Annotated in this window: 48 protein-coding genes (2 of these 48 running past the window's edge); 23 read left to right on the plus strand and 25 right to left on the minus strand. The window is 65.5% G+C overall.

Annotated elements, in window-relative coordinates:
- The 3 genes from bufB to ACLB6G_RS10505 all read right to left on the minus strand — a co-directional run.
- Window positions 1-281, minus strand: the beginning of a protein-coding gene (gene bufB, locus ACLB6G_RS10495) for an MNIO family bufferin maturase (protein ID WP_410356119.1). The gene continues 634 nt to the left of window position 1, outside the view; the window shows 281 of its 915 coding nt (coding positions 1-281); the start codon lies at window positions 279-281; its stop codon lies beyond the left edge, outside the window.
- Between the two features lie 40 nt (window positions 282-321).
- Window positions 322-660, minus strand: a complete 339-nt coding sequence (locus ACLB6G_RS10500; protein WP_410356120.1) for a BufA1 family periplasmic bufferin-type metallophore — start codon at window positions 658-660, stop codon at window positions 322-324.
- A 151-nt stretch (window positions 661-811) separates the two neighbouring features.
- On the minus strand, window positions 812-1864 hold the full coding sequence (locus ACLB6G_RS10505) for a threonine aldolase family protein (protein ID WP_410356121.1): 1053 nt from the start codon (window positions 1862-1864) through the stop codon (window positions 812-814).
- 549 nt (window positions 1865-2413) lie between these two features.
- Here ACLB6G_RS10505 and gltB point away from each other — a divergent pair.
- From gltB to ACLB6G_RS10530, 5 genes are all read left to right on the plus strand, one after another.
- Window positions 2414-7129, plus strand: a complete 4716-nt coding sequence (gene gltB / locus ACLB6G_RS10510) for a glutamate synthase large subunit (protein WP_410356122.1) — start codon at window positions 2414-2416, stop codon at window positions 7127-7129.
- Between the two features lie 5 nt (window positions 7130-7134).
- Window positions 7135-7461 (plus strand): heavy metal-binding domain-containing protein, encoded by a 327-nt coding sequence (locus tag ACLB6G_RS10515; protein ID WP_410356123.1) that lies wholly within the window; start codon window positions 7135-7137, stop codon window positions 7459-7461.
- 14 nt (window positions 7462-7475) lie between these two features.
- Complete coding sequence (locus ACLB6G_RS10520) at window positions 7476-8018, plus strand: thermonuclease family protein (RefSeq protein ID WP_410356124.1); 543 nt, start codon at window positions 7476-7478, stop codon at window positions 8016-8018.
- Window positions 8011-9468, plus strand: a complete 1458-nt coding sequence (locus tag ACLB6G_RS10525; protein WP_410356125.1) for a glutamate synthase subunit beta — start codon at window positions 8011-8013, stop codon at window positions 9466-9468. Before ACLB6G_RS10520 ends, ACLB6G_RS10525 begins: the two co-directional genes overlap by 8 nt.
- 161 nt (window positions 9469-9629) lie before the next feature.
- Window positions 9630-9824: a hypothetical protein gene (locus ACLB6G_RS10530; RefSeq protein WP_410356126.1), complete on the plus strand. Its 195-nt coding sequence runs from the start codon at window positions 9630-9632 to the stop codon at window positions 9822-9824.
- A gap of 15 nt (window positions 9825-9839) precedes the next feature.
- On the opposite strand, the gene ACLB6G_RS10535 is transcribed toward ACLB6G_RS10530, so the two are convergent.
- Together ACLB6G_RS10535 and ACLB6G_RS10540 are read right to left on the minus strand one after the other, a co-directional pair.
- The gene (locus tag ACLB6G_RS10535) at window positions 9840-11030 is read right to left on the minus strand and encodes an SGNH/GDSL hydrolase family protein (protein ID WP_410356127.1); all 1191 of its coding nucleotides are present in this window, start codon (window positions 11028-11030) and stop codon (window positions 9840-9842) included.
- Between the two features lie 9 nt (window positions 11031-11039).
- Window positions 11040-12260, minus strand: a complete 1221-nt coding sequence (locus tag ACLB6G_RS10540) for a lytic murein transglycosylase (RefSeq protein ID WP_410356128.1) — start codon at window positions 12258-12260, stop codon at window positions 11040-11042.
- A gap of 191 nt (window positions 12261-12451) precedes the next feature.
- On the opposite strand from ACLB6G_RS10540, the gene galU reads away from it, so the two are divergent.
- The gene (galU, locus tag ACLB6G_RS10545) at window positions 12452-13321 is read left to right on the plus strand and encodes a UTP--glucose-1-phosphate uridylyltransferase GalU (protein WP_410356129.1); all 870 of its coding nucleotides are present in this window, start codon (window positions 12452-12454) and stop codon (window positions 13319-13321) included.
- Window positions 13322-13325: 4 nt separating this feature from the next.
- On the opposite strand, the gene ACLB6G_RS10550 is transcribed toward galU, so the two are convergent.
- Window positions 13326-14978 (minus strand): outer membrane beta-barrel protein, encoded by a 1653-nt coding sequence (locus ACLB6G_RS10550; RefSeq protein ID WP_410356130.1) that lies wholly within the window; start codon window positions 14976-14978, stop codon window positions 13326-13328.
- A gap of 186 nt (window positions 14979-15164) precedes the next feature.
- On the opposite strand from ACLB6G_RS10550, the gene ACLB6G_RS10555 reads away from it, so the two are divergent.
- Window positions 15165-16163 carry a KpsF/GutQ family sugar-phosphate isomerase gene (locus tag ACLB6G_RS10555; RefSeq protein WP_410356131.1) on the plus strand — a complete coding sequence of 333 codons (999 nt, stop codon included), beginning with the start codon at window positions 15165-15167 and terminating at the stop codon, window positions 16161-16163.
- 16 nt (window positions 16164-16179) lie between these two features.
- Here ACLB6G_RS10555 and ACLB6G_RS10560 read toward each other — a convergent pair whose 3' ends face one another.
- The 11 genes from ACLB6G_RS10560 to ACLB6G_RS10610 all read right to left on the minus strand — a co-directional run bounded on the left by ACLB6G_RS10560 (window position 16180) and on the right by ACLB6G_RS10610 (window position 29751).
- Window positions 16180-16644 carry an NfeD family protein gene (locus tag ACLB6G_RS10560; RefSeq protein WP_410356132.1) on the minus strand — a complete coding sequence of 155 codons (465 nt, stop codon included), beginning with the start codon at window positions 16642-16644 and terminating at the stop codon, window positions 16180-16182.
- 20 nt (window positions 16645-16664) lie between these two features.
- Window positions 16665-17624, minus strand: coding sequence for an SPFH domain-containing protein (locus ACLB6G_RS10565; protein ID WP_410356133.1), 960 nt, complete (start codon window positions 17622-17624; stop codon window positions 16665-16667).
- A 166-nt stretch (window positions 17625-17790) separates the two neighbouring features.
- Window positions 17791-18855: a ferrochelatase gene (hemH, locus tag ACLB6G_RS10570; protein ID WP_410356134.1), complete on the minus strand. Its 1065-nt coding sequence runs from the start codon at window positions 18853-18855 to the stop codon at window positions 17791-17793.
- Window positions 18856-18996: 141 nt separating this feature from the next.
- Window positions 18997-20973, minus strand: coding sequence for a 5'-nucleotidase C-terminal domain-containing protein (locus ACLB6G_RS10575; protein ID WP_410356135.1), 1977 nt, complete (start codon window positions 20971-20973; stop codon window positions 18997-18999).
- A 173-nt stretch (window positions 20974-21146) separates the two neighbouring features.
- Window positions 21147-22394, minus strand: a complete 1248-nt coding sequence (locus ACLB6G_RS10580) for a phenylacetate--CoA ligase family protein (protein WP_410356136.1) — start codon at window positions 22392-22394, stop codon at window positions 21147-21149.
- A gap of 29 nt (window positions 22395-22423) precedes the next feature.
- Complete coding sequence (locus ACLB6G_RS10585) at window positions 22424-23104, minus strand: zinc metallopeptidase (protein ID WP_410356137.1); 681 nt, start codon at window positions 23102-23104, stop codon at window positions 22424-22426.
- 27 nt (window positions 23105-23131) lie between these two features.
- Window positions 23132-23497 (minus strand): hypothetical protein, encoded by a 366-nt coding sequence (locus ACLB6G_RS10590; protein WP_410356138.1) that lies wholly within the window; start codon window positions 23495-23497, stop codon window positions 23132-23134.
- A gap of 262 nt (window positions 23498-23759) precedes the next feature.
- On the minus strand, window positions 23760-25202 hold the full coding sequence (locus ACLB6G_RS10595) for a homospermidine synthase (RefSeq protein ID WP_410356139.1): 1443 nt from the start codon (window positions 25200-25202) through the stop codon (window positions 23760-23762).
- Between the two features lie 104 nt (window positions 25203-25306).
- Entirely contained in the window at window positions 25307-26182 is an 876-nt protein-coding gene (locus tag ACLB6G_RS10600; RefSeq protein ID WP_410356140.1) for a heme-dependent oxidative N-demethylase family protein, read from the minus strand.
- A 21-nt stretch (window positions 26183-26203) separates the two neighbouring features.
- Window positions 26204-27970: a DUF882 domain-containing protein gene (locus ACLB6G_RS10605; RefSeq protein WP_410356141.1), complete on the minus strand. Its 1767-nt coding sequence runs from the start codon at window positions 27968-27970 to the stop codon at window positions 26204-26206.
- A gap of 245 nt (window positions 27971-28215) precedes the next feature.
- The gene (locus ACLB6G_RS10610; RefSeq protein ID WP_410356142.1) at window positions 28216-29751 is read right to left on the minus strand and encodes a sigma-54-dependent transcriptional regulator; all 1536 of its coding nucleotides are present in this window, start codon (window positions 29749-29751) and stop codon (window positions 28216-28218) included.
- 135 nt (window positions 29752-29886) lie between these two features.
- Between ACLB6G_RS10610 and ACLB6G_RS10615 the strand changes: the two genes are divergently transcribed.
- Window positions 29887-31746 carry a M3 family oligoendopeptidase gene (locus tag ACLB6G_RS10615; RefSeq protein WP_410356143.1) on the plus strand — a complete coding sequence of 620 codons (1860 nt, stop codon included), beginning with the start codon at window positions 29887-29889 and terminating at the stop codon, window positions 31744-31746.
- 81 nt (window positions 31747-31827) lie between these two features.
- Here the strand turns inward: ACLB6G_RS10615 and ACLB6G_RS10620 are convergent, their stop codons facing one another.
- The gene (locus ACLB6G_RS10620) at window positions 31828-32475 is read right to left on the minus strand and encodes a 2-dehydro-3-deoxy-phosphogluconate aldolase (protein WP_410356144.1); all 648 of its coding nucleotides are present in this window, start codon (window positions 32473-32475) and stop codon (window positions 31828-31830) included.
- A 65-nt stretch (window positions 32476-32540) separates the two neighbouring features.
- The gene (locus tag ACLB6G_RS10625) at window positions 32541-33425 is read right to left on the minus strand and encodes an N-acetylmuramidase domain-containing protein (protein ID WP_410356145.1); all 885 of its coding nucleotides are present in this window, start codon (window positions 33423-33425) and stop codon (window positions 32541-32543) included.
- A gap of 121 nt (window positions 33426-33546) precedes the next feature.
- On the opposite strand from ACLB6G_RS10625, the gene trhO reads away from it, so the two are divergent.
- From trhO to ACLB6G_RS10660, 7 genes are all read left to right on the plus strand, one after another.
- Window positions 33547-34473 (plus strand): oxygen-dependent tRNA uridine(34) hydroxylase TrhO, encoded by a 927-nt coding sequence (gene trhO, locus ACLB6G_RS10630; protein ID WP_410356146.1) that lies wholly within the window; start codon window positions 33547-33549, stop codon window positions 34471-34473.
- A 104-nt stretch (window positions 34474-34577) separates the two neighbouring features.
- The gene (locus ACLB6G_RS10635; protein ID WP_410356147.1) at window positions 34578-35276 is read left to right on the plus strand and encodes a tellurite resistance TerB family protein; all 699 of its coding nucleotides are present in this window, start codon (window positions 34578-34580) and stop codon (window positions 35274-35276) included.
- 96 nt (window positions 35277-35372) lie between these two features.
- Window positions 35373-37214 (plus strand): sensor histidine kinase, encoded by a 1842-nt coding sequence (locus tag ACLB6G_RS10640; RefSeq protein ID WP_410356148.1) that lies wholly within the window; start codon window positions 35373-35375, stop codon window positions 37212-37214.
- A 4-nt stretch (window positions 37215-37218) separates the two neighbouring features.
- Window positions 37219-38568: a sigma-54-dependent transcriptional regulator gene (locus ACLB6G_RS10645; protein WP_410356149.1), complete on the plus strand. Its 1350-nt coding sequence runs from the start codon at window positions 37219-37221 to the stop codon at window positions 38566-38568.
- 306 nt (window positions 38569-38874) lie between these two features.
- A complete protein-coding gene (locus tag ACLB6G_RS10650; RefSeq protein ID WP_410356150.1) occupies window positions 38875-39885 on the plus strand; it encodes a DctP family TRAP transporter solute-binding subunit in 1011 nt (336 codons plus the stop codon).
- Window positions 39886-40007: 122 nt separating this feature from the next.
- Window positions 40008-40703 carry a TRAP transporter small permease gene (locus ACLB6G_RS10655; RefSeq protein ID WP_410356151.1) on the plus strand — a complete coding sequence of 232 codons (696 nt, stop codon included), beginning with the start codon at window positions 40008-40010 and terminating at the stop codon, window positions 40701-40703.
- Window positions 40704-40709: 6 nt separating this feature from the next.
- The gene (locus tag ACLB6G_RS10660) at window positions 40710-42329 is read left to right on the plus strand and encodes a TRAP transporter large permease (protein WP_410356152.1); all 1620 of its coding nucleotides are present in this window, start codon (window positions 40710-40712) and stop codon (window positions 42327-42329) included.
- A gap of 59 nt (window positions 42330-42388) precedes the next feature.
- Here the strand turns inward: ACLB6G_RS10660 and ACLB6G_RS10665 are convergent, their stop codons facing one another.
- The gene (locus tag ACLB6G_RS10665) at window positions 42389-43024 is read right to left on the minus strand and encodes a TetR/AcrR family transcriptional regulator (protein ID WP_410356153.1); all 636 of its coding nucleotides are present in this window, start codon (window positions 43022-43024) and stop codon (window positions 42389-42391) included.
- A gap of 592 nt (window positions 43025-43616) precedes the next feature.
- Here ACLB6G_RS10665 and ACLB6G_RS10670 point away from each other — a divergent pair.
- Window positions 43617-45398, plus strand: a complete 1782-nt coding sequence (locus ACLB6G_RS10670; protein WP_410356154.1) for an SLC13 family permease — start codon at window positions 43617-43619, stop codon at window positions 45396-45398.
- Here the strand turns inward: ACLB6G_RS10670 and ACLB6G_RS10675 are convergent, their stop codons facing one another.
- Complete coding sequence (locus ACLB6G_RS10675) at window positions 45399-46577, minus strand: pyridoxal phosphate-dependent aminotransferase (RefSeq protein ID WP_410356155.1); 1179 nt, start codon at window positions 46575-46577, stop codon at window positions 45399-45401.
- An 80-nt stretch (window positions 46578-46657) separates the two neighbouring features.
- Between ACLB6G_RS10675 and ACLB6G_RS10680 the strand changes: the two genes are divergently transcribed.
- Together ACLB6G_RS10680 and ACLB6G_RS10685 are read left to right on the plus strand one after the other, a co-directional pair.
- Complete coding sequence (locus tag ACLB6G_RS10680; protein WP_410356156.1) at window positions 46658-47353, plus strand: GNAT family N-acetyltransferase; 696 nt, start codon at window positions 46658-46660, stop codon at window positions 47351-47353.
- Window positions 47350-47559 (plus strand): hypothetical protein, encoded by a 210-nt coding sequence (locus ACLB6G_RS10685; protein ID WP_410356157.1) that lies wholly within the window; start codon window positions 47350-47352, stop codon window positions 47557-47559. The genes ACLB6G_RS10680 and ACLB6G_RS10685 overlap by 4 nt, the downstream gene beginning before the upstream one ends.
- On the opposite strand, the gene ACLB6G_RS10690 is transcribed toward ACLB6G_RS10685, so the two are convergent.
- The 3 genes from ACLB6G_RS10690 to ACLB6G_RS10700 form a co-directional block, all read right to left on the minus strand.
- Window positions 47560-48615: a nickel/cobalt transporter gene (locus ACLB6G_RS10690; protein WP_410356158.1), complete on the minus strand. Its 1056-nt coding sequence runs from the start codon at window positions 48613-48615 to the stop codon at window positions 47560-47562.
- Entirely contained in the window at window positions 48612-49271 is a 660-nt protein-coding gene (locus tag ACLB6G_RS10695) for a DUF1007 family protein (RefSeq protein WP_410356159.1), read from the minus strand. The genes ACLB6G_RS10690 and ACLB6G_RS10695 overlap by 4 nt, the downstream gene beginning before the upstream one ends.
- A gap of 134 nt (window positions 49272-49405) precedes the next feature.
- Entirely contained in the window at window positions 49406-50299 is an 894-nt protein-coding gene (locus ACLB6G_RS10700) for a LysR family transcriptional regulator (protein WP_410356160.1), read from the minus strand.
- Window positions 50300-50848: 549 nt separating this feature from the next.
- On the opposite strand from ACLB6G_RS10700, the gene odc2 reads away from it, so the two are divergent.
- The 3 genes from odc2 to ACLB6G_RS10715 all read left to right on the plus strand — a co-directional run bounded on the left by odc2 (window position 50849) and on the right by ACLB6G_RS10715 (window position 53468).
- Complete coding sequence (gene odc2 / locus ACLB6G_RS10705) at window positions 50849-51982, plus strand: ornithine/lysine decarboxylase (RefSeq protein ID WP_410356161.1); 1134 nt, start codon at window positions 50849-50851, stop codon at window positions 51980-51982.
- Window positions 51983-52081: 99 nt separating this feature from the next.
- On the plus strand, window positions 52082-52636 hold the full coding sequence (locus ACLB6G_RS10710) for a GNAT family N-acetyltransferase (protein WP_410356162.1): 555 nt from the start codon (window positions 52082-52084) through the stop codon (window positions 52634-52636).
- A 118-nt stretch (window positions 52637-52754) separates the two neighbouring features.
- Window positions 52755-53468 carry an outer membrane protein gene (locus ACLB6G_RS10715; RefSeq protein ID WP_410356163.1) on the plus strand — a complete coding sequence of 238 codons (714 nt, stop codon included), beginning with the start codon at window positions 52755-52757 and terminating at the stop codon, window positions 53466-53468.
- Window positions 53469-53528: 60 nt separating this feature from the next.
- On the opposite strand, the gene ACLB6G_RS10720 is transcribed toward ACLB6G_RS10715, so the two are convergent.
- Window positions 53529-53810, minus strand: coding sequence for an SCP2 sterol-binding domain-containing protein (locus ACLB6G_RS10720; protein ID WP_410356164.1), 282 nt, complete (start codon window positions 53808-53810; stop codon window positions 53529-53531).
- Between the two features lie 504 nt (window positions 53811-54314).
- Between ACLB6G_RS10720 and ACLB6G_RS10725 the strand changes: the two genes are divergently transcribed.
- Both ACLB6G_RS10725 and ACLB6G_RS10730 read left to right on the plus strand, forming a co-directional pair.
- Window positions 54315-55211 (plus strand): GGDEF domain-containing protein, encoded by an 897-nt coding sequence (locus ACLB6G_RS10725; protein ID WP_410356165.1) that lies wholly within the window; start codon window positions 54315-54317, stop codon window positions 55209-55211.
- 153 nt (window positions 55212-55364) lie between these two features.
- A protein-coding gene (locus tag ACLB6G_RS10730; RefSeq protein WP_410356166.1) for a DEAD/DEAH box helicase crosses the window boundary here: on the plus strand, window positions 55365-57005 show its 5' portion. Its footprint extends 357 nt past the window's final position; the window shows 1641 of its 1998 coding nt (coding positions 1-1641); its start codon is at window positions 55365-55367; its stop codon lies beyond the right edge, outside the window.

A 57005-nucleotide genomic window follows, 5' to 3' on the forward strand; every position in this document is an offset into this window, starting at 1 on the left:
CGGGCAAGATGGTCTTCGTCGAGCGGGTTTTCGCCGCCGATCGACATGCAGACGCCATGCAGGGACAATGGGAAGCGGTTGCGGATCCCGGCGAGCGCGGCATGGGGCATGCCGCCGGCGCCCATGTAGTTTTCGGCATGAACCTCGAAGAACAGGCCCGCGGGCGCATCCTCAAGGATGGCGTTCAGGTGCTGCGGCTTGAATGAGGCGCCGGCGAGGCCGGCAATCGCGTGATCCGGAAACGAAGGCCGCGGGGCCATGGCGAGAGGTGAGGGGATCATGGAACGGGCCTCCTGTTTCCGGATCGACGCTGCGCTGGAATCAGGACTGCGGGAGGTCACGGTCCAGTTCGGTCAGCGAGCCCATGCGCCCGTCCGGAAGCATGGTCTTCTCACCGGTCTTGGCGAGCACCGGTTCGGCGCTCTCGCAGGTGCCTTCCTCGACCAGCGTCCAGGCATTGCCCTGGTAGTCGACCTTGGAGGAACCGGCGCAGGTGGTGCCGGGCCCGGCGGCGCAATCGTTCTGGCCGGCAAGCGAAACGCCGAAGCACTTCACGTTGGCGGCGTGCGCCGCGCCCGTCGTGCCCATGAGGGCGGCGCCGGAAATGGCGGTGGCGACAGCGCCGGCGAAGAAGGCGGCATTGAGCTTGGATTTCGACATGGATAACTCCTCTGACTGTGATCTCGGGCCGGCCCGTTGCCGGCATCGCAACCATCGTCAAAGGGGCAGTCACTTGGAAATAAAGCGGGCGTTATTTCCTGTCACTTGGGCGTGAGCCGGGCGTCAGCCACAGCTCACGGTTTTGTCAGGCTCAGACGTTCAGCATGCGGGCGAAAGCCTCGATTTCCCTTGCATCCGTGGCAAAGGACGTCACGAGGCGTGCCAGGGTTTCGCCTTCAGCGATCCGGTCCTCGAAGCCGTGCGGCGGGTTCCAAGGGTAGAAGACTGCGCCGCCTGCCTGGAGGCGCTCCATCTCGTCCTTGCCAAGGATGGCGAAGACCTCGTTGGCCTGCGGGCGCCATGCCAGGCGCATCGTCGCGGAAGCTTCGATCATGTCTGCGAGCCGGGAAGCCATGGCGTTGGCGTGGGCGGCTGTCTCCAGCCAGAGCCCGCCATCGAGATAGGCCTCGAACTGGGCCGCGATGAAGCGTGTCTTGGAGAAGAGCTGGGCGGCGCGCTTGCGGATGAAGGGCAGGTCGCGCGCTGCCTGCGGATCGAAGAAGACCAGCGCCTCGGCACACCAGCAGCCGTTCTTGGTGCCGCCGAAGGACAGGGCGTCGACGCCGGCCTTCCAGGTCATGTCGGCGGGCGAACAGTCCAGCGACACAAGCGCGTTGGCGAAGCGGGCGCCATCCATGTGCAAGGGCAGGCCATGGGCCTTGGCCACACCGGACACGGCGCGGATGTCGTCGAGCGTGTAGAGCGTTCCGGCTTCCGTCGCCTGGGTGACCGAGATGGCCATGGGCTGGCCGGCATGGACGAAATCCGGGGGGAAGCGCTTGAGTTCGCGCGCCAGCAGTTGCGGGTCGATGCGGCCCGCCGGGCCGTCGACGGGATGCAGGCGCGCGCCGCCGGTGAAATATTCGGGCGCGCCGCATTCGTCCTCGATCATGTGCGCCTCGCGGTGGCAGAAGGCGACACCGCCGGGCCGGTTCAACGCCGCCAGGGCAAGCGAATTGGCTGCCGTTCCGGTGCCGACGAAATAGACCGCGACCTCGCGCTCGAAGAGTTCGTTGAACCGTGCCTCGATGGCCTTGTCGAGGTCGCTGGCACCATAGGCGCGGGCAAAGCCGGATGCGTGGCGTTCGAGATTGGCGGAGATGGCGGGATGACAGCCGGACCAGTTGTCGGAACCGAAATACATGGGACGTGACGACCTTCGCGTGACTTCATGGAGCGATGTGTTGACGGGCCGCGACATTGGCCCGCATCGGCGCAAGCCGCAAGACCCGGAATGGCCGGCATGGGGCCATCGCCGGGGGCATGACCGCATGCGTGGGTAATTAAATTTCGCAACACGGCCTTCTGCCGAAATCATCTTGCGTGGCAGGGCGCCATTTTTTGCGTTTCCGTCTTGTGTCAACAAGCGCTTTATGGCATACGCTCTGGATAGGACAGTAATGCTGTCTTATTTCCGCGTGGAAGCACCGGAACGGGTTTTGCGCCCGGTTCGGTTTTCCGCGCGCGGAATGCGCTATATAGAGCGTTTGTCCGCGCTGCCATCGGCAGGCCGCGGGCCGGGGCCGGCAGCCAGCGGGGCGCTGGCGCCAACGGCTCCTTGAATTTCAGCCCCGCCGGCTTTTCGAAAGATATGCCGAGACCAAACAGCCGGGACGGTTTCCCATTTCGGGGCGTCCCACGTGTCAGTGACCGCTCCTGACAGATGCCGGGAGCACCTTGGAGGACAATGGCGATGACGGACAAGACGCCTTCTGCAACGACCGGGTTCGACGCGGCCGCTCAGACGAAAGCCGCCGCCGCCAAAACCCGTGCCGGGCTGCCTTCGGCGCGCGGCCTCTACGATCCGCGCAACGAGCACGATGCCTGTGGCGTCGGGTTCGTCGCCCACATGAAGGGCATGAAGTCGCACCAGACCGTGCGCGACGGCCTGCAGATGCTTGTCAATCTCACCCATCGCGGCGCGGTGGGCGCCGACCCGCTGATGGGCGACGGCGCGGGCATGCTCGTGCAGGTTCCCGACCGGTTCTTCCGCGAGGAAATGGCTGCCCAGAGTGTCAGCCTGCCGGAGGCGGGCCATTATGGCGTGGCGCATCTGTTCCTGCCGCAGGAGGCGGACCTGCGCGCCCATTGCGAAGGCATCATCGCCGACGTCTGCAAGGCCGAGGGCGTGGAACTGATCGCGTTCCGCGATGTGCCGGTGGACAATTCCAGGCTTTCCAAGGCGCCGGACGTGGCTGCCGCCGAACCCTTCCACCGCCAGGCCTTCTTCGGCCGGCCGGCCGGGCTGGACGAGGAGGAATACGAGCGCAAGCTCTACATCGTGCGCAAGGTCATTTCCGGCCGTGTCCATGCCGAGACGGAAGGCCGCGACAACGGCTTCTACATCGTGTCGATGTCGTCGCGCACCATCGTCTACAAGGGCATGTTCGAGGCCTGGCAGGTGCCGACCTATTACAAGGACCTGACCGACGAGCGCTTCGAGAGCGCGCTGGCGCTGGTGCACCAGCGGTTCTCCACCAACACCTTCCCGTCCTGGAAGCTGTCGCATCCCTACCGCATGGTCGCCCACAACGGCGAGATCAACACCGTGCGCGGCAACGTCAACTGGATGGCGGCGCGCCAGGCGTCGGTCGATTCGGAGCTTTTCGGCAACGACATCGAGAAGCTCTGGCCGATCTCCTACGAGGGGCAGTCGGACACCGCCTGCTTCGACAACGCGCTGGAGTTCCTCTACCAGGGCGGCTACTCGCTGCCGCATGCCATGATGCTGCTGATCCCGGAAGCCTGGGCCGGCAACAAGCAGATGGATGCCAAGCGCAAGGCTTTCTACGAATACCATGCGGCGCTGATGGAGCCGTGGGACGGTCCGGCCGCCGTGGCCTTCACCGACGGGCGGCAGATCGGCGCGACGCTGGACCGCAACGGCTTGCGCCCGGCCCGCTACATCGTCACCGACGACGACCGCGTGATCATGGCCTCGGAAGCCGGCGTGCTGACCGTGCCGGAGGAAAAGATCGTCAAGAAGTGGCGGCTGCAGCCCGGCCGCATGCTGCTCATCGACATGGAGAAGGGACGCATCGTCTCCGACGAGGAGATCAAGGCCGAAATCGCCGGCATGAACCCCTACCGCGAGTGGCTGAACAACACGCAGCTGATCCTGGAAGACCTCAAGCCGGTGGAGCCGCGCGCGCTGCGCAAGGACGTCTCGTTGCTCGATCGCCAGCAGGCCTTCGGCTATACGCAGGAGGACACCAAGATCCTGATGGCGCCGATGGCCACGACCGGCCAGGAGGCCATCGGATCGATGGGCACCGACACGCCGATCTCGGCCATGTCGGACAAGTCCAAGCTGCTCTATACCTATTTCAAGCAGAACTTCGCCCAGGTCACCAACCCGCCGATCGACCCGATCCGCGAGGAACTGGTGATGAGCCTTGTCTCCTTCATCGGTCCGCGCCCGAACATCCTCGACCATGAGGGTGCCTCGCGGCGCAAGCGGCTGGAGGTGCGCCAGCCGATCCTGACCAATGGCGACCTGGAGAAGATCCGCTCCATCGGCCATACCGAGGACCGGTTCGACACCAAGACGCTGGACATGTCCTATGCCTCGATCGAAGGGTCGGAAGGCATGGCGGCAGCGGTGCAGCGCCTCTGCGAGCGCGCCGAGGCGGCCGTTCACGGCGGCTACAACATCATCATCCTTTCGGACCGGCAGATCGGGCCGGACCGGATCGCCATCCCGGCGCTGCTCGCCACGGCGGCGGTGCATCATCACCTCATCCGCCAGGGGCTGCGCACCTCAGTCGGCCTCGTCGTGGAATCGGGCGAGCCGCGCGAAGTGCATCACTTCTGCTGCCTGGCCGGATACGGCGCGGAGGCGATCAACCCGTACCTGGCCTTCGACACGCTGCTCGACATGCATGCGCGCGGCGAGTTCCCGCCCGAGGTCGATCCGCAGGAAGTGGTCACGCGCTACATCAAGTCCATCGGCAAGGGCATCCTGAAGGTCATGTCCAAGATGGGCATCTCGACCTACCAGTCCTATTGCGGCGCCCAGATCTTCGATGCCGTCGGCCTCTCGTCGCGCTTCGTGGAGAAGTATTTCACCGGCACGGCGACCACGATCGAGGGCGTCGGCATGGACGAGATCGCCCGCGAGACGGTGATGCGCCACACGGACGCCTTCTCCGACGATCCGGTGCTGCGCAGCGCGCTCGATGTCGGCGGCGAATACATGTTCCGCATGCGCGGCGAAGCGCACATGTGGACGCCGGACAACATCGCCACGCTGCAGCATGCCGTGCGCAAGAGTTCGTTCGAGACCTACAAGGAATTCGCCGGACAGGTGAACGACCAGACGGCGCGCGCCAAGGCCATTCGCGGCCTGTTCCACATCCGCACGGCGGAGGAGAGCGGGCGCAAGCCGGTGTCCATCGACGAGGTCGAGCCGGCCGCCGAGATCGTCAAGCGGTTCTCCACCGGCGCGATGAGCTTCGGCTCGATCAGCCGCGAGGCGCATACCACGCTGGCCATCGCCATGAACCGCATCGGCGGCAAGTCCAACACCGGCGAAGGCGGAGAGGAGCCGGACCGCTTCTACCCGTTGCCGGACGGCTCGCCCAATCCGGAACGCTCGGCCATCAAGCAGGTGGCGTCGGGCCGGTTCGGCGTGACGACGGAATATCTCGTCAATTCCGACATGATGCAGATCAAGGTGGCGCAGGGAGCCAAGCCCGGCGAGGGCGGACAGCTTCCCGGGCACAAGGTCGATGCGACGATCGCCAAGACGCGTCACTCGACGCCGGGTGTCGGCCTCATCTCGCCGCCGCCGCACCATGACATCTATTCCATCGAGGACCTGGCGCAGCTCATCTACGACCTGAAGAACGTCAACCCGGCGGGCGACGTGTCGGTGAAGCTCGTCTCGGAAGTGGGCGTGGGCACGGTGGCCGCGGGCGTGGCCAAGGCGCGCGCCGACCACATCACCATTTCGGGCTATGACGGCGGCACCGGCGCATCGCCGCTGACCTCGCTCAAGCACGCCGGCTCGCCCTGGGAGATGGGCCTTGCCGAGACGCACCAGACGCTGGTTCTCAACGGCCTGCGCTCGCGCGTGGCATTGCAGGTCGACGGCGGATTGCGCACCGGCCGCGACGTGGTGATCGGGGCGCTGCTGGGTGCCGACGAGTTCGGCTTCTCCACCGCGCCGCTGATCGCGGCGGGCTGCGTGATGATGCGCAAGTGCCACCTGAACACCTGCCCGGTGGGCGTGGCGACACAGGATCCGGTGCTGCGCAAGCGCTTCAAGGGCGCGCCGGAGCATGTCATCAACTACTTCTTCTACATCGCCGAAGAGGTACGCGCGCTGCTGGCCGAGATGGGCTACACGAAGCTGGACGACATCGTCGGCCAGTCCGACCTGTTGTCCAAGGAAGCGATGATCGACCACTGGAAGGCGAAGGGGCTGGATTTCAGCCGCGTCTTCTTCAAACCGGAGGCGCCGGCGGAGGCGATCCGCTGGACCGAGCGGCAGAAGCATCCCATCGACGACATTCTCGACCGCAAGCTGATCGAGGAGGCCGCACCGGCCCTGGAAAGCAAGCAGCCGGTGGTCATCGAGGCGGAGATCCGCAACACCGACCGCTCGGCGGGAGCCATGCTTTCGGGTGCGGTGGCCAAGCGCTACGGCCACAAGGGTCTCAAGGACGACACGATCAAGGTGACGCTGCGCGGCACCGCCGGCCAGTCCTTCGGCGCCTTTCTTGCGCGCGGCGTGACCTTCGAACTGGTCGGTGACGGCAACGACTATGTCGGCAAGGGCCTGTCGGGCGGGCGCATCATCATCCGTCCGCCGGAGAATGCCCGCATCGTGGCCGAGGAATCGATCATTGCCGGCAATACGGTGCTCTACGGCGCCATCGAGGGCGAGTGCTTCTTCCGCGGCGTGGCGGGCGAACGCTTCGCGGTGCGCAATTCCGGCGCGGTGGCCGTCGTGGAGGGCGTGGGCGACCACGGCTGCGAATACATGACGGGCGGCGTGGTGGTCGTGCTCGGCCAGACGGGGCGCAACTTCGCGGCCGGCATGTCTGGCGGCGTGGCCTATGTGCTGGACGAGGCGGGCGATTTCGCCGAGCGCTGCAACATGGCCATGGTCGAACTGGAACCGGTGCCGGAAGAGGACGACCTGCTGGAGAAGCTGCACCACCATGGCGGCGACCTGGCGCACAAGGGCCGGGTGGACGTGATGGAGAACATGACCAGCCATGACGAGGAACGCCTCTATGCGCTGATCGCCGCCCATCATCATCACACCGGCTCGACACGGGCAGCCGAGATCCTCAACGACTGGCCGGTGTTCCGGCCCAAGTTCCGCAAGGTGATGCCGGTGGAATACCGCCGCGCGCTGGAGGACATGGAGCGCATGAAAATGGGCGTGGCCGCGGAGTGAACGGAATGATCACGACGACGACAAACACGATCGAAGGGCACCGGATCGTCGAGTATCGCGGCATCGTGACGGGCGAGGCGATCCTGGGCACCAACATCTTCCGGGATTTCTTCGCCGGCATCCGCGACATCGTGGGCGGGCGTTCCGGCTCCTACGAGCGCGTGCTGCGCGAGGCGCGGGAAACGGCGATCCGCGAACTGGAAGACGAGGCGCAGCGCGTCGGCGCCAATGCCGTGATCGGCATCGACATCGACTATGAGAACATTTCCACCGGTTCGAGCGGCTCCATGCTGATGGTTTCGGCATCGGGCACGGCCGTGGTGATCCGGTGAAGAGGGTGTAAGCAATGGGTAAGGTAACAGGATTTCTGTTCTCTTCTCTATTGGTCCTTTTTGCTTCTTTTGTATTCGCCGAAGAGACATCTTATTCAGATGAGAAATGCCTTGAGAGTATTGAATGTAAATATTTGATGAATCAAAAGCCAGATTACTTTGTAGAAGGCGTGATCGAGGATATAATTGATGGGGATACCCTTTCTATAAGAATGTTTCTAATTCCCGGACTTGAGGGGGTTTACAATATCCGCGTCCGCGGCGTGGATGCGCCAGAAAAATTTAAGCCGAAGTGTGCTGAAGAGAAAAAGTTTGGCGAGGAAGTCACGTTGTCCGTAAGCCGGAAATTTGGGCCCGGTCGCTGGGTGCGGCTTAGCGACATATCTTATGACAAGTATGGCGGGCGTCTAGTTGCTCGCATAGATCGCAGAGACAGTGATCGTTTGAAATCACTTGGAGAAGAACTACTTGAATCGACTTCGGCGCGGTGGAATGGACACCCGCATGGCGTGGTTGATGAGGGTTATGATTGGTGCGAGGCCTTGAAGAATGGGTAAGGTAACAGGATTTCTCGAAATCGACCGGCAGGTGCACAAGTACCAGCCGGCTTCCGACCGCATCCGGCATTTCCGGGAGTTCACGCTGCCGATGTCGGACGAGGCGGTGCAGAAACAGGCTGCCCGCTGCATGGATTGCGGCATTCCCTATTGCCACGGTCCGACGGGCTGCCCGATCCACAACCAGATCCCCGACTGGAACGACCTCGTCTACAATGGCGACTGGGACACGGCTATCCGCAACCTGCATTCCACCAACAACTTCCCGGAGTTCACCGGCCGCATCTGCCCCGCGCCCTGTGAGGAGGCCTGCACGCTGAACCTGGAAGACATCCCGGTGGCCATCAAGACGGTGGAGCAGGCGCTGGCCGACAAGGCCTATGAACGCGGCTACATCAAGCCGCAGCCGGCGGCCGCCAAGACCGGCAAGCGCATCGCGATCATCGGTTCCGGCCCGGCCGGCATGGCGGCGGCACAGCAGCTTGGCCGCGCCGGCCACGAGGTCCATGTCTACGAGCGCGAGAGCAAGCCCGGCGGGCTGCTGCGCTTCGGCATTCCGGACTTCAAGATGGAGAAGCACTTCATCGACCGGCGCGTGGCGCAGATGGAAGGCGAGGGCGTGACCTTCTTCTGCAACGTCAATGTCGGCGTCGACAAGACGGTCGACTCGCTGCTGTCGGACTATGATGCCGTACTCTATTGCGGCGGGTCGGAAACGCCGCGCGCGGCCGGGATTCCGGGTGCGGAACTGGACGGCGTCCATGACGCCATGCCCTTCCTGGTGCAGGCCAACAAGCGCATGGGCGGCGAGGACATCCAGTCCACGGCCTGGCCGTCGGAACCGGTTGTCGCGGGCGGCAAGCACGTGGTGGTCGTGGGCGGCGGCGACACGGCGTCCGACTGCGTGGGCACCTCCTTCCGCCAGGGCGCTGTGCGCGTGACTCAGCTCGACATCCGGCCGCAGCCTCCTGCCATGGAAGACAAGATGACCGTCTGGCCCTACTGGGCGACGAAGATGCGCACCTCGTCCAGCCAGGCCGAAGGCGCGGAACGCGAGTTCCAGGTCGCGACGCTGGAATTCGTCGGCGACGAGGACGGCCGCCTGACCGGCGTGAAATGCTGCAAGGTGGACGAGAAGCGCAATCCGATTGCCGGAACCGAGTTCATCATCCGGGCCGATCTCGCCTTCATCGCCATCGGCTTCGCCGGTCCCATCGCGGGCGGGCTGATGGACGAGATGGAAGGCAAGATGAAGGTCGACACGGACCGGCGCGGTTCGAAGAACGTGGCTGCCGACGATGTCAGCTACCGGACGAGCGTGGACAAGCTCTATGCCGCGGGCGACGTGCGCCGCGGCCAGTCGCTCGTCGTCTGGGCGATCCGCGAAGGACGGCAGGCGGCCCATGCCATCGACAAGGACCTGATGGGTCAGACGCTGCTGCCGCGCTGAAGGCCCGTCCGGTCCGGTCGCATGAGGCGGCGCCCATGGGCGCCGCTTTTTTTAAACATACGAATATTGAGATGAATCAAGGCGCCTGCCGCCGCGCGGCGCGATGTTCCCTCCGAATGCGGCGCGGCTCTTCCTGCCGCGCACACGTCTGGAGGTGGGTCATGCTGAAAATTCTCGGTGCCATTTACATTCTCGTCGCACCGACGGTCGCGGGTATCCTGATCGTCGCGCTTCTTTCCATGAACATGTTCGACAGCCAGAAGATCATCATGGCGGCGATCGCCGGCGCCGTCATTGCCATCCCCGTGTCGTGGTTTGTCTCGCGGCAGATCCTGGCGCTGACCAAGGGCGCCTGAGGTTTCGCGCGCCGGTCAGCGCGGCTCTGTGGCGCGGCCGAAATCGTCGGCCCGCCCGCGTTCCGGGGCAGGTGCGAGACCTTCGATCGTCAGGCGCTGGACCGCTGTGGGCTCGACAGGCAGTACCGCCGCCGGTTCCGGAACGCGGCCAAGCAATTCCTCCCCGCCATCAAGGTCGGGATCGGTCAGCGAGATGGGGATCGTGCGGTCGATCTTCATCTGCAAGGGGGCCGGATTGAGCGTCAGCGTGGGCAGCATTTCCGGTGTCAGCTTGCCGATATTGGGGTCGGCGGCCCGGCCGAGCAGTTTCTTCAGCGGCTTCTCCGCATAGAAGGCGACCTTGCGCCGGCCGGCCTTCGTCAGATTGATACCATCGGCGCCGCGCAGGCGCACGACCTGGCCATTGATATCCGGCCCGGTCGTGATGAAGCTGCCGTTCTCATCGACGAAACCGTTCCAGATGTCGACGAATTCGCCGTCAGTGGCCGTGGCGACCGATTTGTAGAAATCGTTGAAGGCCAGCATGTCAGCGGTCATCGACGACAGTCTGAAGGCAGGCATGCCGATCCAGACATAGGGCACGGACGCGTTCTTCAGTTCGGTCGCAAAGGCCCGGATGCGGGCATTGTATTCCTTGTCCCATTCCTCCGAGCGCAAGGCCAGGCGTCCGGCATCCGTGCGGATGGGCTGACGGTCGTTTGATCCGATCATCACGGCGACGAGCGCCGGCTTTTCCTCTTCCAGGATGGCACCGATCTGCCCCGGCCAGTCGTAATAATCGTCGCGGACGAAACCGGACGAACCGTTCGACCGGTCCACCACGATCACGCCGGGGAGGTCGGCGAAGGCGTCCTTAAGACCGTCGGCGAGGCCGCCGGCCAGGAAGTCGCCGACGACGAGCACCTTGCGGGCGTTCTCCAGCTTCTCCACCTGCTCGGCTTGCGGCTGGGAGGCCGGAGCGGCCGCGCCCTGGCTGGGGGTGGTGCGCTGGCGGATCGTCCGTTTGCGTGACGGCGCCGGCTCGACCGCGCGCCTCGGCTCGGGGCGGAACAGCTGGCGGAAAAATCCGCGCACGCCTGGCAGGCCGTTGTCGTTGGCACCGGCGGGCGCTGCGGCGGCCATCTGCGCGGATCCGGCGAGTGCCAGACAGAAGCAGACGAGCGCTGCAAGCGCCTTGATGAACAGCCCGTTGCCTGTCCGGCCCATGCGGGTCTCCTATTGCCTGCGCAACACGTTCAGCACTTCCTTGCTGGGATAGCCATCCTGCGTCAAGCCCGCACGGGCCTGGAAGGTCTTGATGGCGGCCTGCGATCCGCTGCCGATCTTGCCGTCGATGGGGCCGTCATAGAGGCCGTTGCGGGCGAGATATGTCTGAAGTTCCTGCTTCTCGGCGAATGTGAGCGGCGTGAACGGGCGGTCCCAGTCGCGATCCAGTCCGCCAAAACCGGCGATCTCGTCGGCCAGCAGGCTAACCGCAAGCGCGTAGGTGTCGGCGTTGTTGTAGCGCTTGAGCACGAAGAAGTTCTTCAGCATCAGGAAAGCGGGGCCGTTGCGTCCGTCCAGCGCCTTCAGTTCGGCGTTGTCTGAGGGGCGCGGGAAAGGCTTGCCGTTGGTGCGCGTGACGCCGATGCCCTGCCATCGCGACAGGCTCATCGAACCGGCGGGGAACTTGCGTCCCGGCGGCAGCTTCACCTCGTAGCCCCAGGTCTTGCCGGTTTGCCAGCCATTGCGGGCCAGCAGGTTGGCGGCGGTCGCCAGGGCATCGGGAACGGAATTCCAGATGTCGCGCCGTCCGTCACCGTCCATGTCGACCGCATAGGCCTGGTAGCTGGTCGGAATGAACTGCGTGTGGCCCATGGCGCCGGCCCATGACCCGGTCAGGTGGCTCTCGTCGATATCGCCGGTCTGGAGGATTTTCAGCGCGGCGACGAGTTGCGTGCGTGCGAACTTGGCGCGCCGCTTGTCGCCATAGGCGAGGGTCGCCAGCGAACGCGGCACGTTGCGCATCACCCGGTCATTGGTCAGGATGCGGCCGTAATTGGACTCGATGCCCCAGATGGCCAGAAGGATGTGCCTTTCCACGCCGAAGCGGCGCTCGATCCGGTCCAGCCAGGCATCATACTTGCGTGCCATCTCGCGGCCCGTGGCGATGGACTCGTCATGGACACGGTTGTCGAAATACTGCCAGACGGGCGCCTTGAACTCCGGCTGGAAGTTCGCCTTTTCAAGCACTTCCGGGTCCGGCGCGGTGACGCCGCGAAACGCCCGGTCATAGGTGGAGGACGAGACGCCGCTCTTCATGGCGACGGACTTGAAGCCTGCGATCCAGCGCTGGAAGCCGGCGTCGGCCCGCGCCGGGGCGGAAGACAGGCAGGCGGCGACAAGCGAGGCGGCGGCAATGCGGATCGCGAGTTTTCCGGCGGAGCGGAACGTCATGACAGTCTCCTTCGTTGGGATGCCGGCCATTCTGTTCACAGACGGGTTAGGATTTGGTTTACCATAGAGCGACATGCCTTCACGAATCGCGCCAGCCGGCCGGAACAGGCCGGAATCAATGACCAATTGCTAAACTGGAACCGTGGCAAGACTGCGCCGAAGGACCGCCCAAGGACAGGAAACCGACGATCATGAAAAAGCTTCGCAAGGCTGTCTTCCCCGTTGCAGGTTTCGGCACCCGCTTCCTGCCGGCCACGAAGGCCATCCCGAAGGAAATGCTTACCGTGGTTGACCGGCCGGTCATCCAGTATGTTGTCGACGAGGCGCTCAAGGCCGGTATCGAGCACCTGATCTTCGTCACAGGGCGCAACAAGGCGGTGATCGAGGACTATTTCGACATCCAGTACGAACTCTACTCGACGCTGGAATCGCGCGGCAAGACCGGACCGCTGGAACAGCTCAAGGCCATGCAGCCGGCGCCCGGCACCACCAGCTTCACGCGCCAGCAGGAACCGCTGGGCCTCGGCCATGCCGTGTGGTGCGCGCGCGACCTGGTGGGCAACGAACCGTTTGCCCTGCTGTTGCCCGACATGATCCTGCAATCGCAGGCCAATTGCATGAGCGAGATGGCCTCGCTCTACGAAAAGACCGGCGGCAACGTCATCTCGCTGCAGGAGTGCAAGCCGGAGGATGCCTACAAGTACGGGATCGTGGGCCGTGGCAGGGACGTGCACAACGGCTATGAACTGACCGAGATGGTGGAGAAGCCGGCGCCGGGAACCGCGCCGTCCAACCTCTTCATCAATGGCCGCTACATCCTGCAACCGGAAATCTTCGACATCCTGGCGACGCAGGAGCGTGGGGCTGGCAACGAAATCCAGTTGACCGACGCCATGCTGAAGCTGAAGGAGAAGCAGGCCTTCTACGGCTACACCTTTGCCGGACGTACCTTCGACTGCGGCAATCCGGAAGGTTTCATCGAGGCCAATCTCGCCATGGCCCATGCGCGCGCCGACATGAAGGATCATGTCGAGGCGGTCGCGCGCGCCATCATCGGCTGAACCGTCAGCGCTGCAGCTTCAGGCCGAGGAAGGCGGAATTCGTTGTGTAGTCGCGGCCGGGCAGCGTGCTGGTCAGCCGCTCGTGGCGCAGGCGCGTGGTCAGGCCGAGATTGCGGTTCAGCCACCAGGTGAAGCCAAGCTGGCCTGCCAGCGTCACGTCCCGGCCGGGGGTGCCGGCGTAATCGCGCAGGGAGGCGGTGAATTCCGCATTGCCGGTCAGGTTGGCCCGGATCTGGCGCTCCAGCGCCAGCGTGCCCGATTGCAGCAGCGAGCCGGAGGAGCCTGCCGTCGTCGTGCCTTCGACGGTTGTCTCGCCGGTCAGGCTCACGCGGGTGCCGCGTTCGGGCGACCAGTTGAGGCTGGCCAGCAGCGACAGGCCGTCGATGTCGGGCAGGCGGCTGTCATCCAGGGATTCGCGAACATAGCCGGCGGCCAGTTCGCCGTTGAGTTTCTCGCCGAGGTCGACGGCGACGCCGCCGCGCAGCGCGTACCGGTCCGATGAACGCCGGTAGCCGGATGCATCGACGCGGTTGTCATGGATGCGGCGGCCATATTCGCCCTCGATGAATGGCGCCAATGCCGGGGAAACGGCATAGCCGACACGAAGGCGGCCATTGACCAGGGTGAAGTTGCGGTCGGACTGGTCCAGTGTTCCGCCGGTGGCCAGGTCCGCATCGCCGTAGGCATCGCGCAGGATCTCGCCGGTCAGCGCATAGCGCAACCGGCCTTCGGTTTTCTCCAGGCCGAAGCTGGCGTCAAGCCGGTTCAGCAGTGGCCGCGTCGCGCCGGCAGGAATGGAGACGGGGCTTTCGGCGGCTTCGCGGCGCAGTTCGTAGCCGGCACTGGCATTGACGGCATGGTCAGCACCGAAATCGAGGCGCATCTGGCCGTCGATACCGATGCTCGGCTCGCTTTCCCCCGGCCCGGAAACGGCCTGCCGCCAGGTGGCGAAGGCGTTCAGGCGGGCTTCGTGGCGCAGCCAGCCGGAAACAGCCTCAAGGCGCAGGGTCGTGTCGGAAAAGATGCCGGACTGCTTCACCGGCGAACTCAGGGCGTTGTCGGTAGCCGTCAGGCCGGTTTCCAGCGTGGGCGTCACGGTGAACGTTCCGATGCGCAGGCCGAGCGGCGCATAGGGATCGGTTTCGGGAACCGGCTCGATACCGTCGATGGAGCCGGTGCGCCGGTTGTCAGGGAGGGCGCGCGTGTTGCGTTCATCATCGTCCGCGGCGAGCGGGCGGGTGCGCTGCGAGCCTGTCAGCAGGTCCTGGGGTTCTTCCTGCGTTGACCGTGCCCTGCCGCGGTCCGCATTGTCCGCATCGGCGTTCTCGCGTTCGCGGGCGCCGAGGGGAAGACGCGGCGGCTGCGGCTGAAAGCTGCCATTCGCGAAGGCGCCGGTTTCGCCATCCTCCGCGTCGCTGGCACCGTCACTTTGCGGGATGTAGGGCGCGGAAGCGGATGATTCCTGCCGCTCCGTTGGGGCCGTCCGGCCAGACAGGGCGGTTGGCCGGTCCGCCAGCGTGCGTGCCTGGAGAAGCGATCTTGCCGTGCCGGCCTCGTCAACTTCGCCGCGCAGGCCCTCGACCGATTGCGCGGCCGCGGGCGTCAGGCCCGGCAGGGCCAGCGCGGTCGTTGCAATCAGGACAGCGGCGAAGCGCATGAGCGCCGTTCGCCCTGGGGTCGAGAACCGGTTCAATCGCGGCGTCCGTTCGTTCAGGGTCCGGGCACAGTGCCCGCATTCCTTTCCGAAGCCTAAAGGCGCATGGTTAACGCTTCCTTTCCGGTGCCGCCCTTCTATGGCGGAAAGGTTGGACAGAACCGCATGAAATCGCTACAGGCTCAGTCCATGAACAGGCTGAAAATCACCACCGGAATCGACCGCGCGGGGCTCGTTTCCTCCGCTGTCCGGACGCTTGCCACGGAGCGGGCCGGGCTGGACGCCCTTGCCGAGGCCATGCAGAACGGCCTTGGAGAGGCCTTCGCGGATGCCGCCGCGCTGCTGGCGGCCGCCAAGGGGCGGGTGATCGTCACGGGCGTGGGAAAGAGCGGCCATATAGGCTCCAAGCTGGCTGCGACCTTCGCCTCGACCGGAACACCGGCCTATTTCGTGCATCCGGCGGAAGCCAATCACGGCGATCTCGGCATGATCGCGCCGGACGACGCGATCATCGCGATTTCCTGGTCCGGCGAGACCACGGAACTGAAGGGGATCGTCGCCTATTCGCGGCGCTTCTCCATCCCGCTCATCGCACTGACGGCAGGCACTGATTCCGCGCTCGGGCGCGAGGCGGATGTCGTGCTGGCGCTGCCAAGGGCGCAGGAGGCCTGTCCGCATGGCCTGGCGCCCACCACGTCCACCATGCTGCAACTGGCCCTGGGCGATGCGCTGGCCATCGCGCTCTTGGAAGCGCGCGGTTTCACGCCCGACCATTTCCGCACTTTCCATCCGGGCGGGCAACTGGGCGCGAGCCTGGTGCGCATTGGCGACGTGATGCACAAGGACGACCGTGTCCCGCTTATCGGCGAGGGTGCCGGCATGCGCGACGCCATCCTGGAAATGACCCGCAAGGGCTTCGGCTGCGTGGGCATTCTCGGCAGCGACGGTTCGCTCACCGGTATCATCACGGATGGCGACATTCGCCGGCACATCGACGCCGACCTGCTGTCGATGACGGTGGACCAGGTGATGACCCGTTCGCCGCGCGTGATCGCGCCGGACGAACTGGCGGCGGTGGCACTGTCGCGCATCAACACGTCGGCCATCACGGCATTGATGGTGGTCGAGGCAGGCCGGCCGGTCGGCATCGTTCACCTGCACGACCTGTTGCGGATCGGGGCGGCCTGACCGGGCAGGAAGCGGGTCAGTCCGCCGCCGCTTCCACGTGCAACGTGCCGGCTTCCTCCGCGGTGACACGCACGCGGGTGCCGGCGTCCATGTCTTTACCGGAAACCCGCCACAAGGTATCCCCGATGCGCACCCGGCCCTGCCCGTTGCGGATCGGCTCTTCCAGTGTTGCCACGCGGCCGACCAGTTGCGCCTGACGCCTGTTGAGGAGGGGTTCGTCGGTCTCGGCGGCGCTCGCGTCCATCATCCGCTTGCCGTACCAGGCGGCGGCAAGTGAAAGCACGAGGAAGACCAGCGTCTGGACCTGCCAGGACCAGAAGGCCGTTTCCCACAGCACCAGTGACAGCACGCCGGTGACGATGGCCGCCAGCCCGATCCAGATAAGGAACACGCCGGGCACGACGATTTCGGCGCCGAGAAGGATGATGCCCAGCACCATCCAGTTCCACGGTCCCAGTTCGTTGACGATCTGCTGGATCATGGTTCGCCCTCCCGCCCGGTTCAGCTGCCGGCGCGCGGGACGCGGAAGCCACCGCGCGCGGGAACCGGAGGCGGTGTCTGGCCATCGCCGGAGCCGTCGCCGAAGACCTCGCGGGCAATCGCGCCGATGCCGCCGAGCGATCCGATCAGCGAGGAGGCCTCCATCGGCATCAGGACGATCTTGGAATTGTTGGCCGAGCCGATGGCCGTCATGGCCTCGGTGTATTTCTGGGCGACGAAGTAGTTGATGGCCTGGATGTCACCGGCGCCGATGGCCTCGGACACCATCTGCGTGGCGCGGGCTTCGGCCTGTGCCTGGCGCTCGCGTGCCTCTGCGTCGAGGAAGGCGGCTTCCTTGCGGCCCTGGGCTTCGAGGACCTGTGCCTGCTTGAGGCCCTCGGCCTCCAGGATCTGGGCGCGCTTGTCGCGTTCGGCCTTCATCTGGCGCGCCATGGCATCGACGAGATCCTGCGGCGGGTTGATGTCCTTGATCTCGACGCGGGTGATCTTGATGCCCCAGGGATTGGCGGCATCGTCGACGATGCGCAGCAGCCGGTCGTTGATGGTGTCGCGGTTGGAGAGCAGTTCGTCGAGGTCCATCGAACCCATGACGTTACGGATGTTGGTCATGGTCAGGTTCAGGAGCGCGTTTTCCAGGCCCGACACCTGGTAGGCGGCCTGGGGCGCGTTGAGCACCTGGTAGAAAGAGACGCCGTCCACGGCGACGATGGCGTTGTCGCGCGTGATGACTTCCTGCGTGGGAATGTCGAGCACCTGTTCCATCATGTTCATCTTGGCACCGACGCGGTCGATGAAGGGCACGATGATGTTCAGGCCTGGCTGCAGCGTCCTCGTATAGCGGCCGAACCGCTCGACGGTATAGTTGAAGCCCTGCGGGACCGTCTTGATCCCGGCGAACAGGACCATGATGACCACGACGACAAGAACGAGAATGGCGATATCAAGACCGGAAAACAGCATGGCGGGCGTCCTTTTCCTGTTGGCGCGGCCATGAATGCCGGCCCCCTCACGACCCATGATATGGGGACGGGCCATCCCCGGTGCAAAGCGTTAGCACGTCATCCTTAACGTGCGATTTTCAACGCGGCGGGTAATGGCCGGGAGCGGGCGACCGCCGGCCTTCCGCTCAGATCCAGCCGGACAGTTCCCGGCGCACCAGTGCCTCGATGACGGCCATGCCTTCCACGGTATCGTTGAGGCAGGGAATATGGGTGAAATTCTCGCCGCCGGCCTCATGGAAGATCTCGCCGGCCTCGCCCGCGATTTCCTCAAGCGTCTCCAGGCAGTCGGAGACGAAGCCGGGGTTGAACACGGCGATCGACTTCACGCCGTCTTTCGCCAACTGCTCCACAGTCTTGTCCGTATAGGGCTGGAGCCATTCCTCCGGTCCGAAGCGCGACTGGAAGCACGTCATCAGCCGGCCCTTTTCCCAGCCGAGGCGCTGTTCGAGCAGGCGGGAGGTCTTGTGGCAATGGCAGTGATAGGGGTCGCCCTTCCTGAAATAGCTCTGCGGAATGCCGTGATAGGAGGCGATCACCCTTTCCGGCTCGAAGTCGAGCGTGGCGAGATGGCTCTCGATGGAGCGGGCCAGCGCCTCGATATAGACCGGTTCGTCGTGATAGGGCGGAACGGTGCGGATGGCCGGTTGCCAGCGCAGGCCTTGCAGAACCTCGAAGAACTTGTCGTTCACGGTCGCCGTGGTGGTGGCGGAGTATTGCGGATAGAGCGGGAACATGACGATCCGCTCGCAGCCGTCGGCGATCAGGCGCTTCGTCACCTCCTCGATGGAGGGATTGCCATAGCGCATGGCCCAGTCCACCTGGACATGCGGATGGGCGGCAAGGGCGCCTGCCAGTTTCTCGCCCTGGGCACGGGTGAAGGTGCGCAGCGGGCTCTCGTCCTTCTCCCTGTTCCAGATCTCGGCATAGGCCGCGCCGGACTTCTTCGGACGGGTGTTCAGGACGATGCCGTAGAGAATGGGATACCAGAGCGCGCGCGGCCATTCGATGACGCGCCGGTCGGAGAGGAATTCCTTCAGGTAGCGGCGCATGGGCGCGTAGTCGGTGCCGTCCGGCGTGCCCAGATTGACGAGCAGCACGCCGACCTTGCCGATCTTCACGGGGGGATGATCCGCGGGAAGCGGGCCGATCGCCTTCGCGTCCTCAAGGCTGATGCGCGTCGCAAACGTCATTGAACAAACTCCTGAAATTTCCTGCAGCAATCCGGACGGATGATGTGGTTGTCCGGCGTTCCCTATAGGCGAAGGCCCGCCCTGTGGATCAGGGCGGGCCGAATTTTGCTCGGCCTGCGGCGCGAAGCCGCAGCCTTGATACTATTGCGCGGCCGGGATCACCAGTTCCTGTCCGATGACGAGGCCGGTCGCCTTCATGTCCGGATTGGCCTCGGCGATCTTCTGCCACATGCGCGGGTCACCGTAATAGGTGCGCGCCAGGTCCCAGAAATTGTCCCGGGCAACGATGACATGCTTCTTCATGCCGCCGTCCATGGTTCCGGCCTTCATCTCGACCCCGGCCTCTGCTGCAGGGGCCTCCACCTTCGGGCCGCTGGCCGGCATCTGCATGGTGAAGCCGGGGCGCTCCGGCACCTTCAGTCCGGTTTCGGCCGGCTTCTCGGCCATGGTTTCAGCGGGCTTCTCCGCGGCCGCAGCCTCGGCCGGTTTTTCTTCCGCAGCCGGAGCGGCTGCCTCGACCTTCATGATGCGACCGCCGTCATTGATCGGCTGGTAGGGCGCCTTGGCGGAAAGATAGGTGGCGACGACTTCCTCCAGGCCCGGCCCGTAGTCATAGGCGTTCATGCCATTGGTGGCGAAGACCTTGTAGCCGTCGCCGCCGGCCCGCATGAAGTTGTTGGTTGCCACGCCATAGGTCTTGTCCGGGTCGATGGCCTGCCAGTCGCCATTGCCGCCGACCTCGACGGAGCGGATGCGGCTGCCCGGTTCGCCAGCGGGATCCCACGTGAAGCGCAGCCCGGCGACCTGCGGGAAGCGGCCGGCGCCTTCCTCGACCTGGCTGACGCCGTTCTCCAGCGCGGCGACGATGTCAGCGCCCTTCAACTGGAAGGTGGCCAGCGTGTTCTGGAACGGCAGGACCGTCAGCACTTCGCCCATGGTCACGTCGCCGGCGTCGATGGAGGCGCGCAGGCCGCCACCGTTCTGGATGGCGATCTCGATGCCCTGGTCGCTGACCCGGTCGAGCATGGCGTCGGCCACGAGGTTGCCCATCGCACATTCGCCCGCGCGGCAAACCTCGCGGCTGCCCTCGATCGGCCCTTCCGTGCTGGCGACGACCTTGGCCTTGAGTTCCTCGATGGGCGCGGCAAGCTCCTTGACGCGGGCGGCCGCGGCCTCATCGGGCTTGACCGAGGCGTCGAGCAGCATGGGCGCGCCTTCCGCTGCGGTGACGACGCCATTGTCGTCGAACGTCACGGTCAGCTTGCCAAGGTATTTCGAGTATGACTTGGCCTGCACGACCGGCACCCGGTAACCTTCCGGATTGTCGACCCAGGTCGGGTAGGGGCCTTCCGCGCTGTCGTCTCCATTGGCCAGATAGGTGTGGGAATGACCGCCGACGACCACGTCGACGCCCGGGATCTTCGCGATTGCCGCGAGATCGCGCGGATAGCCGACATGGGTGAGCGCGATGATGCGGTCAATGCCTTGCTCCTGCAGCGCCTTGACGGCATCGGTGATCGCGGCGACATCCTGGGCAATGAGAATGTCCTCGCCGGGCGAGGACAGTTCGTCGGTGTCGTTGGCGACCGCGCCGACAATGCCGTATTTCATGCCGCCCTTCTCGATGACAACCGACGGCTCGATCTTGCCGGCCAGCGCGGACTTGTAGCTCGGCAGGACATTGGCGGAGATGACGGGGAACGACACCTTTTCCATGAAGGTGGCGAGACCGGGTTCGCCATCGTCGAATTCATGGTTGCCGATGGTCATCACGTCGGTGCCCATCATGGCAAGGAATTCCGCCTCGGCCTCGCCCTTGTAGGTCGAGTAGAACAGTGAGCCCTGGAAATTGTCGCCGGCGTTCAGGAAGACGGTCTGGTCCTCTCCCATGGCGGCGCGTGCTTCGCGGACTGCCGTGACCAGCCGGGCGGCGCCACCGAAGCACTTGCCTTCCGTCTCGTCCTCGGCCGAGCATGTCGAATCATACTTGTTGATGGATTCGATACGGCTGTGCCAGTCGTTGATGTGCAGGATGTTGAGCGACTCTGCGAAGCCCTGGGCGGCCGTGAGCGCCAGCAAGGATGCGGACAAGGCTGCGGTGGCGGCAATTCGGTTCATGACAATCTCCCTGTGAGACACCGGACGGCGCTCTGCTAACGGCCTTGCGTGACAGTTTCGTGCAGGCGCGCTTCCTTATCATGTTTCCATTGCCGCCGCGCCAGCGCAAGGGCAAAACCGGCGCGCACGCAAGGCAGTCCGCCACTCCCGGAAAAGTGGATGGGGAATGGCTGTCAGCCGGCGTAGTCGCGCTCGTCGGCGATCACCTTGCCGTCGTTGGGCAGCGTGCCGGCTTCCGCCACTTCCACCGTGCCGGACAGCTTGGTCGCCTCGCGCAGCGTCGCCGCGACCGCGGCGACATCGGCATCGCCGCGCTCCTCGACCAGGAGCGTCATGGCATCGGACGCGCCCTCGCGCCGGACGACAAGGCGGGCCTTGAGGATTTCGGGATGCCGGCGCAGCACCTCGGCCACCTGCTTGGGGTCGACGAACATGCCCTTGATCTTGGTGCGCTGGTCGGCGCGGCCCATCCAGCCGCGAATGCGCCTGTTGGTGCGCCCGCAGGGCGACTGGCCGGGCAGGATCGCCGACAGGTCGCCGGTGCCGAGGCGGACGAGAGGGTAGGCGTCGTTGAAGGTGGTGACGACCACTTCCCCAACCTCGCCGTCCTCCACCGGATCATTCGTGCCCGGGCGAACGATCTCGACGATCATGTCCTCGTTGAGGATCATTCCGGGCAGCGGGTTGCCTTGTTCATCCATGCTCTCATAGGCAACGACACCGCATTCGGCGATGGCGTAGCATTGCAGGACGTTGACGCCGCGGCCCGCATATTCCTCGCGCAGCGACGGGAAGAGCGCGCCGCCGGAAACCAGGGCGCGGCGGATCGAGGACAGGTCCCTGCCGGTCTCGGCGGCCTTGTCGAGCATGACCTTGAGGAAGTCCGGCGTGCCGGAATAGGCAGAGGGCCTGAGCGCGGCCGCGGCCTCAACCTGCATTTCGGTATTGCCGACACCGGCCGGAAACACCGCGCAGCCATAGGCGCGCGCGCCCTCGTCCAGGATGAAGCCGCCCGGCGTCATGTGATAGGCAAAGGCGTTGTGGATGATTTCGCCGGGGCGGATGCCGGCGGCATGGAAGGCGCGCGCCGCCTTCCACGGGTCCGGGCCGATGCCTTGCGGTTCGTAGAGCGGGCCGGGGGACATGAAGACCCGGTTGCCCTTCAGCGCTTCCATGTTGGCGAAACCGCCAAACGGCGGCTCGGCCCGCTGCATTTCCAGCAATTCCGACTTGCGCAGGACGGGAAGGCGGGCCAGCGCCTCGCGCGAGGTGACCGCGGCCGGATCGACACCGTCGAGCCAGCGGGCAAGCGCGGGGACCGCGGCCATGGCGCGGGCCAGGAATTCCGGCAGCGTGGCAAACAGGGCCGCCTCGCGCTCGGCCGGGTCGCGCGTTTCCAGTCCGTCGAAAAACTCGGTCATTGCAGTCCCTCTCCTCACCACGATCCGCCTTATCGCAAAAGCCTGATCCAGCGCGCAAGGTCCACCAGCGAAATTAACGCGCCGGCGACATAGGTTAGCGCGGCGGCACGCAGAACCGTCCGGGCAGCGGGCATGTCGTTCTCGTGGAGGTAGCGCCCGTCGGTCAGGATGGGCAGGGCCTTGCGGAAACTGGCGTCGAGTTCCACCGGCAAGGTAACGATGTTGAAGAGGACGCGGACGCCGAGCAGGGCGATGCCAAGCGCGACAAGGGCGATCATGACCGCCGGCACGCGGGCGGCAACGCCCAGGATGGGGGCGGCGATGAAGACGATGCCCGCGAGGCGGTCGGTCCAGATGGCCAGACGGGCCAGGCGTTGCCGCCGGTCCAGCCAGCGGTCGCGCGCGGCATGCTGGAGGGCGTGGCCGACCTCATGGGCGGCGACGGCCACGGCAGCAATGGACTTGCCGCCATGGTGTTGCGGGGAAAGGCGCACGGTGCGCGATTCCGGATCGTAGTGGTCGCCTTGCTGCGTCAGTTCGACCCGGACGCCGTCCAGCTTGAAATGGCGAACGAGGTGTTCGGCCAGTTCGCCGCCGGTGCCGGGCAGGTCCGGACGGTTGGCGCCATGGCGCGACAGCGCCCATTTCACCCAGGCCTGCGGCAGGGAAACGAGCGCCAGAACGGCGATGACCGCCAAAGCGTAGAGCATGAACGCCCTGCCTTACAGGCTGACCCTTCAGCCGGTGACGCGACGGACAAGCGTGAATTGCTGGCCGCTTTCCGACGTGCAGTTCAATTGCGAGCCGGAAACGAGGGCGCAATTGACCCGCGTCGTCGTCTGCCTGATCAGCGAATTGACCGTGATCGCGACGGACCGGTCACCGGTATAGCTGTAGCTGCCGGTGGCAAGCTGGTTGCCGGTGTCGGAGGCGACCGTCTCGAAGGCGCCGGCGTTGAAATTTGAATAGGCGACCCCGTCGCTGGAAACCCACTGGCCCTCGACGCCGGTGGGCTGAAGCCTGGCGCTCGGGCCGGGGCCGCTCTGGCATCCGGCCACCACGGCCGCGACCGCCATCACGGCGGGAACAGACAACTTGCGCATGACCGGAAAACCCTCTCTTCTGATCCGCATCCTGAAGGTTTTGTGCCCTGCCAATGGGGGCGAAAGCAAGGCGGACCGGAAAATATTTCCTTGAAATTTCAATAATTGCAAGTCCGGTCCAGTCTAGCGCGCGCTTTGCCGCAGGTCGGGCATGAAGCCGTGCCGCCGAAACAGTATTCGTTGCGGACAGCCTGCCGTTGACCAAAGAAAAAGGCCCCGTCGCGTCGCCTTGCCGGGGCCTTGGTATCTGGTGGAGCGCTGGTCAGTGCACGAGGATGTTGCGGAACTGCCAGGCATCCTTTTCGTCGATATCCTCGGGAAACAACCCGGGGCGGCCATCGAGCGGCGTCCAGTCGGTGTAATAGCCCTTGACGGGACCGAGATAGGGCATCTGGATCTCAAGGCAGCGCTTGTAGTCCATCTCGTCGGTCTCGACGATGCCCGCTTGGGGGTTCTCCAGGGCCCAGACCATGCCGGCCAGCACGGCCGAGGAGACCTGGAGACCGGTGGCGTTCTGGTAGGGCGCCAGTTCGCGCGTCTCTTCGATGGTCAGTTGCGATCCGTACCAGTAGGCGTTCTTCCGGTGGCCGTAGAGGAGAACACCCAGTTCATCGGTGCCGTCGACGATCTCGGTTTCGTCGAGGACGTGGAACGTCTCCTGTGCCTTGCCGCCATTGCCGAACATTTCGTGGAGGGACAGCACGGCGTCATTGGCGGGGTGATAGGCATAGTGGCAGGTCGGGCGGTAGTTCACCTTGCCGTTCTTCTTCACGGTGAAGAAATCGGCGATCGAGATCGCCTCGTTGTGCGTCACGAGAAAGCCGTACTGCGCGCCGGGCGTGGGGCACCAGGTGCGCACGCGGGTGTTGGCGCCGGGTTGCTCCAGGTAGATCGCAGCCTTGCAGCCCTTCTTGTGCTTGCGGGCGTTTTTCGGCTTCCATTCCTCATGGGTGCCCCAGCCCAGTTCGGCAGGCTGGAGACCCTCGGAGACGAAACCCTCGACTGACCACGTGTTCCAGAAGACGCCCATCGGCTTGGGCGCCCTGGTGCGCTGGGTGTCGCGCTCTGCGATATGGATGCCCTTGACGCCGGCCTTCTTCATCAGCTTCGCCCAGCCTTCGCGGTCGTCCGCGGCCGGTTCCTCGAAGCTCAGGCCGGTGTCCCTTGCGATATCGACCAGTGCCTTCTTGACGAACCAGGACACCATGCCGGGATTGGCGCCGCAGCAGGACACGGCGGTCGTTCCGCCGGGATTCTTCCGTTTCTCGCGGCGCACGGATTCGCGCAGCGCATAATTGGTGCGTTCCTCGTTGCCGGCTTGCGTGTCGAAATAGAAACCGAGCCAGGGTTCGACGACCGTGTCGATGTAGAGCGCGTCCAGCTTGCGGCAGAACTTCATGATGTCGAGCGACGAGGTGTCGACGGACAGGTTGACGCAGAAACCCTGGCCGCCGCCATTGGTCAGCAGGGGCTTGAGAAGGTCCTTGTAATTGTCCTTCGTCACGTGGGCCTGGATGAACTTCACGCCATGCCGGTCGAGAAGGGCCTTGCCCTCGTCGGAGGGGTCGATCACCACCATGCGGGACTTGTCGAACCTGAAGTGGCGCTCGATGAGCGGCAGCGTGCCGCGCCCGATGGAACCGAAGCCGATCATCACCACCGGCCCGGTGATCTCGCCGTGAACCGGCCAGGTCTCTTCAGTCATCGCCATACTCCGCTGTTTTCGTCATGTGCCCTTCCGAGGGCATTCATAGCGCTCAAAGCATGTTTGGCTGTCACAATAAAGGCCAAACCGCTCCGAGGGTTAAATCAGCCGGCCGCGAGGTTTTCCAGTAGCCGGCAAAGCGTATCGGCGTGCCCGTCCATCGCCTTGTAGGCCAGTTCCTCCGGCCGCATCGCCGCCATCTGGCCGGCCAGCGCGGCCGCCTTGCGGCGTCCGTCTGCCGTTCCTGCCAGGGATGAGAGCGGGCTCAGCGTGATGAGGATGGTGAAGAGGATGTCACCCGTCGCCGGAAGCCGGGTCAGCGTCTGGCGTTCCTCGCGCAGGAACAGGCGATCCGCGCCAAGCGTGGCGGGATCGCCGGCCCGTTCGCCTTCGTGCGGCTCTGGATGGTGCAACCGGTCGTCGCCATAGATCGACCAGTTGCCGCGCAGGACCGGCGCGCCGGGTGCCAGGTTGTCGAAGATGCGGTTGACGAGCATGGCATTGCGCGTGCCCGCCGCATAGCCGGGCACGGGCGCGTGGACCGTTTCCATGGGACGGCCGAATTTCTCCTTCAGCCGCCATGAGGATGGAAAGCAGAGCGCGGCGGCTGCGATCCGCCAGCCGTCATCGCCCCGGCGCATGAGCACGAGATCCTCGGCGCAGAGCATGGCGGCGCGGGCCAGCGGTGGCGCGGCGGGGTCGGGCGCGGGTGCACCGATCGCCGCAAGTCCCAGCGGCCCGGTGGCGAACCGATGCGGATGGCGGGCGGCCTGCCATGACGAAACACGGTCCAGGACCTCGTCCTGCGCCTCCTGTGTTCCCGGTTCGGCCATGAAGACCGTGCCGGGCATTGCGGCCATCAGCCGCGCCTTTTCAGCGAGGTAACCGGGGAGCCGGCCGTCGGTCACCAGCCACGGCCGGTCTCCCAGCGGCGCCAGGCCGATGGCGAACGGGTGGGCCGGAATTCCTTCCGTTGTCACGATCCGGAAACCTCGGGCGGGTCAGTTGGCGTCGCGGAAGCGCACCACGCTGAGGAAGGTCACGGCATTGCCGGTGAAGCGGCGATGGTCGCGCTGCATGTCGTCGCGTGCGAAGCCGATTGCGATCACTTCCTGCGGCTTGGCGCGCAGCGACTCGCTGACCCGCGGCTTGGCCGGCGGCTGCACCGATGCGGCCGCGGACAATGCCCAGCGCGCCGAATCCGGCTCGACCGGGCGAATGACCGGACGCGGGTCGGGTTTCGCCATCGCGGCGGTCGGTCGGCCGGATTTCTCCGTTGTCCTGACCCCGCCGAGCACGGCGGCGAGCCGTTCTTCCGGCGACCTGGCACGGGCTGCCTCCGACCGGGGCGATGCGCCGAGGCGGGGGGCCTTGCCTTCGTTCGAAGGCGCTTGCCGGAATACCGGGCGCGGCACGGGCAGGGCGGCGACTTCGACGGTCCGGTCGGGTTCGGGGCGCGCAACGGGAAGCGGTACGCCGGCCAGCGTCGTGGCGGTGGCGATCTCCGGGCGCGTGTCGCTTGTGAGGGCAGCAAGGATCGCGGCGCTGTCGTTGCGCGGACGTTCGGTTGGCGCGACCGAGGCGACAACGGCGTCGGCGCCGTCGTCCGATGCGGCCAGCGCCTCGGCGATGACATCGCCTGCACGCGCCTGACCCGACGGGACATCATCGGGACGCCAGCGCGGCACCGGGACATTCATCGCGACTTCGGGCCCGGCAGGCGTTTCCTCGTGGTTGACCGCCACCGCGACCGGCTGGCCCGCATCGGCAACACGCGGCGCGAAACGGGGCACCGGCACGGCGGTGCGCGGCAGAGAGGCCAGGATCGTCTCAGGCGTTGCGACGGGCTGCTGTTCCGGTTGCTCCGGGCGTTCCGGGGCCGCCGGCGCGGCCTGAACCGGGGCAGGTGCCGCGGGGCGGGCGGCCGGCGCGGTTTGAGCGCCGACGGCAACTTTCGGCGCCGCGCGCAAGGCGGCCGTGGCGGCAGGCGCATCGCCCGCGCCCTCGTCCTCGTCGCCACCGCCGAACAGCGAGGCCAGTAGGCTCTTGCCGCCGTCGGAACCGGAGCCGGAGGGCTTGTCGTCGATGATGACCGGGCGGCCCTTGCGGCGCTTGGCTTCCGCCAGCGCCTGCTGGTAGCCCTTCAGCGGCTTGCCATCGGCGGGCAGGTGCAGCGTCTTGCCATCCGGGAACAGCCGCACGAGTTCCTTGCGGCTCATGCGCGGCCAGGCCCGCACGCCGGCCACGTCGAGATGAACGAAGGGCGAACCCGAGCGCGGATAATAGCCCACGCCGCCACCTTGCAGCTTCATCGCCACGGCGCGCAGTTTCGACAGTTTGACGCCCGGGATGAAGAAGTCCATGGCGCGGCCATACATGTGCTGGCTCTTCTTGGCCTGCCCGCCGCGCGTGCGGCGCAGCATCTTGTTGGTCGCCGGCGAGCGGTAGGCGGAAACCACGTGGATATAGTCGCGGGCGCCGACCTGGCGGTAGGCTTCCCAGACCAGGTCGAACAGGCGCGGATCCATCTTGGTCGGCTCGTTGCGGCGCCAGTCGCGCAGGAAGCGGTTCAGCTTGTCCAGCCCCGACTTCACGTAGCGGCCGTTCTTCTTGAAGACGATCTCCGCCTTCTCGCCGGTATGGATGTAATAGAGCTTGAGTGCGCGTGTCTCGGCCCGTGCAGCCGTCGTTGCCGCACCCATGAGCGCCGCGCCGACGAGCAGGCTCGCAAGAAACAGGCGCAGGACCCTGGCCGCGCTTGCCGTCATATGTCCCCGAGTCGAAAAAGCCAAATCAACCGCCTTGAAGACCTGTCTGTGTCCCCGGACCATCCGGCCGAACCGGCCTCGAATGATCGTCCAGAATGGTTAATCAGCGCTTATTATAGCGAAATGCGGTCTAACCATGGCAAAAACGCAACACAATCCACAATTCTGTTTGCCGTGGTTAACAAAGCACTGACCTGCCTTTTTTACATCATCGGCCGGCTTTGCTTTCGCCGCATTGATCAGGATCAGGAAGCGATTGCCTGCGCGCGATCGGTATCCGGCTCGATGCCGTATTCCTTCAGTTTTCGGTAGAGCGTCGAGCGCCCGATGCCCAGCCGGCGCGCCACTTCGCTCATCTGCCCCTCGTAGTGGCCGATTGCCAGGCGGATCATGTCGACCTCGATTTCGGCCAGCGAGCGCACCTGGCCCTTTGCATCGAGCGCGCGCAGGAACCCGTCTGCCCGGCCCGTATCCTGCGGCGTGGCCATGATCGTCGTGTGCGGGTCTGCCATCGGCTCCGCCGGTGCCGCCGCGACGGGCGGCGCGGCCGGGACCCCGGGGGCCGTCGCCGACATGCCGTTTCCGGACAGGCCCTCGACCTGGGTCCTGATCTGGGGAAATTCGCCGGGACCGAGTTCTTCCTGGTCCGCCAGCACCACGGCCCGGAAAACAGCATTCTCCAACTGGCGGATATTGCCCGGCCAGTCATAGGCCATCAGCAATTGCAGCGCCTCGGGCGAAATGCCGGTCACGGGAACGCCTTGCGCGGACTGCGCATGGCGCCTGATGAAATGCGATGCGAGGAAGGGAATGTCGTCGCGCCGTTCGCGCAGCGGCGGCATGCGGATCGGGAACACGTTGAGCCGGTAGTAGAGATCCTCGCGGAACCGTCCCTCGCGCACCGCCTGCATCAGGTCGCGATGGGTGGCCGAGATGAGGCGGATGTCGACCTTCTGCGACCGTGCCGCGCCAACCGGATCGACCTCGCCCTCCTGGACGGCACGCAGCAGCTTGACCTGCGCCTCCAGCGGCAGGTCGCCGACTTCATCGAGAAACAACGTGCCGCGATTGGCTTCGACGAACTTGCCCTGGTGCTTTTCCGTCGCCCCCGTGAAGGAACCCTTTTCATGGCCGAACAGGATGCTTTCGACGAGGTTTTCGGGGATGGCACCGCAATTGACCGTGACGAAGGGCTGCGGGGCGCGCTCGCTTGCGCCCTGGATGGCGCGCGCCAGCAATTCCTTGCCCGTGCCGGACTCCCCCTCGATCATGATGGGAATCGTCGAGCCGGCCGCCTTGCGCGCCAGCGTCAGCACGCGGTCCATGGATGGCGAGCGCGTGACGATGTCCTTGAAGGTGATGGTTGCCGGGCCGGGCCGGGCCGCCTTGCGCGCCTTGCCGGCCAGCGCATTGACCTTCAGCGCACCGGCAAAGGCGGCCGCCAGCCGGTCGGGCGCGGCCGGCTTGACGACGAAATCGAAGGCGCCGGCCCGCATGGCGGCGATCACCGTGTCGATGCTGCCCTGCGCCGTCTGCACGATCACCGGCTGTTCCTGGCCGCGGGCGCGCATTTCCTCCAGCACCGCCAGTCCGTTCATGCCCGGCATGACCAGGTCGAGCAGAACGCCCGAGATGTCGTTGCCCCGCGGCGACGACAGCAGTTCGAGCGCCGCTTCGCCGGTCCCTGCCTGCACGACGGTGTGCCCGGCGCGGCTCAGCGCCGCTTCGGCCAGCCGCCGCTGGACCGGATCGTCATCGACTGCGAGGATGGTATGCGCCATTGCTTTGATCCGCGTAAAACGTTTTACCGTGGATCAACTTGGCACAGCCCCCTAAACATCAGCCCAAGAAACAGCGTAAAGAAGGCGCTGACGCAATCCGGCGCATTTGAATCGAATTCTTCCGGCAGGACATCCATGACGATATTGACACCGAATCATCAGCCCTCCGCCCCCGCCAGTGGCACGATGGCCGCCTCGGAGCACGAAGCACTCGGTGCGCTGCCGGAGTGGAACCTCGCAGACCTCTATCCGGCGATGGACAGCCCGGCGCTTGCCCGCGACCTGGAGCGCGCGGCCGCCGAAGCGCAGGCCTTCGAGGCGCGCTGGAAGGGAAGGCTCGACGAGGCGGCCGGAAAGACCGGCGAGGAAGGGCTCGGCGCTGCGATCAGTGCCTATGAGGCACTGGAGGAACTGATGGGCCGCATCATGTCCTATGCCGGGCTCGTCTACACGGGCGATACGTCCGATCCCAAGCGTGCGAAGTTCTATGGCGACCTGTCCCAGAAGATCACGGATGCCTCGACGTATCTGCTGTTCTTCGCGCTGGAACTGAACCGCATCGCGGACGAGCGCATGGAAACCGCGCTCACCGGGGACGAAGGCTTCGCCCGCTACCGGCCATGGGTGATGGACCTGCGCAAGGACCGGCCCTACCAGCTGGAAGACCGCGTCGAGCAGCTTTTCCACGAGAAGTCCCTGACCGGCCATGGCGCCTGGAACCGCCTTTTCGACGAAACGATCACGGCGCTTCGTTTCACGATCGACGGTGAGGACCTGCCCATCGAACCCACGCTCAACCGCATGCAGGACGCCGATCCCGACATGCGCCGCAAGGCGGCGGAGGCGGTGGCGCAGACGCTCGGCGCCCATGCGCGCACCTTCACGCTGATCACCAACACGCTTGCCAAGGACAAGGAAATCTCCGACCGCTGGCGCGGCTTCCAGGACATCGCCGACAGCCGCCATCTGGCCAATCGGGTGGAGCGGGAGGTCGTCGACGCGCTGGCGAAAGCGGTTCGCGAGGCCTATCCGCGCATTTCGCACCGCTATTACGCCATGAAGGCGAAGTGGCTCGGCATGGAAAAGCTGAACCACTGGGACCGATTGGCGCCGCTGCCGGAAACGCCGAAGGCGGTGATCCCCTGGGAGCGCGCGCGCCAGACCGTGCTGGATGCCTATGGCGGCTTCGCCCCCGAGATGGCCGAGATCGCCGCGCGTTTCTTCGACCGGAACTGGATCGACGCACCGGCCCGGCCGGGCAAGTCGCCCGGCGCCTTTGCCCACCCGACGGTACCCTCCGTCCACCCCTACGTGCTGCTCAACTACCAGGGCAAGCCGCGCGACGTGATGACGCTGGCCCATGAACTGGGCCATGGCGTGCACCAGGTGCTGGCCGGCGAACAGGGCGCGCTGATGGCCTCGACGCCGCTGACGCTGGCGGAGACGGCCTCGGTCTTCGGCGAGATGCTGACCTTCCGCTCGCTGCTCGACGCGACCGCCGACAGGCGCGAGCGCAAGGCCATGCTGGCCCAGAAGGTGGAGGACATGATCGGCACCGTGGTGCGCCAGATCGCCTTCTACGAGTTCGAGCGCAAGGTCCATGCCGCCCGCCGCGACGGCGAACTGACCAGCGAGGAGATCGGCCGGTTCTGGCTCGACGTGCAGGCCGAGAGCCTCGGTCCGTCCGTCGTGCTGCATGAGGGCTACGAGACCTTCTGGTCCTACGTACCCCACTTCATCCATTCGCCCTTCTACGTCTATGCCTATGCCTTCGGCGACTGCCTGGTGAACTCGCTCTATGCCGTCTACCAGAATGCCGAGAGCGGCTTTCAGCAGAAATATTTCGACATGCTTCGCGCCGGCGGCACCAAGCATCATTCCGAACTGCTGGCGCCGTTCGGGCTGGACGCCTCCGATCCGGGCTTCTGGAAAAAGGGGCTGTCTGTGATCGAAGGGCTTATCGACGAACTTGAAACGGCGGACGACCGGGGCTGATCGCCAAGCCCGCCGGGGTGCGGCCATCGGGGGCGTGGGCCCCTTGTACCGGGCCGGACAGCGGTGACGCCGCCTGCGCCTTCAACCCCTCGCGAGCGCGGCAGCCTCGCGAGCCAGGGCCGTGATCGCGTCCCAGTCTTCCTTGTCGACGAGATCATCGGGCGCGACCCAGGATCCGCCGACGCAGACGACATTGGACAGCGAGAGGTATTGCGGCGCATTGGCCGCCGATATGCCGCCGGTGGGGCAGAAGCGGATGCCTGCCAGCGGCGAGGCAAGCGCCTTGAGATAGGCGATGCCGCCCGACTGTTCGGCGGGAAAGAACTTCAGCACCGAATAGCCTTCCTCGCGCATGGACATGACCTCGGACGGCGTCGAGGCGCCGGGCAGGAACGGCACCTGGCCGGCGCGGGCCGCATCGAGCAGTTCGATCGTGGTGCCGGGGCTGACGATAAAGCGGGCGCCCGCGCTTGCGGTCTTGTCGAACTGGCTCGCGGTCAGGACGGTTCCCGCGCCGACAATGGCTTCGGGCACTTCATCAATGACAATGCGGATGGCGTCGAGGGCTTCCGGCGTGCGCAGCGTGATCTCGATGGCGGGAAGTCCGCCGGCGGCAAGCGCGCGGGCCAGGGGCGCGGCCTTCGACAGGTCGGCAATCCTGATGACGGGAATCACGGGTTGCGCCTCGAGGATGGAAAGCAGGAGCTCGGTTTTCTTCTGATGCGCCATGACTGGGACTCCCGTAAGCGATATTCAATCGATTTAACAGCGGCAGCACCGCGTGTCCATGGTCCTTAGCCCCTGATCGACAGGCGCGCCAGCCATGACCGGAGCCGGCGCCAGAGTTTCGTCCAGGGCCCGGCGGCATCCATCGCCTCGCGCGTCACAGGCCCTGCCAGCCCGTCGGCAGGCAGGCCATGATCGCGCTGGAAGGCGGCGACCGCGCGCCGGGTATTCGCACCATATACGCCATCGGCCGCCAACGGATAGCCCAGGGCCGAGAGGCGGCGCTGGAGGACGGCAACGGCAGCACCCCGCGCGCCTTCGCCGAGGACAACGGCACCCGCCTTTTCCCCGCCATCACCGGGCAGCTCCAACCCGGCATAGCTGTCATAGGCGCGTGCAAGGCGCGCGTCGTAACCGTTTTTTCCATACGCCGGGCCGTTGTAGCGGCGTGCGAACGTCTGCCAGTCCTGTTCGGCCAGCGCCCTGGAAAGTCCCGCCTTGGCGATGAAGGCGAGCATCAGCCCGACCTGGCCCTCGATGCCGGAACGGGCCTCCTCGACCAGGGCATCGACGCTTTCATAGCCGAGCCAGGACCAGTTCGCGCCCATGACCTGGCCCACGCCCCACGAACAGCTCTCGCGCGCGGCCTGACGGTCGATCGTCTCGGCGCGGGCAAGCAGGGCGTAGCGCGCGGCCTGCGAGGCCGGGTTGGGTATCCGGCCGGGCTGCGGATGGGCCAGGCCCTGGGCACGGGCGAGGGCGCGCCTTTCGCCGGAAAGCCGCCGGTCGAAATAATGGCCCTCGAAGCGGATCAGCGGCTCCTGTTCGCCGGCGACATCAGCGAACAGCCGGCCGCCGCTTTCCACTTCGACGATGGCGAGGATGGCCGCAGGCTCGAAACCGTGGGCGATGGCGAGGCGGGCAATTGGTTCCGAAAGATGACGGGGAATCATGGCATGGCCTCCGGACGGGATCGGCCCACAGTATCGCCGGGCGCGTGGCAAAGGTGGACAAATGCCGTCCCGAACGTGGCCGGCCTTGCCAAGGGCCTGCCTGCGGGTCTAATCGGCGCGCATGACACAGCCCGACGCATCCCTGCCCGTCAAGGTGACCGCGCTTTACCGATTCTGCCGCTTGCCGGATTTCGCCGATCTGCGCGCGCCCCTGCTCGGCCTGTGCGAAGACCTTGCCATCAAGGGCACGCTCCTGCTGGCCCATGAGGGCATCAACGGCACCGTGGCGGGCAGCGATGAGGCGATCGACAGGCTGGTTGCCTGGCTCGAGGCGCGCCCGGACTTCAAGGGCATGGAACTGAAATTCTCGCGCGCGGCTGCGATGCCCTTTCACCGCATGAAGGTGCGGCTGAAAAAGGAAATCGTCACCATGGGCGTGACCGGTATCGACCCCTTGTCGGATGCGGGCGCCTATGTCGAGCCGGCCGCATGGAACGCCCTGATTTCCGATCCGGACACGGTCATCGTGGACACCCGCAACGACTACGAGGTTGCGCTCGGCACCTTTCGCGGCGCCATCGACCCGAAAACAACGACCTTCCGGGAGTTTCCGGACTGGGTGGCGCGCAACCATAACCGACTCTCCGGCCGCAAGGTCGCGATGTTCTGCACCGGGGGCATCCGCTGCGAGAAGGCGACGGCCTATGTCCGCTCGCTGGGCATCGACGAGGTCTATCATCTCAAGGGCGGCATCCTGCAATATCTGGAGGACGTGCCGGCCGGCGACAGCCTGTGGCAGGGCGAGTGCTTCGTCTTCGACGAGCGCGTCTCGGTGGCTCACGGCCTGGAAGAGGGAAATGCCACGCTGTGCAGGGCGTGCCGGCATCCGCTGACACCGGCGGAACGTGCCTCGCCAGCCTTCGAGGAAGGCGTGTCGTGCCCGCATTGCATCGCAGAGCGCAGCGACACGGACCGCAAGCGCTACGCTGACAGGCAACGCCAGGTGGAACTCGCCGAGCGGCGCGGCAAGCGCCATATCGGCAGTTGAAGGCCAGTATTCCGGCAGAATATGCACATGCCGTCATTGTAACGCCATGTGCGGCTGCCTACTTCCTTGCAAGCACAATTCCAGTGTCCACAGGAGGCCCGTTCATGTTCGATCCCAAGAAGCTGCTGGGAGACCTGCTCAGCACCAACATTCCCGGCACCCAATCGACGGTTGGCGAGAAGGCCGGGCAGGCCCGGCAGATGGCGAAGGACAATCCGCTGGCTGCCGGCGCGCTCGTGGCCGTCCTGCTTGGAACCGGTCCGGGGCGCGCGGTGACGGGATCGGCGCTCAAGCTGGGCGGACTGGCCGCCGTGGCGGGGCTCGCCTATACCGCCTACAAGAACTACCAGAACGGCAACAAGCCGGGGGTGGAAGCCGCGGCGAAAGAGCCGGATCTCCTCCCACCGCCGCTCGACAACAGTTTTCATCCGTCGAACGCGCCGCAGGGCGAGGACGAATTCGCGCTCGCGCTGGTGCGCGCCATGATCGCGGCGGCCCGGGCCGACGGCCATATCGACGAGGGCGAGCGCCAGCGGATCCTCGAACGCGCCACGCTGGCCGGCCTGGATGACGACACGGCCCGGTTCATCGAAGCGGAACTGTCGCAACCGGTCGATCTGGACAATCTCGTCAAGGCTGCAACCACCGATGCGCAGAAGGTGGAGCTCTACACGGCCTCGCGGCTGGCAATCGAGCCGAAGACGCGCGCCGAGCGGGGCTATCTCGACATGCTGGCGGGACGGCTCGGCCTGCCGGACGCGCTGGTCGAGCATGTCGAGGCAACCATCGCGGCGCAGGCCTGACACAGCGCGCGCATGCATGGTGACCGGTGGCCGCGCATCCGTGGCCGCCGGCTCATCGCGTCTTGACCATCGGGGCGCTTGTCCTGTTGATGGGGCATGATCGCAAGAAACACCAACGGCCAGACGGAAAGCGGATACCAGGTCGCGCGGCGTTACCGCTTTCGCGGACGCATGGTTCTTGCGGCCACCGTCATTGCCGCGATCCTGCTCGGTCTCGCCTTCCAGCATCTTGCCGGGCGCAGCGCGCTTGCCGAAGTGCGCGCCTCCGCTGACGAGGCACTGGCGCTCCAGGCGGCGACCGTCACCGGCATCCTCGAGAAATACCGGCTGCTGCCGCCGCTCCTGTCCCGCCGGGAGGACATAGCGAAGCTGTTCGACCGGCCATGGGCGCCTGACAATCGCGGCGACGCGGCGCGCAAGGCCATCGAGATCGCCGGATTCTCGGGCGCCAAGGACGTGGTCTTCGCCGACCGGGAGGGCCGCATCTTCGCTTCGGCAAGGGGCATCTACGACCGCAGTTCGGTGCAGGAGACGACGCTTTTCGAAGCGGCGGGGCAGGGGCGGCTTGGCCGCGAAACCCGCTCGCTCGAGGCAGACGAGCGCGCCTATGTCTTTGCCTCGGCGGTGCGGCGCGAAAGCGATGTGGCCGGGGTGATCGCGGTCTATGTGCGGTTCGACCAGATCGAGGCCACGTGGTCACTCTCCGCCATGCCCATCGTCGTGACGGGGTCGGAAGGGCGCATTTTCCTCGGCAACCGGCCGGACTGGCAGCTCAAGGCACTTCACGCCGGCGAGGAGCCGTTGCTGCGGCCGGTGGGCGGCGCGGCCGGGGACCTTTTCAGGACACCGGAGGGGACCACGCTCGTGGAGGCGGTCCGGCATCTGCCGCTGCTGGACTGGCGGCTTCACGTGCTTGCGGATCATGCGCCGGTCAACGATGCGCGCTGGCAGGCCGGCGTCATCGGCCTTCTGCTTGCCGCGCTGCTCGGCATCACTGGCTGGTTCACCGTGAAGCGCGCCGAGGCCGTGCACATGCGCATGCGCCGCGACAGGGCGAGCGCGCTGCGGCTGGAACGTCTGGTGCGCGACCGCACGCGCGCGCTGTCGGATACCAACGTGTCGCTGGCGCGTGAAGTGGAAGAGCGCGCCCGGGCCGAAGAGCAGTTGCGCCAGACGCAGAAGGAACTGGTGCAATCGGCCAAGCTGGCCGCGCTCGGCCAGATGTCGGCGACGCTGAGCCACGAATACAACCAGCCGCTGGCGGCCATCCGCACCTATGCCGACAATGCGCGCCAGTTCCTCGAACGGGGCCGGGACGACAAGGCGCGCGAGGCGCTGGGCCGGATCGCGGGTCTGACCGAGCGCATGTCGGAACTGTCGCGTACCCTGCTCGGCTTCGCGCGCAAGCCCGGCACGGCGATCATGGAGGTGCGGCTGTCGGCGGTGGTCGACGAGGCGCTGCTTCTGGCTGGCCCGCGGGCCAAGAAAGCCGGCGTGACCGTGCGGCGGGACGGCGTCGATCCGCGGATCAGGGTGCTGGGCGGGCGGGTCCGCCTGACGCAGGTCGTGGTCAATCTCGTCAACAACGCCATCGACGCACTGACCGGGATCGGGGCGAAGGGGCCGACCGACAATCCTGTCATCACGATCTCGGCGAAGCAGGAAAACGGCGACGTGCGTCTCGTCATCGCGGACAACGGGCCGGGCCTGGCGCCGGCCGAGCGCGAGACGGTCTTCGAGCCGTTCTATTCCACCAAGGGAGTCGGCGAGGGGATCGGCATCGGGCTTTCCATCGTCTACACGATTGTCAACGAACTGGGCGGGCGCGTGGAAACGGGCGAAAGCGAAACCGGCGGCGCGCGCTTCGACGTGATCCTGCGCCCCGCGGCCAGCGAAGCGGGGACCGTTTCCGGAGCACTGGAAGAAACGGGGGCCTGAACCGATGGACGAGCCGGAGATCCTTCTGGTCGACGATGACGACGACCTGCGCCCGGCGCTGGTCCAGGGGCTGGAACTTGACGGCTTCACCGTGCGCGCGCTGTCCCGCGCGGAAGGATCGCTCGAACATGTGACGCGGAATTTCCACGGCGTCATCGTTTCCGACATCCGCATGCCGGGCATGGACGGCATGGCGCTCATGCGGCGCGTCATGGAGATCGATCCGGCGCTGCCGGTCATCCTCATCACCGGCCATGGCGACGTGGCACTGGCGGTGGAAGCCATGCGCGAGGGCGCCTATGACTTCATCGAGAAGCCGTTTCCCGTGCAGCGGCTGACCGCCGTTGTCCGGCGCGGCGTGGAAAAACGGCGGCTGGTGCTGGAAAACCGCGTGCTGCGCGAGACGCTCGATTCCTCGACCGATCTGGAGGCCAGGCTCGTCGGGCGCAATGGCGCCATCCGCCGGCTGCGCGAGGAGATCATGGCCGTTGCGGGGACCGATGCCGACGTGCTGGTGCTGGGCGAAACCGGGTCGGGCAAGGAGGTGGTGGCCCGCGCGCTGCACGATTTCAGTCCGCGCGCGTCCGGCAATTTCGTGGCCATCAATTGCGGCGCGCTGCCGGCCGAGATCATCGAGAGCGAGTTGTTCGGCCACGAGGCCGGCGCCTTTACCGGCGCCCAGAGACAACGCATCGGCAAGCTGGAACATGCCAATGGCGGCACGGTGTTCCTCGACGAGATCGAATCCATGCCGCTGGACCTGCAGGTCAAGCTGCTGCGCGCCATCGAGCACCGGGCGATCGAACGCCTCGGGTCCAACCGGTCGATCCCGCTCGACGTGCGCTTCGTTGCGGCGACGAAGGCCGACCTGGAGGCGGAGGGGCGCGCCGGGCGGTTCCGTACAGACCTCTACTACCGGCTCAATGTGATCACGCTGCGCATCCCGGCGCTCCGGGCACGCAAGGACGACATCCCCCTCCTGTTTGCCCACCTGGCGCGCGAGGCGAGGGCGCGTTACCGGCGCGACATGCCGGATTTCACGCCGGCGCTGGAGGCCGAACTGATCGCCCATGACTGGCCGGGCAATGTGCGCGAACTGCGCAACGTGGCGGACCGTTTCGTGCTCGGCCTGTGGCGCGGCTTCGACGGCCGCGTCGAAGCGTCCGAAATGCCGGGCGGTGCGCTCGCCGAACGGGTCGCGGCCTTCGAGAAGGCCGTGATCGAGAGCGAACTGGACCGGCATGGCGGGCGCATGAAGGAAACCTACGAATCGCTCGGCCTGTCGCGCAAGGGTCTCTACGACAAGATCCGGCGGCTTGGCATCCGCACGGCCGACGCGGAGGAGGATGGGTAGGAAAATACCCATTCCGGCGCCTGACTGGGGTAGCCAGGGTAACATGGCGAGGCAGGCGCGCCCCGGCGGGAGACCGAGGGGGGCAGGTTAACATCCTTTAACGTTTCATCTTTCCGGCTTCGGCCGGTCCGTGCGCAAGAATTGGCACGCAGATTGCTGATGAAAGGGTGGACGCGGGCTGCACGGCCCGGCCGTCCGGGAGGACATCACTGACATCGTGCCCGTCGAATGACGGCCGGAGGCTGCCTTCCGGACCTGTGACCATCAGTTGCGGACAGACCGTCCGCCATGAGGAGGATATCCGACATGAAGAAGCTACTCGGTGCCGTTTCGGCTCTCGCACTCACCTTTGCCGCCGGTCAGGCCATGGCCGACGAGACCGGCTGCGACAGCGGCGAAATGGTCATCAAGTTCTCCCACGTCGTGGCCGGCAGCGGCCATCCCAAGGGCGACGCCGCCACCATGCTGGCCGAGCGCGTCAACAAGGACATGGAAGGCAAGGCCTGCATGGAGGTCTTCCCGAACTCCACGCTGTTCGACGACGACAAGGTGATGGAAGCCCTGCTGCTGGGCGACGTCCAGCTTGCCGCGCCGTCGCTGTCGAAGTTCGAGGCCTACACGCTGAAGTACCGCCTGTTCGACCTGCCCTTCCTGTTCCAGGACCTGGACGCGGTTTCCGCTTTCGCCAATTCGGAGCAGGGCAAGGGCCTGCTGAAGGTCATGGAGGAGAGCCAGGGCTATACCGGTCTGGGCTACTGGCTTTCGGGCATGAAGTATTTCTCGGCCAAGAAGCCGCTTCTGGTGCCGGCTGACGCCAACGGCCTGAAGTTCCGCGTGCAGACCTCCGACGTGGCCGTGGCCATGATCGAAGCGATGGGCGCCTCGGCCCAGAAGCTGGCCTTCAAGGAAGTTTACGGCGCGCTGCAGACCGGCGTCGTGGACGGCCAGGAAAACTCCTGGTGCAACATCTACACCCAGAAGTTCTTCGAGGTGCAGGACGGCATCACCGAGACCAACCACCAGTCGCTGGCCTACCTGCTGGTCACCTCCACCGAATGGCTCAACGGCCTGGACGAGGACGTGCGCACGCAGTTCGTGTCGATCGTCGATGACGTGACCAACGCGGCCAACAAGGCGGTCGGCGAGAAGGAAGCGGAGTGCCGCCAGAACATCCTGGATGCCGGCGGCACCATCCGCGAGCTTTCCCCCGAACAGCGCACCCAGTGGGTTTCGACCATGAAGCCGGTCTGGGACAAGTTCGAGGGTGATATCGGCAAGGACCTGATCGAAGCCGCCGCTTCGCATTCCGGTTCATAAGGTCCGGTCATCCACAACCTGCCGTTCCGGGCGCGCGGTCCGGAACGGCCGAAGGTATCCGGCCGCCCCTTCATGAATGACGGCGGCCGGTTCCTTCCGGGGGACATGCGGGGAGAAATGCAATGGCACTTCTGTGGCCGATCCTGGCGCTTGCGGCGCTGGTCGTCATCCTGTTCGCGGCCGAAAGGCGCTGGCCTGACGGTGTGAGCCGGATCGAGGAGAACATCATCGCCCTGCTGCTGGCGGCGATCACGCTCGTCTCCTTCGTGCAGGTGATCGCACGCTACGGCTTCAACACCGGCTGGAGCGGCGCGCTTGAGTTCACCCGCATCCTGTTTGCCTGGCTGATCCTGTTGGGCATGAGCTACGGGGTGAAACAGGGCATGCACCTGGGCGTCGACGCCTTCATCCGGCTGTTGCCGAAGGGCGCGTTCAAGGCGGTTGCGCTGTTCGGCGCGGCCTGCACCGCCGCTTACGCCCTGATCCTGCTGCACTACGGCTGGCTGTCCTGGCTGGGCGCCGACGTGAACACCAACTGGCGGCAGACCGGCGCCATCGGCTACTGGAAATTCATGTTCGACCGCGGCACGGGCCTGGACGACCTGCGCTGGCCGGAATTCATCCAGGCCGCCTTCGGAACCCAGGAGCGCGTCCAGCGCTGGATCGCCTACCTGATGCTGCCGATCGGCCTGTCGCTGCTGGCCTTCCGGTCCATCCAGGGCTTCGTGCAGATCTGGCGCGGAGAACGGGAACTGCTGATTGCCGGTCACGAAGCCGAAGAGCTCGTGGCCGAAAACAAGGGCATCCTGAAGGACTGACGCATCATGGAAACCATCATCCTCTTCGTGCTCGTCCTGGGCCTCCTGTTTCTCGGGGTGCCGGTGGCCGTGTCGCTCGGCCTGTCATCGATCCTGATCATCGCGCTGTTCTCCGAGGACTCCATGTCCTCGGTGGCGCTGCAACTGTTCACCGCCTCCCAGAACTATACCCTGCTGGCCATTCCCTTCTTCATCCTGGCATCGGCCTTCATGTCGACCGGCGGGGTGGCCAAGCGCATCATCCGCTTTGCCATCGCCACGGTGGGCCATTTCCGCGGCGGGCTTGCCATGGCCTCGGTGCTGGCCTGCATGCTGTTCGCGGCGCTGTCGGGCTCCTCTCCGGCCACCGTGGTCGCCATCGGCACGATCGCCATCGCCGGCATGCGGCAGGTGGGCTACACCAAGGAGTTTGCCGCCGGCATCATCGCCAATGCCGGCACGCTCGGCATCCTGATCCCGCCGTCCATCGTCATGGTGGTCTATTCGGCGGCAACGGACGTTTCGGTCGGCCGGATGTTCCTTGCCGGGGTCATCCCGGGGCTGATCGCCGGGCTGATGCTGATGATCGCGATCTATGTCACCGCCCGCTGGAAGGGCCTTCCGGCCGAGCCCTGGCGCGGTTTCGACGAAATCCTGCAGGGCGGCAAGGAAGCCGGCTTCGGCCTGTTCCTCATCGTCATCATCATCGGCGGCATCTATGGCGGCGTGTTCACGCCGACCGAGGCGGCCGCCGTCGCCGCTGTCTATTCCTTCTTCATCGCCATCTTCGTCTATCGCGACATGGGACCGCTGAAGGACATTCCGTGGATCCGCGAGACCGACAGCCGGCGCGCCGTCACCGGATTCAAGGCGACGGTCTACGCCGTGTCGTTCCTGTTCGTCTGGATGATCCTGTCCTTCTTCGCCACGGCCGAATCGGAAACCGTGACGCCAGGCGACCGGCTGCTGTGGGGTTCGCTCATCGCGCTCGCCATCCTCGCGGCCTATGCCATTTGGCGCGGCGGGACGGCCAATCCCGCCGCCATCCTCGCCATGCTGGCCTCCGGACTGTCGATCTGGGCGCGCAATCTCGGCCAGATCGGTGGCCGGTTCTTCAGCGGCATCCTGCATCATGACACCCGCAAGGTGATGGTGGACGCGGCGAAGACGACGCTGATGCTGATGTTCATCATCGTCAACGCCCTGCTTTTCGCCCATGTGCTCACCTCGGAGCGCATTCCCGATGCGATCACCGACCTGATGGTGGGCTACGGCTTCAACTGGTTCACCTTCCTGATCGCGGTCAACCTGCTGCTGCTGCTGGGCGGCCAGTTCATGGAGCCTTCCGGCCTGCTGCTGATCGTTGCGCCGGTGGTGTTCCCCATCGCCATGGAACTGGGCGTCGACCCCGTGCATCTGGGCATCATCATGGTTGTGAACATGGAAATCGGCATGATCACGCCACCGATCGGGCTGAACCTGTTCGTGACGTCGGGCATCACCGGCATGAGCCTGATCCAGGTGGTGCGGGCCGCGCTGCCCTTCGTGGCGGTGCTGTTCGCGTTCCTGATCCTGGTGACCTATGTGCCGGTGATCTCCACATGGCTGCCCTATGCGCTGATGGGTCCCGAGATCGTGACGCGCTGACCGCGGGGGGCAGGCGTCACGCGGACGGCCGGGGCGGAGACGCTCCGGCCGTTCCTGTTTCAGCGCCTGGACAGGTCCGGCATGGCGCGGCCGATGATGGCCATGATGGCCATGTTGCGCGCCTGCGGCGGCAGGCCGGAAATCTGCCGCAAGCGGTTGGAGGCGAGGATATCGGCCAGCCCGTGCACGACCGCCCAGGCAGCCGCCATGTCGATGCCGACCGCCGGGCTCTCGTCAGGTCCGGCGCCATGCAGGTCACGCAGCAGGTCCACCATCACCGCATAGGACGCGTCGACGGCTTCCTTGAGTTCGGGGTCGTCGAGGTCCGGACGTCCAGACGAGAACATCAGCCTGAAGACAGGCGGGTTCTCCAGCGCGAAGACGACATAGCCGAGACCGGAGGCCATCAACTGGTTCCAGGCGTCGGGCTTGGTTTCCTTCATGAAGACGTGCTGACGCTCGACGAGGCGGCGAAATCCCTGCGCGGCCAGCGCGGTGAGCAATCCGTTCACATCCCTGAAATGATGGGCCGGGGCGGCGTGGCTGACGCCCGCGCGCTTGGCGACACCGCGCATGGAGAAATTCTCGATGCCCTTTTCCGCGAGTTCCTGTTCGGCGGCGGCGAGCAGGGCGCTTCTCAGGTCGCCATGATGATAGGATTGGCGCAGCCGAAGGTTCGGTTCGGTATCCGTCATGGCGGCATCATTCATGTTGTGACGGAGTCACGGTGCATCTCCGCTTTATGTTTCAGTGATCTCTAACATATTTTGTCCATTTGATCAAAAAAACCCCTTGACAGTGTAAAGATAGCGCGTCAAATTGATCTTGACAATGTCAAGACCGGGGGCGGTGGCACATTGCCTTGCGGTGAATGTGCCTTAACTTGACGTCGATGACGGGCTGGCCGGTTTTGACCGGTCAGCCCGTTCATTTTTCCAGGCGGGTAATCCCTCCGGCAAGCAGGAATCCCGGTGATGCCAACGCGGGACTGATCCTGATTCGCTGCGCTTGCTGTCCGCTTGCGGGCCACGACTTCCTGGCACTCTTTCTTTATTTCACGTTTTCAAATACTTCGCAGTATTAACCATTCGTTAATTTTCCTGTATCATCCTTGAACATAGTCGAGCCGGCTCTCCTCCTCCCAAGCACGGTTCCGCCTCGGGGCGATCCTTCACCGGATCGCCCTGTTTTTGTTTCCGGCAGGTTTCGCTACTGTCCGGGCCGTGGAACCGGAAGCGATTCCTCCGCGTTGCAGATCGTTTCAATGTCCGGGAGAGGGTAACGACATTGGCCGCATTCCTGATCGACTACCAGGCATGGATTGCCCTGGCGATGCTGCTTGCCATGTTCGCCCTGTTCATGAGCGAGATCTATCCGCCGGAGGTCACGGCGGCGGCCTTTGCCAGCCTGTTCATCGCCCTGGGGATGGTCGCCCCCGCAGATGCCATGGCGGTCTTCTCCAATCCGGCGCCCATCACCATCGGGGCCATGTTCATCCTGTCGGGCGCGCTGGTGCGAACCGGGGTCCTGGATGCGCTGGCCGGTGCAGTGGTGGAGCGGGCGACCAGCAGTCCGCGCCTTGCGCTCATGGGCTTTGTGGTCGTCACGCTCGTCGCCTCGGCCTTCGTCAACAACACGCCCATCGTGCTCGTTCTCATTCCCGTGGTGATCCGGCTTGCCCATGCCCTCGGCATGGCGCCGACACGGCTGCTCATCCCGCTGTCCTATGCCGGTGTGCTGGGCGGCGCCTGCACGCTCATCGGCACCTCGACCAATCTTCTCGTCGACGGCGTCGCCCAGGAGCAGGGCCTGGAGCCGTTCTCGCTGTTCGAGATCACGCCGGTCGGCATCGTCGCAGCGCTGTGCGGCCTGGCCGTGATGATGCTGCTTGGCCGACGGCTGCTGCCGGACCGCGGCGCGGCCAGCGAGGATGTGCTGCTGGGCGAAACGGAATACCTCTCCGAAGCGCGCATCGCCGACGAGAGCATGGACGGCAGGCCGCTGGGCGAGATCGGGATTTTCAAGGCGCCCGGCGTGATCGTGTCAGGCGTGCAGCGCGGAACGGAAACCATCCGCCGCGACCTCGAAACCTTCGAGGTCCGCAAGGGCGACAGGCTGATCCTGCGCGCGCCGACCTCGGAACTGCTGACGCTGGCAAGCCAGGAATCGCTGAAGGTCGGGCTGAGGGGCACTGCGCGGCTGACGGCGGAAGAGGGCAGCAACGTCATCGTCGAGGCGGTGGTGACGCCGCGCAAGTGGACCAGCGGACGGGCGCTCGCCTCCATGTCGCTTGGCCGCCGCTTCGGCCTGCAGGTGCTCGGCGCGCACCGGCACAACCACATTCCGGGGCCGGAACTGGGCGTGGTGACATTGCGCCCGGCCGACAAGCTTCTGCTTTCCGGTCCGCCAGCCGCCTTCGACGAACTGGCGCGTGAAACCAATATCGTGTCGATCTCGCGCGCCGCCGGCCGGGCCTACCGCCGGGCCAAGGCGCCCATCGCGCTGGCAGCGCTGGCGGGCGTGGTCATCCTCGCCGCCCTCGGCGTCCTGCCCATCGGCATCCTGGCGCTGCTGGCGGTGAGCGCGATCCTCATCCTGCGCTGCATCGATGCCGACGAGGCCTGGGATTCGCTCGACGGCTCCATCCTCGTGCTGATCTTCGCCATGCTGATCATCGGGCGCGGATTGCAGGACAGCGGCGCGGTCGAACTCGTCGTGGCGAGCCTGTCGCCGTTCCTTTCACTGCTGCCGGGATTCCTGGCGCTGCTGGCGGTTTATCTGCTGGCATCGCTGATGACGGAACTGGTTACCAACAATGCAGTCGCCGTGGTTCTCACGCCGGTCGTCATCGGGCTGGCGGAGCCGCTGGGCATCGACGCGCGCGCGCTCGTCGTGGCGGTCATGTTCGGCGCCAGCGCCTCCTTCGCCACGCCGATCGGCTACCAGACCAACACGCTGGTCTATGGCGCGGCCGACTACCGTTTCACCGACTTCCTCAAGATCGGCGTGCCGATGAACATCCTTGTCGGCATCGCGGCGAGTGCGGCGATCTGGATGTGGTTCGCCTGATCAGCCGGGTGGCGTGTCGCGGAGAAAAACCTCCATGCGCTCGATGGCGCGCAGGATGTTCTCCTCGGAATTGGCGTAGGAAAGGCGGATGTAGCCTTCGCCGAGCACGCCGAAATCCGGACCGCCGATCAGCGCGACGCCGGCCTCTTCGAGCAGGGCGGATGCCAGTTTCTTGGCCTTCCAGCCGGTCTGGCTGATGTTCGGGAAAGCGTAGAATGCGCCCTTGGGCGTGGCGCAGGTGATGCCGGGCAGGGTGTTCATGCCTTCGGTCACGATCTTCCGGCGGTTGTCGAAGGCCCGCATCATCTTCTCGACGTCGTCCTGGGGGCCGTCGATGGCCGCGATGCCGGCGAACTGGCTCGGCGCGTTGACGCAGGACCAGCAATTGACCGCGAGCTTGCGCACCAGCGGATAGAGCCGTTCCGGCCAGATGGACCAGCCCATGCGCCAGCCGGTCATGGCCCAGGTCTTGGACCAGCCGTTGAGGACGATGAGGCGGTCGCGGATTTCCGGGAACCGGAGCAGCGAGGTGTGCTCCTCGCCGTCATAGGTCATCACGTCGTAGATCTCGTCGGAAAGGATCGCGACTTCGGGGAAGGCTTCCAGCCCGCTGACCAGCTTCTCGATCTCCGCGCGTGGCGTGACGCCGCCGGTCGGGTTGGCGGGCGAGTTGAGGATGAGGAGCCGCGTCGCGGGCGTGATCAGGCCCAGCACTTCCTCGGCGGAGAAGGCGAAACCCTTGTCCTCGCGCACCGGAACGGGCACCGGCCGTGCACCGGTGAACTCGATCATCGAGCGGTAGATGGGGAAGCCCGGATCGGGATAGAGGATGTCCGCGCCGGGTTCGCCGAACATCAGGATGGCGGCGAACATGGTCGGCTTGCCGCCGGGCATGATCATGACGCTGTCCGGCGAGACCTCGACGCCGGTGGTCGCCAGCGTGCGCCGCGCCACCGCCTCGCGGGTGGCCAAGAGGCCGGTGGCCGGCGTGTAGCCGTGATGGCCGTCGCGCAGCGCCTTGATCGCGGCCTCGACGATGTGCTGCGGCGTCTGGAAATCCGGCTGGCCGATGCCGAGATTGATGATGTCCCTGCCCTGTGCTGAAAGCTCGGTGGCGCGGGCCAGCACGGCAAAGGCGTTTTCCTCGCCGATACGGTCGAAGGCGGCAATGGTTTTCATGGCGGTGCGTTTCCCCGGCAAGCGTTTTGACGTATTGGAGACCGCCAAGACCTCTTGTCAACCGGAAGAAAGCCAGCGCTATGACCGATCTGAGCCAGTGGACGCCACGACAGCGGCCCGAAAGGCGCGTTCTCGATGGCCGCCTCGTCCGCCTCGAGCCGCTCACGGCGGCGCGTCACGGCGACGATCTCTACGTTGCGGCGACCGAGGGCGATGCGGAGGCCCGCTTCACATGGCTGGCAACGGGCAGGCCGGAAAACCGCGCGGACTTCGACGCCTGGCTGGACTGGGCCGAGCATCACCCCGACTCGGTCTACTGGGCGGTGATCGACAAGGCGATCGGCAAGGCGGTCGGCCGGCAGAGCCTGATGCGCATCGATGCCGCCAACGGCGTCATCGAGATCGGCGACATCCACTGGGGGCCGGCCATGCAGCGCTCGGCGCTTTCGACGGAAGCCTTTTTCCTGCACGCCGTGCACGTGTTCGACGACCTGGGATACCGGCGCTTCGAATGGAAGCTGAACGACCTCAACGCGCCGTCGCACCGGGCAGCGCGGCGTTTCGGTTTTTCCCATGAAGGGCTTTTCCGCCAGCACATGGTGGTCAAGGGGCAAAATCGCGACACGGCCTGGTATGCGATGCTCGACCGGGAGTGGCCCGCGATCCGCGCCGGTTTCGTGCGCTGGCTTTCGCCAGACAATTTCGATAGGGAAGGCCGGCAGAAGGCGCGGCTGGAAGAGCTTCTCGCCGCGACGGCAGACAAGGACAGGGCATGAAGGAAAGCTGGAAACCGGCCATAGCAGCACTCGTCATCCTGCTCGGCTTCGGCCTCGTTGCCCATTTCATGCCGGGCATCATGCTGTGGATCGGCGAATCGTCACCGGTGGTGGCGGGGATCTTCGCCATCCTTTTTGTGGCTGCGTTCTTCGGTGTTTTCTGGCTGCGCGCGCGCCAGCAGCGCCGGCGTGACGGCGAGGGCTGATCAGGCCGACAGCGCCGCTGTCAGCAGAAGCAGGCCAAGCAGCAGGACCAGAAGCGCGCCGCCGATCTCGACGCCGTGATGGATGGCCGTGCCGAGACGGCCGCCGCCAGACAGGCGCACGGCGACGTTCTTGGCCGTTACAGCGAGCGTTGCCAGCGCGGACACGGTGATGGCGGTGCCGACGGCCATGGCAAAGGCCGAGGCGATGCCGGCCCACCACAAACCGTTCAGGAAGGCGAAGGTCAGCACGATCAACGCGCCGGAACAGGGGCGCAGGCCGACCGCCATCACCGCCGCGCCGGCTTCCGAAAAGCCGAACCGGCCTGTTGAAAGCAATCCGGGATCGGGCATGTGGGCATGGCCGCAGGACGGGCAGACCTCGCCCGGCGCATGCTCGTGATGGCCGTGTTCATGCCCGTGCTGATGATGGTGGTGGTGATGATGATCGTGTGTGCAGGCCGGGCCGTGGTCGTGATGATGGTCATTGGCAAGGCCGGCGGCGGCAAGCATCGGGGCCTGGACCGGCAGGAAGGCGCGCAGCTTGCGGAACAGGAGCCAGGCGCCGAAGGCGGTGACCAGCGCGTAACTTGCCACTTCCATGGACCATACCGCATCGGTCTGGCGGATGCCGGTGCCGCGCAGGAAGAGGAAGACAGCGCCGACGACGATGATGGCGGTCACGGCCTGGAGCATGGCGGAGACGAAGGACAGCAGGACGCCGCGGCGAAGGGCCACTTCATTGGCCAGCATGTAGGAGGAGATCACGGCCTTGCCGTGGCCGGGCCCGGCCGCGTGGAAGACGCCATAGGCAAACGACAGGCCGACTAGCAGCCAGGCGGCGGCGGGATCGGCGCGCATGGCGCGCAGGGCGCCGGTCAGCGCGCGGTAGAATTCCTGCTGCTGGGTGTTGATCCAGTGCATGAGGGAAGGGAACAGGCCGCTTGGCGGCAGTGCCTGCTCGGCCGCGCCGATGCCGAGCGAGCTTTGCGCCTGGGCCGAAGCGATTGCCGCGGTGGCCAGAATGACGCCGAGAATGGCGATTTTCGCGGCCTTCACTGATCGCCTCCGCAGGTCAGTTGCAGGCGTGTGGCGAAAATGCCGGTCAGTTGCGTCATGTCGGTGGTCTCGTAGAAGGCCTCGGTCAGGTTTTCGCTGTTCTGCGCAAGGATCTCGTCGGGATCGGGACGGATAACCTCGCGCCGGCAGGCCGGCGGCAGGCCGTCGCTGACCATGTCGCCGTCATTCATGTAGTCGATGGCGGTATAGAAGGTGGGGTCGTAGACGGCAAATGTCAGCGTGCCGTTCAGCGGCAGCGGCGTTGCCAGCCGCGATTCGAACAGGATGACAAGGCGTTCGTCCTGGTAGTCGGCGATCACCGTATCGGGCGCGCGCATGGCGACATCCTGCCCGTCGGCCTGCACGACCTGGAAGAAGTCGTAGTCCGCGATCGATTCGCGCACGGTCGAGCCGATTTCCGCCAGTTCCCCGTCGTCCAGCCGGTTGTCGGCATTCTTGTCGAACTCGATGACAACGGTCGCGGTGAAGATATCGTCGAAGCGCCAGACATGCTGCAAGGCCGCCACCTTGCCGTCCTCGATGGCGAGATCAAGCCGTGCTTCGGCCCAGACATGGGGATGCGCCTGCAGGGGCACGGTGCCGGACAGGGCGAGGACCAGGGTGGCCGGAAACGTGGTGATGAGATGCCGCCGCAATGCAGGACTCCGTTTGCCAATCGCCCGGGCCGGGCTCGTTCGCCGGATTGGCCGAAGAAGGCGGCGAAAATCCGGCAGACAGTTCCATTCCGTGCCTTCCGGATCAAGACGCCATTCGCCGCAGGACCGATCCGTCAGGCATTGCGCTTGAACCAGGCGGCCAGATAGTCGACGAAGACGCGGACCTTGGCCGGCAGGTAGCGGCGGTGCGGATAGACCGCGAACATGCCGCTGTCCTTGTGCAGCCAGTCTTCCAGCAGCGAGACCAGGCGGCCGGCCTTGATATCCTCGTTGACGACGAAATCCGGGATGAGCGCGAAACCCAGATCGGAGAGGCAGGCCGCGCGCGCCACCGCGGGACTGTTGACCTCCAGCGGACCGCTGACCGGAACCGTTATAGTATCGCCGTTGGGGGCCTGGAACGGCCAGTTGGTGAGCCATCGCCCGTTCGTGTCCGAGATGCAGGGCAGCTTGGAAAGGTCATGCGGCGTCTTCGGGCGGCCGAACTTCTCGATGACCGCCGGCGTCGCGCAAAGCTTGACCTGGAAATCGGAAACCTTGCGGGCGATCAGCGACGAATTTTCCAGCCGCGAGACCCGGATCGCGAGGTCGAAACCTTCCTCGACGAGATCGACGAAGCGGTCGTCAAGATGGATGTCCAGCTTGATGTCCGGGTGTTCCGACACGAAGTCGATCAGGACCTGGCCGATGGCGGCGTCGGCGAAGGAACGCGGGGCGGTCAGGCGGATGCGGCCGCGCACGTCGCCGCTCGATTCGCGGATCGATTCCTGAAGGCCGTCGATGTCGCGCACGATCTCGGTTGCCCGCTTGAAATAGGCATGGCCCGATTCGGTCAGCGAAAACTGCCGCGTGGTCCGGTTGAGCAGCAGGACACCCAGTTCGTCCTCGAGTTCGCGGACATATTTGGACAGCAGCGCCTTGGAGCGGCCGATCTTGCGGGCGGCGGCGGAAAAGCCTTCCGCTTCAACGACGTCGATGAAGGCGCGCATGCGGGTGAGGGTGTCCATCGTTCAAGCTCCGTGATCGGTCTTTAAAAGATTGTTCAGCGTTCCGGAAAATTCAAGCAGGATGCGATTTTTCATTGAAGCGGCGCGCGAATTTCCCTATATCGCGGCTGCCCAAAGTCGCACGTGCCTGTGGGTGTCCGCCGATCCCCCGACAAGGTGGGGGAAACGGTAAGGTACCCGGAGCTAACCCCTCCGGTCGTCCGTCCGGCCAACCGGACTGGCGAGGACATCTTGAAGCAACGACGGTGCGGGCCTTTCTGGTGTCTGCCGGCTGTCCACAAGCCGGGGTTACTGAAGAGGCACACCTTCATTGCCGGATGTGCGGACGGGGTCTCCCTCCAATCAATGGCAGACAAAGCGGATGGTCGCTCCCTCAAGGGGCGGTTTGTCCTTCGCCGCATGACGGCATTCCCTGGTTCCGGGATCTCCACCGCCCGGTTCCATCGGCGTGGCCGCATGCCCTTTGTCCAAATGCCCGTGGCTGCCTGCAGACGGCGCCGGGGCAGCATTGAATGAAGCGGCCCGACCGGCCGCGCTGGGAGAAAACCGATGGCCACGCAGCGTATTCTCGACTTCCTCGCCACCCGCCGTCCCTCCGGCCCCTGCCTCGTCGTCGACCTCGACGTCGTGCGCGACAATTTCGCCGCCTTCCGCAAGGCGCTGCCCGACAGCCGCATCTTCTATGCCGTTAAGGCGAATCCGGCTCCCGAAATCCTGCGCCTGCTGGCGTCGGAAGGCTCGTCCTTCGATTGCGCCTCGGTGGCCGAGATCGAGATGGCGCTCGACGCCGGCGCGACCCCGGACCGGATCTCCTACGGCAACACGATCAAGAAGGAGCGCGATGTCGCGCGCGCCTACGAACTTGGGATCCGCCTGTTTGCCGTCGATTGCGCCGAGGAAGTGGAGAAGGTGGCGCGCGCCGCCCCCGGCGCGCGGGTGTTCTGCCGTGTGCTCACCGATGGCGAGGGTGCGGAATGGCCGCTGTCGCGCAAGTTCGGCTGCGTGCCGCAGATGGCCGTCGATGTGCTGGTCTATGCCCATCAGCTCGGGCTGGAATCGCACGGCGTGTCCTTCCATGTCGGTTCGCAGCAGTGCGATCTGACCGCCTGGGACCGCGCGCTGGCCGATGCGCACCGCGTCTTCGCCTCGCTTGCCAAGCAGGGCATCCACCTGAAAATGGTCAACATGGGCGGCGGCTTCCCGACCCGCTACCTGAAGGATGTCCCGGCGGCACAGGCCTATGGCCAGGCGATCTTCGGCGCACTGCGCCGGCATTTCGGCAACCAGCTGCCCGAGACGATCATCGAGCCGGGCCGCGGCATGGTCGGCAATGCCGGTGTCATCAAGGCGGAAGTGGTGCTGGTGTCGAAGAAGGCCGACAACGACAATGTGCGCTGGGTCTATCTCGACATCGGCAAGTTCGGCGGCCTGGCCGAGACCATGGACGAGGCGATCCGATATCCCATCGTCACGCCGCGCGACAGCGACGCGATGGAGCCCTGCGTGCTGGCCGGACCGACCTGCGATTCCGCCGACGTGCTCTACGAGAAGAACCCGTATCCGCTGCCGGTCACGCTGACCATCGGCGACGAGGTGCTGATCGAAGGCACGGGCGCCTACACCACCACTTATTCGGCGGTGGCCTTCAACGGCTTCGAGCCGCTGCGATCCTACGTGATCTGAACGGGTCTTCCCGTTCAGGCCTGCCCTGTCCCGGCGGCTGCCGCCGGGGCGCGGGCGCTTGCATCCCCTTGTTCCGGATCAGGCCCTGGAGTTGCCGTCATGACCGAGCTTGCCGCCTGCCACATGCCCTTCATCATCGCCGCCGAAACGGACATGGACGTGGCTTCTCGCGACATCCTGCTGGATCGCGCCATGGGGCCGCGCTGGCGGCGCAAGGCGTCGGAGAAGCTGCGCCGCGGCCGTCTTCCGGCCGAAGGGCTGGCCTTCGCCGCCCGCGATGCCCAGGGAAATGTCGTGGGGACGGTGCGGCTCTGGAACGTGCGGGCGGGGCAGGCGGAGGCCCTGCTGCTCGGCCCGCTGGCCGTCGATCCGTCGATGAAAAGCGCGGGCATCGGCTCGGCGCTGATGCGTCATGCGCTGGAGCAGGCAGCGCGGCTCGGCCATGGCGCCGTGCTGCTGGTCGGCGATGCGCCCTATTATGCACGCTTCGGCTTTTCCAGCGCGCGGACCGGCACGCTGGCCATGCCCGGACCTTATGAGCCGCACCGTTTCCTGGCCCTGGAACTCAAGGCCGGTGCGCTGGAGGGCGCAAACGGTGTCCTGCGCCCGTCCGGACGCAAGGCCGAACCGATCCGGCGCAGGCTCGCAGCCTGAAGCTGTCCGTTGCACTCTTGCAACATTCAAAAAGCATATCGTTGTATAAAGAATTAAAACTATTGAATATGTGCCGGTCGCGTGGCTAGGTGGCGCAGATGTCAACGCAGGGTGTGCCATGAAGAATGTCAATTTGAAAATCTTAGCGCTTATAGGTGCTATGAGCCTGCCACTTTCCGCTCAAGCTGCGGATATGGCCTATGATACCGCGTCTGTTTCCTGGACGGGCTTTTACGGCGGCGTTCACGCCGGTTACGGATTCGGGCAAGGCGACATCACGAATTCGAGCCCTCCCGGACCGCCCACGCGCACCATTGGTGTCGACATGGACGGTTTCCTGGGCGGCGTGCAGATCGGCTACAACTGGCAGGCGTCGGATACCATGGTGTTCGGCATCGTCGGTGATTTCTCGCTGGCAGGCATTGGGGGTACGTTTGTGAATGTACCGCCGCCCGGTCCGCCCTTCACCGTGACGTCCGACATCAACTGGATGGCGACGCTGCGCGCTCGTGCCGGCTATCTCGTGCAACCCGAAACGCTGCTCTACGCCCATGGCGGTCTTGCGGTTGCGGATATCGATGCGACATGGACCCGTGGCGCTGCGCCCGGTGGTCCCGGTCCGTTCCGCGGTATCGGCTCCAACACAGAGATAGGCTGGACGATCGGTGCCGGCGTGGAGCACATGCTCTCCGACAAGGTCAGCCTTTTCGCCGAATATGCCTATGCCGATTTTGGAACGGCGCGTTTTGCCAACACGACCGGACCTGCAATCAACTACTCTCAGGATGTCAGCATCCATACGATCAAGTTCGGTCTGAACTATCGCTTCTGACCGGGCGGTCGTCGCAAGGACAGAAAAGGCGGGCCCGAAGCCCGCCTTTTCTTTTTCAAATTACAGCAGCGAGGAAAGCTGCATGGCGACGGACATGTCGCCCTCGACCGTGATCTTGCCCTGCATGAAGGCCGCGGTGGGGTCGAGTTCGCCGGCCAGCATGTCCTCGAAATCGGACTTGGCCATCTTGATGGTGCAATCGGCATCGCCGTCGGTGGTGGTCACCGTGTTGCCATCGATCAGGATGACGCCATCGGCGCCGCAGTCGAACTTCACGGAGCTCGAAAGGATGGTGCCAGCGGCCTTTTCGCGCATCTGCGCAGCAATTTCTTCCATCGTCATGGTCGGTGATCCTTCCCGTTCTGGTGATTTGAAAACCCGGTTCAGCCTAGCCTTTCATTGACGTTTACGTCAACGTGATTTTTCCGGCAGATCCGAAAAATGACGGCTGGCGAAGGGGAGGATTACCATGGTCCTGGCTCCGGAACATGACGCAATTGACAGTATCGCGGCCGTCTTGCCGTCATCGGCGCGGGGACCGGCGAAGATATGGCCTGCATCATCGCCAAGCCTCACGGCAAGGCGCATGGTACATGAGCCGCTGGAAGAGTTAGAATCTTAGCAAAAAGTAAAACATGCTGTTAGGGCGCTTGTGGTTTCTGGACAGGGCCGGTGGCCATGCGCCATGGCCGGGTTCGGCCGTTTCCGGCATGTGGAGAGGAGGCGCCGCGCAGGGGACGTCCGTTCGCTCGCGGTGACGAAACCAGACCGGCATTCGCGCGGATTGCGGCCATGTCCCGGCCGCCATTGTTGCGCAAGGCCGTGTCCAATGTGGCAGGGCATGTCATGCAGCTATTCCCGACCCGTTTTATCGCTCGTGTCTCGGTCACCATTCTTGTCTGCATCCTTTTTCCCGTCACGGTGATGATGGCGGGCGCCCTAGCGCTGGACATGGCGATCGGCTCGCCCCTTGCGGTCCTGCTTGCCGTTGCGACGGCGGTGGCGGTCCTGGCGGCGCTGGTGATCATGCAGCGGGAGTTGCGCCCGGTCGTGGATGCCGCCCTTGCGCTGGAGGCTCATGCGGGAGGGCGCGAACACCTGCCGATCATCAATGAGGCCCGCGACGAGGTCGGCCGGCTGTCGGCCGCCGCGCGCCGGACCATGGATACGGTCGATCGCCTGCTGGAGGAACTGGAGCGCCAGGCGGTGACAGATCCGCTGACCGGCCTGCCCAACCGTGACGCCTTCATGACCGCCATGGGCATGGAGCGGTCCGCGATCTTCGCCATTCTCGACATTGACGGGTTGAAGGCGATCAATGACAGCCGGGGGCACGAGACGGGCGACGCGGTTCTGCGCGACGTTGCGCAGGTTCTGCGCAAGAGCCTGCGTTCCGCCGACATGCTCGCGCGCTGGGGCGGGGCTGCCTTCGCCGTGATGTTGCACCGGCCGAGCGTTCTCGAAGCCATCGAAGCCGTGACACGCGCGCGCAAGGCCGTAGCCGCCAAATCCATCGTACCCGGTCATCCGGTGACGGTTTCGGCCGGCGTGATCCAGATGACCGGGGACCTCGAACGCGACATCCTGCTGGCCTTCCGGGCACTGAACGCTGCCAAGGAAGCCGGGCGGAACCGCGTGGTCTTCGCTCCGCCCGCCAGTGCCGGCAGGCCGCTTGCCCCGGAGCCCGGCCAGGCCGCATGGACGCAGGCAGGCGGCGAGGGCATGTCCAGATACCTCAACTGACCTGCCGTCTGCGGCAGGGGCCGGGTTGGCGCGGCTTGCATCGGGATATTGACGGCAGCGCCCAAGCCGCCTAAAGACGCGGTCAATGATGCGGGCGCTGTCTGCCCCGCCGGAAGCCATGTTGCGCCGGCCCTTTTCGAAAGCCATCAATCGATGACACTACCCGATACCATCGCAGCGCCCTTGCGCGCAGCGCTTGACGCCCGCGGTTACGCCGCCCTCACACCGGTCCAGGGGGCGATGCTGGAAGAGCGCGCGCTCGATGCCGATCTTCTCGTTTCGGCGCAGACCGGATCCGGCAAGACCGTGGCCTTCGGACTGGCGCTGGCGCCATTGCTGCTGGAAGACGGCCTGCACGCGAGCGCGATCGCGATGCCGCAGGCGCTGGCCATCGCGCCGACACGCGAACTGGCGATGCAGGTGCGCCGCGAACTGGAATGGCTCTATGCCGATACGGGCGCGCGCTTTGCCTCCTGCATTGGCGGCATGGACTACCGGCGCGAATTCCGCGCGCTGGGCGAAGGGGCGCATATCGTCGTCGGAACCCCCGGCCGCCTGCGCGACCACATCATGCGCGGTTCGCTCGACCTGTCGCACCTGAGGGCGGCCGTCCTTGACGAGGCGGACGAGATGCTGGACCTCGGCTTCAAGGAAGACCTCGAATTCATCCTCGACGCCGCGCCGGTGGAACGGCGCACCCTGCTGTTCTCGGCGACGGTCGCTCCGCCCATCGAGAAGCTGGCGCGCACCTATCAGCGCGACGCAGTGCGCATCGCGCTTGCTTCCAAGGAGGACCGGCACGCCGACATCGAATACCGGCTCATGCCAGTCCGTCCCGACGAGCGCGACCATGCGCTGGTCAATACGCTGCTGTGGTTCGATTCCAAGAACACGATCGTCTTCTGCCAGACGCGCGAGGCGGTGCGCCACCTGGCGACACGGCTGACCAATCGCGGCTTTTCCGTCGTCGCCCTTTCCGGGGAACTGACCCAGGCCGAGCGCAGCAATGCGCTGCAATCGATGCGCGACGGGCGCGCGCGGGTCTGCGTCGCGACCGATGTTGCCGCTCGCGGCATCGACCTTCCCAATCTCGATCTCGTCATCCATGCCGACCTGCCCAGCAATCCGGAAACCCTGCTGCACCGGTCCGGGCGCACGGGCCGGGCCGGGCGCAAGGGCGTGTCGGTCGTCATAGCCCCGCATCACCGCAGGCGCAGCGCCGAGCGCGTGATCAAGGCGGCGCGGGTGAACGCCCAGTTCATGGCCGTGCCGGAAGCCGAAGCGGTGGACGCGCTGCAGGTGGAGCGCATGATGGGCGACGCGGCGCTCTCGATGCCCATCGAGCCGGAGGAGGCGGTGCTGGTCGACCGCCTGCTGGAAAGTCATGATGCACGCCAGATCGCAGCGGCCTGGATCCGGGCGCAACGGGCCGCCATGCCGGCGCCCGAGGAGGTTCACGCCGTTTCAGACCTGCCGCCGCGCAAGGAATTCGGCGAGCGGCCGGACACCCGGTTCACCGACGGGCGCTGGTTCTCGCTGTCCATCGGACGCCGCCAGTCCGCCGAACCGCGCTGGATCCTGCCGATCATCTGCAAGGCAGGCGGCGTGACGCGGACCGCTGTCGGTTCCATCCGCATTCTCGACCATGAAACCCGCTTCGAGATCGAAACCGGCGTTGCCGATGCCTTTGCCGCGGCTGTGGCGAAAGCCGGTCCGCTTGAAAAGGGCGCGCGGATCGTGCCCGCGGACGGCGAGGGCGCGGCCGAGGCGCCGCGCAAGCCGCACCGCAAGGGG

This window comes from Zhengella sedimenti, from assembly GCF_046506625.1.
Lineage (GTDB): Bacteria > Pseudomonadota > Alphaproteobacteria > Rhizobiales > Rhizobiaceae > Zhengella > Zhengella sedimenti.

Coding starts and splice junctions, on each gene's coding strand:
- ACLB6G_RS10500 (WP_410356120.1), bottom strand. CDS start 660: ATGTCGAAATCCAAGCTCAATGCCGCCTTCTTCGCCGGCGCTGTCGCC.
- ACLB6G_RS10505 (WP_410356121.1), bottom strand. CDS start 1,864: ATGTATTTCGGTTCCGACAACTGGTCCGGCTGTCATCCCGCCATCTCC.
- gltB (WP_410356122.1), top strand. CDS start 2,414: ATGACGGACAAGACGCCTTCTGCAACGACCGGGTTCGACGCGGCCGCT.
- ACLB6G_RS10515 (WP_410356123.1), top strand. CDS start 7,135: ATGATCACGACGACGACAAACACGATCGAAGGGCACCGGATCGTCGAG.
- ACLB6G_RS10520 (WP_410356124.1), top strand. CDS start 7,476: ATGGGTAAGGTAACAGGATTTCTGTTCTCTTCTCTATTGGTCCTTTTT.
- ACLB6G_RS10525 (WP_410356125.1), top strand. CDS start 8,011: ATGGGTAAGGTAACAGGATTTCTCGAAATCGACCGGCAGGTGCACAAG.
- ACLB6G_RS10530 (WP_410356126.1), top strand. CDS start 9,630: ATGCTGAAAATTCTCGGTGCCATTTACATTCTCGTCGCACCGACGGTC.
- ACLB6G_RS10535 (WP_410356127.1), bottom strand. CDS start 11,030: ATGGGCCGGACAGGCAACGGGCTGTTCATCAAGGCGCTTGCAGCGCTC.
- ACLB6G_RS10540 (WP_410356128.1), bottom strand. CDS start 12,260: ATGACGTTCCGCTCCGCCGGAAAACTCGCGATCCGCATTGCCGCCGCC.
- galU (WP_410356129.1), top strand. CDS start 12,452: ATGAAAAAGCTTCGCAAGGCTGTCTTCCCCGTTGCAGGTTTCGGCACC.
- ACLB6G_RS10550 (WP_410356130.1), bottom strand. CDS start 14,978: ATGCGCTTCGCCGCTGTCCTGATTGCAACGACCGCGCTGGCCCTGCCG.
- ACLB6G_RS10555 (WP_410356131.1), top strand. CDS start 15,165: ATGAACAGGCTGAAAATCACCACCGGAATCGACCGCGCGGGGCTCGTT.
- ACLB6G_RS10560 (WP_410356132.1), bottom strand. CDS start 16,644: ATGATCCAGCAGATCGTCAACGAACTGGGACCGTGGAACTGGATGGTG.
- ACLB6G_RS10565 (WP_410356133.1), bottom strand. CDS start 17,624: ATGCTGTTTTCCGGTCTTGATATCGCCATTCTCGTTCTTGTCGTCGTG.
- hemH (WP_410356134.1), bottom strand. CDS start 18,855: ATGACGTTTGCGACGCGCATCAGCCTTGAGGACGCGAAGGCGATCGGC.
- ACLB6G_RS10575 (WP_410356135.1), bottom strand. CDS start 20,973: ATGAACCGAATTGCCGCCACCGCAGCCTTGTCCGCATCCTTGCTGGCG.
- ACLB6G_RS10580 (WP_410356136.1), bottom strand. CDS start 22,394: ATGACCGAGTTTTTCGACGGACTGGAAACGCGCGACCCGGCCGAGCGC.
- ACLB6G_RS10585 (WP_410356137.1), bottom strand. CDS start 23,104: ATGCTCTACGCTTTGGCGGTCATCGCCGTTCTGGCGCTCGTTTCCCTG.
- ACLB6G_RS10590 (WP_410356138.1), bottom strand. CDS start 23,497: ATGCGCAAGTTGTCTGTTCCCGCCGTGATGGCGGTCGCGGCCGTGGTG.
- ACLB6G_RS10595 (WP_410356139.1), bottom strand. CDS start 25,202: ATGACTGAAGAGACCTGGCCGGTTCACGGCGAGATCACCGGGCCGGTG.
- ACLB6G_RS10605 (WP_410356141.1), bottom strand. CDS start 27,970: ATGACGGCAAGCGCGGCCAGGGTCCTGCGCCTGTTTCTTGCGAGCCTG.
- ACLB6G_RS10610 (WP_410356142.1), bottom strand. CDS start 29,751: ATGGCGCATACCATCCTCGCAGTCGATGACGATCCGGTCCAGCGGCGG.
- ACLB6G_RS10615 (WP_410356143.1), top strand. CDS start 29,887: ATGACGATATTGACACCGAATCATCAGCCCTCCGCCCCCGCCAGTGGC.
- ACLB6G_RS10620 (WP_410356144.1), bottom strand. CDS start 32,475: ATGGCGCATCAGAAGAAAACCGAGCTCCTGCTTTCCATCCTCGAGGCG.
- ACLB6G_RS10625 (WP_410356145.1), bottom strand. CDS start 33,425: ATGATTCCCCGTCATCTTTCGGAACCAATTGCCCGCCTCGCCATCGCC.
- trhO (WP_410356146.1), top strand. CDS start 33,547: ATGACACAGCCCGACGCATCCCTGCCCGTCAAGGTGACCGCGCTTTAC.
- ACLB6G_RS10635 (WP_410356147.1), top strand. CDS start 34,578: ATGTTCGATCCCAAGAAGCTGCTGGGAGACCTGCTCAGCACCAACATT.
- ACLB6G_RS10640 (WP_410356148.1), top strand. CDS start 35,373: ATGATCGCAAGAAACACCAACGGCCAGACGGAAAGCGGATACCAGGTC.
- ACLB6G_RS10645 (WP_410356149.1), top strand. CDS start 37,219: ATGGACGAGCCGGAGATCCTTCTGGTCGACGATGACGACGACCTGCGC.
- ACLB6G_RS10650 (WP_410356150.1), top strand. CDS start 38,875: ATGAAGAAGCTACTCGGTGCCGTTTCGGCTCTCGCACTCACCTTTGCC.
- ACLB6G_RS10655 (WP_410356151.1), top strand. CDS start 40,008: ATGGCACTTCTGTGGCCGATCCTGGCGCTTGCGGCGCTGGTCGTCATC.
- ACLB6G_RS10660 (WP_410356152.1), top strand. CDS start 40,710: ATGGAAACCATCATCCTCTTCGTGCTCGTCCTGGGCCTCCTGTTTCTC.
- ACLB6G_RS10665 (WP_410356153.1), bottom strand. CDS start 43,024: ATGACGGATACCGAACCGAACCTTCGGCTGCGCCAATCCTATCATCAT.
- ACLB6G_RS10675 (WP_410356155.1), bottom strand. CDS start 46,577: ATGAAAACCATTGCCGCCTTCGACCGTATCGGCGAGGAAAACGCCTTT.
- ACLB6G_RS10680 (WP_410356156.1), top strand. CDS start 46,658: ATGACCGATCTGAGCCAGTGGACGCCACGACAGCGGCCCGAAAGGCGC.
- ACLB6G_RS10685 (WP_410356157.1), top strand. CDS start 47,350: ATGAAGGAAAGCTGGAAACCGGCCATAGCAGCACTCGTCATCCTGCTC.
- ACLB6G_RS10700 (WP_410356160.1), bottom strand. CDS start 50,299: ATGGACACCCTCACCCGCATGCGCGCCTTCATCGACGTCGTTGAAGCG.
- odc2 (WP_410356161.1), top strand. CDS start 50,849: ATGGCCACGCAGCGTATTCTCGACTTCCTCGCCACCCGCCGTCCCTCC.
- ACLB6G_RS10710 (WP_410356162.1), top strand. CDS start 52,082: ATGACCGAGCTTGCCGCCTGCCACATGCCCTTCATCATCGCCGCCGAA.
- ACLB6G_RS10715 (WP_410356163.1), top strand. CDS start 52,755: ATGAAGAATGTCAATTTGAAAATCTTAGCGCTTATAGGTGCTATGAGC.
- ACLB6G_RS10720 (WP_410356164.1), bottom strand. CDS start 53,810: ATGACGATGGAAGAAATTGCTGCGCAGATGCGCGAAAAGGCCGCTGGC.
- ACLB6G_RS10725 (WP_410356165.1), top strand. CDS start 54,315: ATGCAGCTATTCCCGACCCGTTTTATCGCTCGTGTCTCGGTCACCATT.